Genomic DNA, 54,625 nt, shown 5'->3' on the forward strand with positions numbered 1-54,625 from the left:
CGTCGTGAGGGCCGGGGCCGGTCATCGCCGAGCGACAACAGGTAGTCGACGCCGGACGCGTCCAACTGCAGCACTCGCGCGATGGACTCGAGCACCTGCGTGGACGGGTTGCGGTCGCGGCCCTGCTCGAGGCGCAGGTAGTAGTCGGCACTGATGCCGGCGAGCATCGCCACCTCTTCACGGCGGAGGCCGGGTACGCGGCGCACCCCCAGCACCGGGATGCCCACGTGTTCGGGCGTGACGAGTTCGCGGCGCGCGCGGAGGTAGCCTCCCAGGAGGTTCGGCGCGGAGGTCATGGGTCCACCGTAATCCGGGTGGGCGGGTTCATGACTGGCCCTGGTACTCCCATGATGCGGATGCATGGGCGCCGGCTGGGCCCCTCAGCGGTAGTGCTGCTCGCCGCGGGCGGCCTTCTCGATCACGTCCTGGATGCGGGCTGCCCGCACCGCGGGCGTCTTGATGCTGTTCAGGCGGAAGTAGATGCGGAACCGCTCGACCTTGCTGAGCCCGGCGACGAACGCGGCGGCCACCGGGTCGGCGTCCAGCGCCGCCTGCAGGTCGGGTGGCGCCACGGCGTCCTTCTGCCGGTAGGCGGCGTCCCACCGGCCATCAGCCTGGGCCCGCTCGATCTCGGCGAGCCCGGCCGGGCGCATCCGGCCCTCGTTGATGAGCCTGGCCACATGCTCGCGGTTGATCTGCGACCACGGGCTGTTCTTGCGCCGGGGCGAGAAGCCGGTGAGCGTGTAGTCGTCGTCCAGCCGGTTGGTCTGGCCGTCGATCCAGCCGTAGCAGAGCGCCACATCCAGCGCCTCCGACCAGGTCATGCCCGAAGCCTTGGAGGATTTCTTGCGCAGCTTCAGGCGCACGCCGCCGTCATCCGGCTCCCCGGCCAGGTAGGTTTCCCACTCCTCGACGGTGAGGTCGAGGACGACCCGGTCTGCCATGCCCACCATGCGCCCAGTTTACGTAAACCGGGCGCGCCGGCCGAGCCTCAGCTGCGACAGTGCTGCGAGATCCGCGCAGGATCCGTGCGCAGCGGCGCAAACCTGCTGACTTTGCATCGGCCGCGGCGTAGCATCGGCCGTGGCGGGCGCCGCAGTCGGCATCGGTAAGGGCCTGTGCCCGGTCTCCGCGTTGGGATGGTTTCAGATGATGAACATGACCATGCAGATGATGGAAATGCACATGAAGGACATGCCCATGCAGGGCATGGACATGATGATGATGCAGGAGTGTATCGAGGCCTGCTCAGCCTGCGAGCAGGCCTGCACCATGTGCGCCGACTCGATGATGGGCGACGACATGGCGATGGCGCGGAGCATGTGCGCGACCATGTCCGACATGGCCGGCACGATGATGCGGGCGATGCTCCGCCCGAACGGGATGCACATGGACAGCATGATGGCGATGCACATGGCCACCATGACCATGGCGACGGCATGCGCCGAGGAGTGCATGAAGTACGCCGGCATGAGCGAAGACGCCCGGATGTGCGCCGAGGCGTGCCGTCAGTGCGCGATGTGCTGCCAGAAGATGATGGACGCGATGAAGGGGATGATGACGGCGAGCTGACGGCGAGCTGACTCAGCGGACGCTGAGCGGCGAACGCTGACTAGATACGCACGACGCTGACGCGGCTGCGGCCGCTCGCGAGCACGTTGTAGACGGAGTGCAGGGCCACCGGCGCTCCGGCGACGAGGTGCGCCGTCAGGTCGGCGTGGTTCCACACCCAGACCGTCTCGGGGCCACCGTCGGAGTCGTCGTGCTCCAGCTCCTGTCCCACCAGGGCGATTCCGATCCAGCCGTCGGTCGTCGCGCGCAGCACGATGCCGTCGACCCACTTGCTCGGCGTGGCATCGCCCACTCGCACGTGGATGGGCCGTGTCGCGTGGCCGGCCCCGTGATTGACGCAGCCGTCGGCACCCGTGTGGTTGCACTGCAGGATGTGCAGCGGTTGCGTGATCATGTGAACCTCCTTCACGAGAGTCGTGCGGTCGTTGCCTCGAGTGTAGGTTCGCGATTTTGCGCTGTCACGGGCCGGCGTCACAGAACGAAACACAGGCCGCCGCCCGTGCCGGATGCTGGCCGGGCACGAGCCGCGGTACCAGGCGCACCAGGATCACCATGCCGACGAGCTCGACGAGGGTCTGGGTCACCACGGCCAGCGGCGCCAGGGCCAGAGACGCCGGCAGGGCGAGGGCCAGCGGCAGCACCACGAGCGAGTTGCGGGTGCTGCCGCTGAAGACGACGGCGCGCGCCGCAGGCGCATCCAGCCGGGCCAGCCGGGCCGCAAGCACGCCCACCGCGACCATCACGATCAGGAAGGCCAAGTAGATCGGCACGACGGCGAGCAGCGCCCCGGCCTGGGCGCCCACGGCGGCGATCTGGGAGCCGACGACGGCAGCGAGGGTGGCCATCATGAGCGGCACCATGAGCGCCTGCATCGTGGCGGCGACGCCGATGGCGGCCCGGGCCAGGCGCGGGGTGGGGGCTGCAGCGGCGGATGCCCGCCGTGCGAGCCGTTGCACGACGGCCGCGGCGGCCAGGGGCAGCACGATAAGCACCAGGAAGGCCTCGAGGAACGGGCCGATCTCGATCACCGCGACCGCGTCGGCGCCGGCGATCAGCAGCAGGTAGGCCGGCAGGAGCACGATCTGCAGCAGCATCAGCAACGGCGTGGCAGCCAACAGCTTGTCACGTGCGCCGCCGGCCAGCCCGGTGAACACGATCACGTAGTCCACACACGGGGTGAGCAGCACGAGCAGCACGCCGAGGAGCAGAGCCTGGTCTGTGGCCACGAAGCGGCTGAGACCGTAGACCACGACGGGCGCGAGAACGAAGTTGACCAGTAGCACGGCGCCCAGGAACCGCAGGTCGCGGAATGATCGGCCCAGGTCGGCTAACGGCACGCCCAGGAACGTCGCGAAGAGCAGCAGCCCGAGCACCGGGGTGATGGTGAGCGACAGCGCCGGCGCGATGGCCGGCGCCAGCCATCCGGCGAGCGCCCCGAACCCGATCGCGGCCAGGTACAGACCCACCTGCCGGCGCTCCATGCGGTGCACGATCCCGGTCATGCTCCCACCCTAGGGGCGGGTGCAGAATGCGGTGGGCGAGGTCAGCTGCCGAAGGAGCGGGGGGCCAGCTGGTGCTGCAGCACCAGGGCGGCGGCGCCCACGGCCGCGGCATCCGTGGCGTGGGTGGAGAGCCGCACCTCCACACCGTGCCGGGCCTTGGCGAAGAATCCCTCGTCGAGCCGTTTCTGCAGGATCTCGACATAGATCGACCCAGCGATGGCCACCGACGGCCCGGCCAGCACTACGCAGTCGAGGTCGAAGAGGTTCGCGGCGATCAGCACCGCTTCGGCCAGGTCCTGCGCCGAGTGGGCGATGGCCGCCACGGCCACCGGGTCGCCCAGCAGGGCGGCGGTGGAGATCAGGGTGAAGTCGGCGATGGGGTCGGTGCCACTCAGGGCGAGCGATGACGCCGCGCCGGCATCAAGCGCCCGCTGCACGGCGGCGGCCACGCCGGCGGGGCCGGCCACACGCTCGAGGGTGTCCGGTGCGGCACCGCTCCGCGGCGCGTTCATCCACATCTGGCCCAATTCGCCCACGTTGGAGCTCGCCCCACGGAAGACCGTGCCGCCCAGGAGTATCCCGGCACCGATGCCGGCGCCCATGTACACCGCGCACATCGTCGAGGCGTCCGGCACGTCGCCGCCCCAGAACTCGCCCACGGCGGAGGTGGTGCCGTCGTTGTCGAGAAGCACCGGCCGGCCTGTAGCCTCCTCCAGCGCGTCCCGGAGGGGGTAATCCGACCACTGCGGCAGCGTGGGCGGCGACAGAAGCACGCCCCGGTCGAGGTCCATCGAGCCCGGGGCGGCCAGCCCCACGCCGATGACGGCCTGCCCGTCGATGCCGAGATCGTCGATCAACTGGTTGGCGCTCACGGCCATGCGCTGGATCACGTCGGCGGGTGGGGAATCCTCGGCGCCGCGGGTGCGCAACCGACCCACGATCGCGCCGCCGAGGTTGGTGACGACGTAGGTGAGCGAGTCGACGCCGAGCTGGATGCCCACGGCGAACCGGGCGGTGGGATTGATGTCCAGCAGCACCCGCGGTTTGCCGCCGGTGGAGAGATCGCGGCCGACCTCGATGACGAGGCCGTCGGTGAGCAGCTGCCGCATCACATTGGTCATGGTGGCGGGCGTGAGTCCGGTGAGCGTGGCCAGCTCCACCCGGCTGATCGGGCCGGCCGAGCGCACGAAGTCGAGCACCAGGGCGCGACTCGTCGTGAGCGTCAAGTTGGCTCCAGCGCGCGTCATGTCCAGCCTCCTCGTCCCCACTATTCTAGAGTTGACTCGCTTAATAAAGTGTTCAAAATAAGTAATCCGGGGAACCCATGACCATCCAGGATGCATCGTTGGTGCGGCACAATGACACTGTGCCCGTTCTCTTCGATGCCTCCCCGCAATACGCGCCCCTCACCATCGGCACTGTCCTGCGAAGTTCCCCGCGTTTTCGCGGCGTCGAGCCGTTCTACTCCGAGTTCATCGCCGGCATGGAAGACACCCTGCGGGCGACCAACGGGTCGGTGCTCGTGCACATCGCCAACAGTCTCGACGAAGAGATCGCCAGCTACCGCCGCTGGGCCGCCTCCGGGCACGTATCGGCCATCGTGGTGCACGACCTCACCGAGAACGACGTGCGCGCCGCTACCCTGCACGACCTCGGCCTGCCCGCGCTGGTGCTCGGCGACCCCCTGCACACCGACGACGCCGGGGTCGCGACGCTGCAGGTGGACAACTTCGAGGCGGTGACCCTGGCGGTGCACTACGCCGTCGAGCTGGGCCACCGGGTGATCGGCCGGGTCGCCGGTCCGAGCCACCTCGTGCACACCGGGGTGCGTACCCGGGCGTTCACCGAGGCCATCACCGCCAACGGCGCGACCGCCGTCACCGTGGCGGGCGACTATTCCGAACAGGGTGGCTTCGACGGCACCCGGGAACTGCTGAGCGGCTCGCCGCGGCCGACGATGATCCTCTTCGACAATGACCTGATGGCGATCGGCGGGTTGGCCTATGCCAGGGGGGCCGGCCTGGCGGTGCCCGCCGAGCTGTCGCTGCTGGCCTGGGACGACTCGAGCCTGTGCCGGCTGTCGACCCCGCCGCTATCGGTCATGCGCAGGGACGTGCACTGGCTGGGCGCGGCCGCGGCCGAGATGGTGCAGGAGCTCCTGGCCGGTCGTGCGCCCGGCTCGATTCCGGCCCCGGCCCCGCAGGTCGTCGCCCGAGGCACCACTGCTCCCCCGCTGGCCGCGGCCCCGCTCACTACCTAGCCCAGCGCAGCACGCCCAGCCGGAACACCCAAAGCTCCTGGCGGGCACTCGCATGAGTTCCGTTAGGGAAACAGTCTGCTGGCCGACGGGCTATTAGAACTGAACCATGAAAATTGCAGATAGCTCCACATCGGAGCCCCTCAAACCGAGCAACCGTGGCACGGGCTCGCGCTCATGACTCTCACCGCGATCATGCCCTCCCTCCGGCGCTCGATTCCCGACCCCCTCAACCTCGACGCATGGCCGGAGTCCTCTCAGGTCACCACGACCGACGTCATCGTGTGCGGTGTCTCAATGACCCGGCTCGTCGAGGTGTGCCAGACACCGAGTGTGCACACAGCGGCTGCTGTCATCCCCGGCACGCACGGGCGCAGGTCGCCCTACCGGGACGCCGCCGTGGTCGTTGTGCGAGTCACCGCGGTCTTGAAGAACTTCGATGCGGCCCGCGTTGTGCTCATCGACGCATGCCTGGACACGGTCAACGCCACGTGGCGAGAGACCCGACTCATCGGGCGAGCGTCCACGGTGAAGAGCACCGCGGCGATTCTGCTCTCCGGCGAATCCCACGAAACACCGAGCATCGGCCGCGGCGTGATGGAACTGCCCGACGATCTCCGGGAAGGCGACCTGCTCGCCATCCCCTGCACCGGTGTCGTCGCACTCCGGGACATCCGTGCCCGACCAACGGTGCTGACCGACACGATAGACACCCGCGAAGACAGCGCCGCCGAGTTCACCTGGCTGGCGCAGCTCGCATGACCAATCCCACACACCATCGCAATCCCACGGAGGAGCACTCATGACTCTCATGTCCAGCATCCTGGCCAGGACTCCCCTGACGCACCGACCAGCCGACGTTGACAGTTGGCCGGAGGGCACCGTCCACACCGCAGATGATCTCATCATCAATGGGCTCTCCCTGGTTCGCGCCAGCCACGACCGGACTCCCGCAGTACGAATCGGCGCGGCTCCCGACGCCGCGGAACGGCACGGCACGTCGCCGGAACGATTCATCACCATTCTGCTGACCCGGGTGGAGGAGACCGGGTTCACCGATTCACATCGGCGCCGCGTCGTTTGGGTCGACGCCGAGCTGGACCACTGCCGCCCCAATGTGTCTGCAGCCCGCGTTGTCGGCCGTCGCAGCGGTGCTCACCTCAAGCGCATGCAACTGCGTCCCCGGCCCCAGGACGACATGCAGTGGGTCTGGCTACCAGCCGATGTGGTGGTCGGCGATCTGATCGCCGTGCCGTGCGACGGAGCCCTGCCTCTCAGCGACGTCCGTCGACACAGCGCCCGGCCGGGTCGTCGCGACGACGAGGGGCCCGACGAGCCGGATGATTTCCTGTTCGCCCACGCGTGCCTGAAATGACCCGCCGTGCCGAGCTTGAAGTGCCGCCGGTTGCCGCGCCGACGACGGGCATTGCCGTTGTGGCCCGTGACTGAACAACCGATTCGTCAGTCGGCTATCGCCTTCTGCTGATTTACCAGCTGCCGGCTCCAGGTCCTCCTGGAGCCGGCGGCTGCGTTCTGGTGCGGGTCGAGTCCAGGTGATGCGCGGCGTCCGAGTACACGGCCGACCACACCATCTCGTGTTGCGCCGGCGTTGACCTGCCCTGCTGAATCGCATCGTCCGCGGTCGCCAGTATCGCGGCCATCGACGCCAGGTACCTGCACTCACGGGTGTGCCGGGAGTCGGGCACGAGGGTGGATCTGGCCGCAGTCAGTTCGAGGACCTGTTTCCGGACCGTGCCGGTGCCAGACGCCACAGCCACGGCCCCGACAACATAAAACGCGACGCAGCCGGTTCCGATGACCAGTCTCGAAGCGCCGGTCTCAGCAAGCACTGCGCACATACCCAACACGCCCACGAGGCCCAATATCGGCCAGCCGCGCCAGAGTCGCACCCATCGCCGTTGCCGAGCCGATATCCCCGGCGGGTACAGCACGAGTCGGTAACCCACGCTGCCGTACCGGCCGACCGCAACGGTGTAGCTTCCCCACCGGCAACGCCAGTCAAGAATACGGGAGAGCCACCGGCCGAGCCTGGGTTCCGAACTGACCGTTCGCGCACTATTCACCGTGCTAGCGTCCTCCTGGCGCGTCGCTGCTCGGAGAATCTATACGGAACGCATGCGCCGAATCCGGTTTTTCATACGCTTTCCCTACGCCCCGCGTGCCCGCCGGAGGTGTGCGACGTTGTCAGCTGACGTGCACGTGCGGTCGTCGTTTGGCGTTGGGCTCGGATTCGCGAAGCACCTCACGGGTCACCGGGGCAATTTCCCCGAGGCCGGTGACGAGGAATTTGAACATATTCGCGAGCGGGTTCCCTTGGGTCCATTCGAAATAGATCTCCGGAATCAGGCCCGTCTGATCGCGGATCTCCAGCAGCACAGCGGCGATTGTGTTCGGAACGTTGCCGCTGGTCACCTGGAGAACCCGATAGCCGTGCTTCGCCACCCCACGCACGAGAAGGTCCTCCTCGAAATCAGATGAGTCAGATGGGAGCACTTCGAGGAAGATGATCGGTGAACCCGGTGGGATGTTGCCGAACCGGCGTTCATCCCGGCTCTTGTTGCGATACTCGACCTCGGTATCTTCGTCGGGTTCGTGGGAGATGATGCGGATGACGTCGTAGTCTTCGGCATCACCGGTGACGAAGTCGAGTGCCGACGGGTCCAGAATCACCGAAGTCGCCCGCAGCTCGAAGGACCGCCGCACTCGGGACACGAGCGAGACCACCATGATGCCCACGATGAACAGTGCGGCAATGCGCACGCCATCGGGGCGTTCGACAATGTTGACGACGGTCGTGTAGACCAGGATCACCGCGATAACCGCGAAGCCGAGAGTCTGCCGACGCTGCTTCTTCCGGCGGGCGGAGAGCGTCACCGCAACGGATGCGGACGTCATCAGCACCAGGACGCCGGTCGCGTACGCGCCGCCCTGGGCGTCGACGCTGGCCTGGAAGGCGATCGTGATCACGAAGGCTATCCCCACGAAAACCAACACCAGGGGTCGCACCGCGCGGGCCCATTGCGGGGCCATGCCGTAACGCGGCAAATATCGCGGCACGAGGTTGAGCAGCCCGGCCATCGCCGATGCGCCCGCGAACCACAGGATGCAAATGGTGCTGATGTCATACACTGACCCGAACACATTGCCCAGGTATTCGTGGGCGAGGTAAGCCAGCGCGCGCCCGTTGGCGGGGCCGCCAGGCTGGAAGGCGTCCTGTGGAATCAACAGTGTCGTGACGATACTCGAGGTGATCAGGAACCCACTCATGATCAACGCTGCCGTGGTGAGCAGCCTTTTCGTGCCACGGATCCGGCCCGCGGGATTCTCCTCGGTGTCCGTCTGGCCACCCTTGACCTGCGGCATGACAGCCACCCCGGTCTCGAATCCTGACAGGCCCAACGCCAACTTCGGGAAGACCAGGAGCGCTATGCCCACCATCACCAGCGGGTTACCGTGTTGCACGGTCAACGCCGCCCACCAATCAGTGACAAGCACAGCGTTAGACGCCACGTGCGCGATCGAGACCAGGATCACGACCAGGTTGAGCAGGAGGTATACCGCGACGAGGACAACGGCGATTCCGATGGCTTCCTTGAACCCACGGAGAAACACGATCCCGAGCAAGGTGACCAGGAACAGCGTGACCAGCACCTCCTGGCCGTGGAGCCAGGAGGGCGCGAAAGGATTTTCGATGGCGTGAGCGGTGGCATCCGCTGCGGAGAGGGTGATCGTGATCATGAAGTCTGTCGCAGCGAATCCAAGCAGCACCAGCACGAAGAGCTTGCCGGACCACCACGGCAACAGCTTCTCCAGCATCTGGATGGAGCCGGACCCCCTGAAGCTCTCTTCAGCCACACGCCTGTACACAGGCAACGCGCCCAACAGCGTCAGGGCGACCAGCACGATCGTGGCGATGGGCGAGAGCAGGCCTGCCGCAAGGGCGGCGATCGCCGGCTGATAGCCCAGCGTCGAGAAGTAGTCGACGCCGGTCAGGCACATCACCCGCCACCAGGAATGGGTCCTTTCCACGGTGGCAGCATGCGGACCCACCCGATTGCCCAGTCGGTCGCCGCTGTCCTGTAACAGCCATGCCTTCACGTTCGTGGCCGAAGCTCGCGGTTTGTTCACGAGCACAGATTACGCCACACGATTCACGGCTAGGGCCGCTTCGTGGACGAGCGCTTCCCGGGGCGGCTGCGCCGGCTAGTCCTCCCGGATCACGGCGACACCGCCGGCCGGCAGCGGCACCCGCGCCTCGCACCGGTGGCCGGTGAGCAGGTCGGTGCCGCTGGCCTCGGCCCAGCCCTCCGTTGCCGTGTGATTGAGCAGGAACAGGTAGGAGCCGGCAGCCGACGTGCGCCGCACCGCTTCGACGCCGGGCGAGACCCGGGCGGCCGGCGTGACGCCGGACTCATCCAGCACCCGGTCGAGGAATTCGGCCAGACCGGCCGGGTGCAGGTCGGTGGAGAGGTACCAGGCGGATCCGCCGCCGTCGAAGGCCCGGCGGGTGACGGCAGGGTAGCCGGCGACGTCGCCGGAGCTGTAGCGGGCGATCACCTCGGCATCGGGGGCGTGCACGAGTTCGCTCGAGCGCATGCCGCTCCAGCCGTTATCGAGTTCGACCGTCTCATCGGGGGTGAGCGGGTAGAACTCCTCACTCCAGGCGCCGAGCAGGTCGCGGAAGGCGCCGGGGTAGCCGCCGGTGATGACGGTGTTGCGTTCGTCGACGATGCCGGAGAACCAGGTCACCACGACAGTGCCGCCGGCCCGGGCGAAGTCGGCCACAGCCTGGGCGTTCTCTGCCGAGACCAGGAACAGGCCGGGCACGACGACGAGCTTGTAGCCGGCGAGGTCGTGCCAGGCCGGGAGCACGTCGACCGTCACGGCCTTCTCGAAGAGGGCGCTGTGGATGGCGCGGGCCGTGTCGGCGTAGACCGGGTTGTTGGTGGGTTTGAGACCGCTTTTCAGCGCCCAGCCGGCCTCGTTGTCGTGCAGCAGGGCCACCTGCGCGCCGGCCACCGTGCTGCCCGTCACCTCGGCCAGCCGGCCGAGGTGGCCGCCGAGGGTGGTGATGTCGCGGAAGATCCGGGAGTCCCGGCCGGCGTGCGGGAGCATCGCGGAGTGGAACTGTTCGGTACCGGACTTCGACGCTCGCCACTGGAAGTACATCACGCTGTCGGAGCCTCGAGCCAGGTGCGCCAGGGCGTGCCGGATCAGCTCGCCCGGCTTCTTGGCCTGGTTGATGGCATGCCAGCTGGCGGCGCCGGCGGCGTGCTCCATCAGCATCCACGGGCCGCCACCGGAGATGCCGCGCATCCGGTCGCCGCTGAAGGCGAGCTCCTGGTGCCGCAGCGGGTCGGGGCCGTAGGTGTAGTGGTCGTTCGCCACGATGTCCACGTGCGGCGCCCAGCGGGCGTAGTCCACCACATCCGGCCCCAGGCCCACCATGAAGTTCGTGGTCACCGGCACGGCGGGGGTGTGCCGGCGCAGCACCGCCTTCTCGGCGAGGTACTGGTCGAGCAGCGCCTCGGAGGAGAACCTCTCGTAGTCCAGCAGCTGCCCGGGGTTGTGCGCGGTCTTGCTGCTCGGCGTGGTGACCTCCTCGAACGACGAGTAGCTGTTGCCCCAGAAGCTCATGCCCCAGGCCTCGTTGAGCGCGTCGACGGTGCCGTAGCGGTGCTGCACCCAGCGGCGGAAGTGCTCGTTCGACACCGGGCAGTGGCAGCGGGCGTTGCCGCCGCCGAGCTCGTTGCCCACGTGCCACATGGCGAGGGCGGGGTGGTCGGCCACGTGCTCGGCGAGCGCCTCGACGATCCGCAGCGAGAAGGCGCGGTAGACCGGCGACGACGGGCAGAAGCCGTTGCGTCCGCCGGGGGCGAGCGGATGCCCGAACTCGTCCTGCGGCAGGATCTCGGGGTGCAGTCGGTGCAACCACATCGGCACCGCGGCCGTGGGCGTGGCGAGGTCCACCCGGATCCCGTTGGCATGCAGCAGGTCGAGCATCTCGTCGATCCAGCCGAAGTCGAACCGGCCGTCCAGCGGTTCGTGCTTGATCCAGGAGAAGACGCCGAGGGTGACGAGGTTCACCCCCACCTCCCGCATCAGCCGCAGGTCTTCGAGCACGGTCTCGCGCGGCCACTGCTCCGGGCTGTAGTCACCGCCGAACGAGAGGGCATCGGTGGGCCAGGCGGCGGCAGGTCGGGCGTCGGTGGGCATGTAATTCTCCTGATCAGCATCGGCCGGAGGGATGGGGCAGAGGGGCGGCAACCAGGCCCCGCGTGGGGCGCACCGGTGTTGCTACTTATTTTGGTTGCTTGATAAAGTCTAGTCATCGATGTTTTCGTGCGCCAGAGAACGCCGGAGAACATCACCAGAAGAGAAACGGACCACTCCCCCATGACCGACGGCACCCTCGACTATCGCGACAGCGGCCTGCTCTTCCCGGAATCGTTCGTGTTCGGCTCGGCCACGGCCGCGTACCAGATCGAGGGCGCCGTCGACGAAGACGGCCGCGGCGTCTCGATCTGGGACACCTTCTCGCACACGCCGGGCGCCGTTCAGAACGGTGACACCGGCGATGTCGCCGACGACCACTATCACCGGCTCGACGCCGACCTCGACCTCATCGCCGACCTGGGCCTGGACGCGTACAGGTTCTCGATCGCCTGGCCCCGCATCCAGCCCACCGGGCGCGGACCCGTGAACGCGGCCGGCCTGGCCTTCTACGAACGCCTCGTCGACGGGCTCCTCGCCCGCGGCGTGACACCGGTCGTGACCCTGTACCACTGGGACCTGCCGCAGGCCCTCGAGGACGACGGCGGCTGGACGAACCGCGCGACGGCATACGCCTTCGCCGACTACGCCCGACTGATGGGCGCCGCCCTCGGCGACCGGGTGCCGATCTGGACGACCCTCAATGAGCCCTGGTGCTCGGCCTTCCTCGGCCACGGCTCCGGCGAGCACGCGCCCGGCCGGCGCGACAACGCCGCCGCGCTCACCGCGGCGCACCACCTCAACCTTGCCCACGGGCTCGGGGTCAGCGCTCTGCGCGAGGTAGTCCCGGCGGGCACCGAGATCTCGGTCACGCACAACCTGCATGTCATCCGCGGCGATGCGGACTCGGTGCGCCGCATCGAAGGTGTGGGCAACCGCATCTTCACCGGCCCCATGCTGCACGGCGCCTACCCGGCCGACCTGCTCCACGACACCCGCGCCATCACCGACTGGTCGTTCGTGCTGCCGGGCGATGCCGAACTGATCCACCAGCCCATCGACGTGTTGGGCATCAACTACTACAACACCACCCTGGTCGGGCCGGCGACGGGGGCGGCGGATGCGGCCGACTCGGCCGCCGGGGCCGCCTCACGGGCGTCGGCGTTCCCCGGCACCGACGACATCCCCCGGCTGGAGCAGCCGGGGCCGTTCACCGAGATGGACTGGAACATCGAGCCGTCCGGGCTGCTTCAACTCCTCGAGGCGATGCGCGACGAGTTCCCCGGCCTGCCGCTGATGGTCACCGAGAACGGGGCGGCATTCGAGGACGTCGCCACCGTGGACGCCGACGGGGCCACCCGGGTGCACGACGAGGAGCGGGTCGACTACCTCCGCCGGCACTTCACCGCCGCGCACCGGGCCATCCAGAACGGGGTGGACCTGCGGGCCTACTTCGTCTGGTCGCTGATGGACAACTTCGAGTGGGCTTACGGGTTCTCGAAGCGGTTCGGCATCGTGCGGGTGGACTATGCGACCCAGGAACGCACCCTCAAGGACAGCGCCCTCTGGTACCGCCAGCTGATCACGACGCGCCGCCTCCCCTAGCGCCGCGTTACTCCTCGGCCTGGGCGTTCCGGCGCAGGTGCACATCGGTGATGGTCACGTTGACCGCCACGATGTTCAGCTCGGTGTGGTGCAGCAGCGTCGTCGTGATGGCGTCGCGCAGGCGCTGCGCGGTCTTGGGAATCCGCTCGCCCCAGAAGACGCTGGCCTCGACGTTCACCGTGACCGGGCTGCCCGGCTCGCTCACGTCGCCGTCGAGCTTGCACTTGCCGATGAAGGTGCCCGCGACGCCGTCGCCGGCGGACCGGATCAGGCCCCGGACGGCGCCTTCGGTGAGGCTCAGCGACGCCTTAGGCGACGGGTGTGACACCGGGATACTCCGCCCGGCGCGGGCCTCCCGGTTGATGTTCTTGAGGATGCCGGTGACCCAGCTGTCGTCGCGTTCGGGCTCGGCCGTCACGTCGTCGTCGAGGATGTTCTGCGCCATCGAGCGGAACCGGGTGAGCGCGTCCAACGCGATCCGGTGCTCCGGGGCCTTGTTGAGGAAGTCGTCCGGCGGGTTCTCACCGCGGTCGAGGTAGTCGCTGAGTTTGGCGATGAGGTCCTGGTTCAGGTCATCTGGTGAAGACATCATCGCCATTCCTCCATCTCTTGCATGAGTTTCTGTCTGGCCCGGGCCAGCAGCCCGCGCACCGTAGACGGAGGCACGTCGAGCTCCTCGGCGATCTCGGCGTAGCTGTGCCCACCGATCTCACGCAGCGTCCAACACTGACGCTGTGATTCGCTCAGAGTAGCGAGTGCACGTGTGAGCCGCTCCCTTTGTGACGCGGCTTCGGCCTGCTGGTGCGGCGATTCGGACTCGGGAGCGGGCACATCCCACTCGCCGAGGGGCTGGTCGGACCGGCGCGCACGGATGCGGTCGATGGCCTTGCGGCTCGTGATGCGCATCAGCCAGGCCTTGGTGGCGGCCGGGTCCTGCAGTTCGGGGAGCCGCTCCCAGGCGGTGATGAAGGTGTCCTGCACCACGTCGTCGGCGTCGCCGTTCGAGCCCAGGATGCGCGTGGCGTAGGCCCGCATCAGCGGCCCATGCCGCCGGACGAGCACTTCGAAGGCACGCACGTCGCCGTCGATGGCGCGCGCGGCGAGAATCGCGTCGGTGGCGTCGCCGAGTGGCGAACGCTCATCTGACCCCGTCACTGACACCGGAGACCTCTCTCTACTCTTGCCCGCGACTCTTCCAATCGTCTATGCCGGATTGTCAATTCCGTGACGAACCGGCGGTGAGACGCGTCTGAACAATATCAATGAGTTTCGAGGAGAGAAAATCACCCTGAAGCAATAACCGTGCGACATAGTGACTATCTCACCATCCCGCTTTTTTGTCACAACAGATCCGCATATGCGCGGCGACCAGCACAGGAGCACTACTCATGAGCAGCACCACCTCCAGCGTCACCCCCGCGACCGGGCCGGACGGCACCCGCACGCCCACCGACGCCACCCGCGGCAAGACCGTGATCAACAACAACGTCGTCGCCAAGATCGCCGGACTGGCCGTGCGGGACGTACCCGGCGTGCACGCCCTCGGCGGCGGCGCCGCGCGCGCGCTCGGCGCCATCCGTGAGGCGATCAGCAGCACCGACCACAGCCAGGGCGTCAGCGTCGACGTCGGCGAGAGCCAGGTCGCCGTCGACCTGTCGATCGTCGCCGGCTACCCGGTGCCGCTGCAGCAGGTCGCCGAGGATGCCCGCAACGCGGTCATCGAGGCTATCGAGACCCTTGTTGGCCTGCAGGTCAGCGAGGTGAACGTCACCATCAACGATGTGCACCTGCCCGACGAGACGCACGACACCGACGAGGCCCAGGTCCAGTGACCGCCGCACCCGTCGACGCCGTACCGCCCGCCACTCAGCGCGGCCTCACCCACATCAGCTCCCGCGCGATGACCCGGGTGGTCTCGGCCGTGGCCGCTGACGCCCTCGGCATCGCGCCCAGCCAGGTGTCCGTTGACCTGGCCGACGCCGCCGGGCGCCTGGACGTCACCGTGCGCGCCCCCATCCGGGTACTCCCGCTCGACCGCGCAGACAGTGCTCCGGATGCCCAGGGCGAGGACAGCATCCTGGCCCGCGCCGAGCAGTCCCAACATCACATCCGCGGCGCGGTGGGCGAGCTCACCGGCGCCGACATCGCCGGCGTCACCGTGCGATTGACGAGCGCCCGCATCCGTCTCCCCCGCCGGGTGCGCTGACCGACCCGCGCCATCCCGGCACCCCGAACGAACGGCAGACCATGAACGGCACCTTCACCTCAGCGCACGCGGCGGGTACCGCCCCGGCGCGCCTGGCCGTCGCGGTCCCGCAACTGCGCCACCCGATGAGCCGGTCCACCCGGTCCACCTACAAGCGCCTGCTCCGCCGCGAGACGCACTCTCCGCGTTCGGTCGTGGCCATCGGACTGGCGTCGGTGATCATCGCCGGTTGCCTGTATTCCGGCACCGAGCTGGTGCTCGAACTGCTCAACCGCCCCGCGCTGCTGGCCGCGCCCACCGATGTGGTGCGGTACGTGAGCCAGGTCAATGACATCGCCCCCGCGGCGCTGCTCGCCCTGGGCATCATCGTCGCGATCGCTGGGGCGGCACTGGTGCTGGTGGCGGTACTGCCCGGGCGCCGGGCGCGCCGTGAGGTCGCCTCCGACCGGGCGGCCGTGGTGGTCGACGACGAGGTGATCGCCGCCTCGCTGGAGCGCCGCGCCGCCGTGGCGGGCAACGTCGCGCCGGAGAACATCGACGTCACCGTGTCACGGCACCGCGCGACCGTGCAGATCACCCCCGAGTCCGGGACGGCGCCCGACCGGTTCACGGCCGAGAAGGCGATCGCGGATGCGCTGGCCTACGACTCGCTGCGGCCGGCCCTGGCGCCCACAGTCGTGATCAACCCGACGGGCCGGGTGAGCGCATGAATAACACCAACCGGGTGCTCAACCGTGCCTTCGTTCTGCTGGTCGGTCTACTCGGGCTCGCTGTCGGCGCCGTCGCCGTCGCCCTCGTTGCCGTGCCCGACTTCCTCCAGGCCTGGTCGCGCACGGCACCGGATGTTACCGCCGCACTCAGCGACGTGCTGGGGCGCACCGAGGTGGCCGACAGCGGCACGAGTTGGGTGCCGGTGGCCGGCCTCGCCCTCGCCGCCGCGCTGATCGTGCTGCTGGTCGTGTTCATCGCCCGTCAGGGCCACGGGCACACCGGTCGCCTGATCGAGGCGGCCCCGACCGAGGACGGGTCCACCATCGTGGACGCGGCGGTGGCCGAACAACTGCTCACCGACGCCCTGCATAACCACGAGGAGTTCGTCACGGTGGCCGTCTCCACCTACCGAGTGCACGGCACCCCGGTGCTCAAGGTCTCCGCCACCGTGCGCCGCGGTGTCGCGCCGCGGGCCGCCCTCACCATCATCGAGCGAGCCGTGCACGGCCTCGACCGGGTGCTCGGCGCAGAGATTCCGGTGCTGGTGCAATTGGGCGGCGGCGTGCGCACCCGGATGTCCGGCCGCGCGCGGTTCCGGTCCACCCCCACCGCCAACCCACAGACCTCTCCGACCCCCACCAACCACCCCCTAGAGAAAGAGAGAACACGATGAGTGCATCGGACAAGATCGAGAACGCTGCCCAGGACCTCGCCGGCAAGGCCAAGGAAGCCTTCGGCAAGGCCACCAACGACGACGCCAAGGTCGCCGAAGGCAAGAGCGACCAGGCCGGAGCCGACCTCAAGAAGGCCGGCGAGAACGTCAAGGACGCGTTCAAGAAGTAACCAGCCCCGCTACCCGGCCGGTGCCGCCTGATCCGCGGCGCCGGCCGGGCAGACCGCGTCCGCCCGCATCGCCGCGGCCGCATCGACCGCCGTCCACGGCAACTCGAGGTCCGCAGCCGTCCGCCCGTCGGAGACCGGTGTCTGGGCCGCGATCGCCACGAGCCGCCGCGCCAGGTCGAGGGCGAAGTCCTCGCCGGCGCTGGAATCGTTGACCATGACCACCACCGTCAGCCCGCTGTCCGGGTCGGAGAGCGTGGCCGAGAGGTAGCCGGGGATCTGCCCGGTGGATCCGCGCACCGGGCCCAGCTGTTCGGCGCCGAGCCCGTAGCCCCGCCAATCCGGTGCGCCGGTCTCCGCCACGGTCGTCCACTGCTGGCGGGCCGTGTCCGTCGCCAGCAGGCTGCCCGTTGCGAGCGCCTGCGACCAGGTCCTGAGGTCGCCGAGGGTCGACACCACTCCACCGGCCACGCCGGCCATGGACGTCGACAACCGGGTGACGTCGAGCATCCGGGCGCAGTCTGGCGTGCCGGCGCCGGTGAGCGCCGCCGCCCAGCCGTGCGGATGCGCGCCGGGCACGTCCAGCTCCTGCGGCCCGGGATATGACGTGGCATGCAGCCCGAGCGGGCCGAACACGTACCGGTTGTACAGCGTGGGCCAGTCGTCTCCGGTCGCCGCCTCCAGCGCCATCCCGAGCAGCTGGATGCCGGGTTCCGAGCGACTCCAGGCCTTGCCGGGTGCTCCGACCCTGGCGGAGCCGAGGCCGCCGGACACCAGCTCGAGCGGTGGCCAGGTGCGGGTGGGGTTGTTCACGAATTGGCTGTCGAGCTGCGGCTGACCCAGGCCGGAGGTGTGCTGACACAGCTGGCGCAGGGTGATGCCCTCGATGCCCGGCTGCCGGGTGAGGTACTGCGTCACCGGATCGTCCAGCCCCACCCGGTGCTCATCCACCAGCCGGAGCAGAACTGTGCAGGTCATCGCGGTGGTCTGCGTACCGATCCGGAAACTCATCTCGGTGCTGAGCACACCGCCGCCGCCCGGGCGGCCCGTGCCTGGATCGACCGCTGTGCCGACGCTGCCCGGGCTGGCAAGCCACTGCCCGGCCCCTGGCACCCACACGCCGGCGATCGCGCCGGATGCCCCGGCCAGCGCGATGCCGTCGGCCAGCGCCGCATCCAGGGCGTCGACGATGTCCGGCGCCAGGGTGCCGGAGGCCTGATCCGGTCCGATCGGCTGCGGCACGGCGGCGTCGGCGCAGGCCGACAGCGGAAGCACCAGAATCACCAGCAGGGTCGCCGCCAGGCCCACAGCCCGGTGCCGCCGGCGACCGCCGGATCGTCTGCCCGTCCTCGTGGCCCCCCGCCGGCCGCCCCGCGGCCACGCCCGTTCAGCTGTCATGAAAGCCCGATGCCCATTCCGTGCCCCCGCACTCCTCCCCGCGGGGAGTGCCGGATGTGGCCCATTGCCGGGGAGTGTACCCAGAGTGCGATGGATGCGCTGGTCGGGCGCAACATCCTGCCGACGGTGCAATACTGGCCAGATGATCCGCACAGGGACGGGTCGCCCGAACCAGTCGAGGCTTCGCCGGCTCGGCAGCACAGTGCTCGTGCTGGCCGGCTGCTGCGCTGCGCTGTCCGCCTGCGGGGTGCCGTTGATCCCCGTGCTGCCCTCGGCCACTCCCACGGTCGCGCCCACGGCCTCGCGGGCACCCACGCCGCCCGGGGAGCCGTCTTCGGCACCCACGGGGCCGGCCTCGCCCACGCCGTCCGATCAGCCGGGGGTCGCCGCCCCGTGCTCCGCTGACGAGCTGACCTTCGCGCTACAGGCGCGCCCTGGAGACAGCGGCGCCGGCAGCTTCTTCTGGGATCTCAGCGTCACCAACGCCGGGGCGGGGGCCTGCAGCATCGACGGCTACCCGAGCGTGACGCTGGTCTCCGCCGATACCGGCCAACCTGTCGGCGCGGCATCCGGCCTGGAACCGCGGGCCACGCCGGTGGAGCTGCTACTCGACCCCGGCGACTCCGCGTACAGCCTGCTCCACCTCACCCAGGCCGGGGCCTACGGGTGCCCGCTCGTTCCCGTCACCCGGCTGGAGGTGACCCTGCCTGCGGACGCCGGCTCCAGCGCGGTGGCCACGCCGGACGCCATCCAGGGCTGCGATGATCCGGCCGTGCAGCTGGTGCGCACCGGGGCCTTCGCGCCAACACCCGTCGTCTTCTGACAGACATCCGCGAACCGTGAGATGGGCCCCGAAAACGTCGAGTTTTCGGGGTAAACCTCACGGCTCGCGAGATATGGGAGCCGTCACGCGCAGGCCCTCCATGAAGCGCAGCACGTTCTCGTCCACGATGATGTCGCTCGGGCGCAGCGGCCGGGTGAGGTAGAGGCCGTTCAGGCTGGTCAACCGGCTCAGTGCCACATAGGTCTGGCCGGGGCTGAACACCCGCGCGCCGAGGTCCACGATGGCCTTCTCATAGGTGGCGCCCTGCGACTTGTGGATGGTCACAGCCCAGGCCAGGCGCAGCGGGAACTGGGTGAACTCGGCCACCACATCTTTGCTGAGCTTCTTGGTGGCCGCGTTGTAGGTGTACTTGTACTTTTCCCAGACCGTGGGCTCCACCTCGTGGGTGGTGCCGTCGATGTCGACGTACACGGTGGAATCGACCCGGGTGACGGTGCCGATGCTGCCGTTCACCCAGCGCGGTCCGCCGTCGAGCGGGTTGTCGTTGCGCAGGAACATCACCTGCGCGCCGACCTTGAGTTCGAGCACCTCGTCGGCCGGGTAGGTGCGGCCGCCGAAGTCGCCGGTGACCTCCGCCTTGGCCGAGAGGGACTTGCCGGAGAGCCGTTTGAGCGCCGCCGCATTGATGCGGTTGACCGCGTCGTTGCGGGTGGCGAGGGTGATCACGCCTTCGGCGGGCGGCGTGCGGGCGCCGGCGCCATTGAGCGCCCCGCCGATCTCCGGGGTCACCTGGCCGTAGCGCACCGCGTTGAGCATGGTCTTGAAGCCGGCGTCGTGCTGACGGTGGATCTCGGTGAGCTCGAAGATCTTCAGCTCGGCGGTCTGCCACACCTTCGCGTCGAAGAACCACATCGACCGATAGGTGTCGGCGAAGTAGGCGCGCTCCTCCGGGTCGCCCGGCACGGGGGCCAGCTGGTACGGGTCGCCGAAGAGCACGATCTGCACCCCGCCGAAGCTGTCGTGCGGACGCTGCCGGGCTTGACGGAGGCTGCGATCGATGGCATCCATCAGGTCGGCGTTGACCATGGAGACCTCGTCAATGACGACGGTGTCGATCGTGTTGAGGAGCTTCCGCAGCTGGTCGTTCTGGTCGATCGCATGATCGGCGATGACCCCGATCGGCAGCCGGAACAGCGAGTGCAACGTCTGACCGCCCACGTTGAGGGCGGCGACCCCGGTCGGGGCGGCGATCACGATCTGCTTGCTGGTGTTCCAGGACAGGTGATTGAGCAGTGTCGACTTACCCGTTCCGGCGCGGCCGGTGACGAAGACGTTCTGCTTGGTGCCCTCGATGGCGGCGAACACCTCGGCCTGTTCACGCGAAAGCGGAATCTCGGTGGGAAGCGCAGTCACGGGAGAACTTTCACTGGTGGGAGTCGATGGGGTGTGCGGCCGGGCCGGCCGCGGCAGAGCGACATGAAGGACCTCTTCCACTGTAACCGTCCCACGCCGGGCGGCCCACTCCGCGACCGACCGGTGCAAAAGTCCTCGCCGTTACGTGGCCGGCCGGCTTCGAGGGCTACTGCACGAGGATCTGCACCGGGAATTCATACTCGATGCTGCCGTCTTTCGCGTTGTTGTCGTAGGCGACAATGTCGTAGTACCCGCCGGCCAAGTCGGTAGGCAGTGTCACCGTGGCGGTGAAGTCGGACTCCTCTGTGCCGCTCTCGGCGGTCACCGCCTGCGTGAGGAGCACGTCCCCGGCGGCGTCACGCAGGTCGATGCTGAACTGCGCCTCGAACACCAGCGCCCGCCCGGTCACGGCGATCTGTCCGCCGGGAGCAGCGGTGTCCCCGCACACCGGGGTCACGATGATGATCGGTGGCCGCTCCGACGTGACGGTGACGTCCCGCTCGACCACGTTGATGGGCGTGCCGTCCTGAGCGCTGAGTTCATAGGCCCGCAGGGTGGCCGGTTCATCGCTGTCCGGTGGCACGAACGCGACGTCGGTCTGCCAGCTGCCCGGGGTGCTGGAGCCCGGGGTGGTCATGATGTTGCGCACACAGAGGATGTCGCCGGACTCCGTGAGCATCTCCACGGTGAGCGCCGCCTCGAAGGTGTTCGCGATGCCGCTGGCGGTCACGGGCACTGTCACCCTGGCATCCGCGATGGGACTGTCGATGGTGATCACCGGGCCGGCGGAGGTCGACGGCGTACTCGATGCGCCGGTGTCCGACGGCGACGCGCTCGAGGTGGGCGACGGCGTGGGCGTCGGGCCGGGGGCGCAGGCGGCGAGCGAACCGACCAGCGCCAGGGCGCAGAGCCGGGACGAGAGCCGTGCCCCGCGTTGCTTTCGCATGCTGTTCACCGTGGGCCTCCTCTGGCTGACGCTGGGATTGTAGCTCCGGAGCGACCCGGCTGCTGCCCCCGGGGCGGGCGGCCAACGCCAACGGCACAGTCGGGCCCGTAGGATGTGGAGGTGAGCTACGGGGTCGGAAACGGGGTGCGGCGGGGCCGGTACGTGCGTGCGGTGATCGCCGTCTGCGTCGTTCTGCTGCTGCTCTTCGCCGCCCTGGGCGCGGCGATCGGGTCGCTCAATCGCGACGTGTACAGCGCGGGGGGCTTCGTGCGCCAGTACCTCGAGGCGCTGGCCGACCACGACACCCACACCGCGCTCGCTCTGCCCGGCGCCGAACCCACCGATGCCGCGCTCGAGGCCGCCGGACTGCCCCAGGACCTGCCGACGACGCTGCTGCGGTCGTCGGTGCTCGGCTCGATCACCGACATCGATCTGGTCAGCGACGAGGCCAGCTCCCCCGCTGCCGCCGAAGGCCAGAAGAGCCAGCGCACCGTCGTCTACGACTTCCGGTTGGACGGCGCGAAGACGTCGATGGAGTTCACCGTGAAGCGCGCCGGCACCGTGGCCGGCATCTTCACCACCTGGGCGTTCGCGACCAGCCCGCTCGCGGTGCTGCAGGTCACTGTGCTGCACGAGGCCCACTTCACGATCAACGGCCTCACCCTCGACACCCGCGCCCAGGCCGCCGCCGACGCGCCGGTGTCGTTCTCGAACCAGGGCGCGTACCTCGCGTTCGCCCCGGCGGTCTACGACATCTCGCACAACACCGCGCTGCTCACCGCACCGGCGCAGAGCGTGCCCGTGGTCACATCCGGTGCCACGGATGTGACGGTGGAGGCGGTGCCGAACACCGTGTTCACCAGTCAGGTGCAGGACAAGCTCAATGAGTTCCTCGACGAGTGCACCACCCAGCAGGTGCTGCAGCCGTCCAACTGCCCCTTCGGCATCGAGATCGACAACCGGGTCAAGTCAGCACCGGTCTGGTCCATCGCGGACTACCCGGAGGTCGCGCTCACCGGCGGGGAGAGCTCCTTCGACATGCCGGCCACCACCGGCCAGGCGCACATCGTGGTCGACGTGCAGTCGCTCTTCGACGGTGACCTGAGCACCCGCGACGAAGACGTGCCCTTCTCGGTCGGGATCAGCGTCACGATCCAGCCCGACGGCTCCCTGGCCATCCAGCTGCGCTAACCAGTCGGTCGGGGACCGGCTACCGGTCGTGCGCGGCCAACCGGGCGAGTCTGGCGTTGTAATCGTTGAGCTCGGCCTCGCCGGTGCGGTCGGCGTTACGGTCGCGCCGCTTGGTTTCCTTCTCGTCGCTGCGTCCCCACTGGATGGCCACGATGATGGCCAGCGCGATGGTGGGGATCTCGCCGACGCTCCAGGCGATACCGCCGCCGGCCTGCTGGTCGGCGAGGGCGCTCACCCCCCAGTCGCGGCCCATGGCCCCGTACCAGTCGGCCAGCAGCAGTCCGGTACCCGTCATCAGCGCCAGACCGAAGAACGCGTGGAACGCCATGGTGCCCAGCAGCAACAGCAGCCGGAAGGTGTACGGCAGGCGGTACGGCACCGGGTCGATGCCGATGAGGGACTGCACGAACAGGTACCCGGTGATCAGGAAGTGCACGATCATCCACTGGTGGCCGATGTGGTCGGTCGTCGCCCAGCTGAACAGCGAGGTGTAGTAGAACACCCAGAGCGACCCGGCGAAGAGCACAGCGGCCACGAGCGGGTTCGAGATCACGCCGGCGAACTTCGAGTGCACGGCCAGCAGGATCCACTCGCGCGGGCCCCGGCTGCCGTCGCGGCGCATCCGGATGGCGCGGGCCGCGAGCGTGACCGGCGCGCCGGGTACCAGCAACACCGGAACGAGCATCGTGAGCGCCATGTGGGCGAGCATGTGCGTGGAGAAGAGGTACTTCTCGTATACGTTCACGCCGCCGTTGGTGATGTAGAACAGGGTGACCAGACCGGCCACCCAGAGGATGGTGCGGTGCAGCGGCCACTTGTCGCCGCGGCGGCGCAGCCGCACGACGCCGGCCAGGTAGAAGAAGATGCCGAACGCGCAGAACAGTACCCAGGCGAGGTCGAAGTTCCACTCGGTGAAGTAGCGGGCGACCGTGAGCTCGGGCGGCAGCACCTCGCCCGTGAGGATCTGGGCGGGCGTGGCCGCCGGGATCGCCGTGGTGACCACCTGGGCCACCGGGGTGGCCGTGCGGGCCAGGGCCGCGGCCACACCGGACGCGATGCCCATGAAGGCGATCTCGCCCACGACGAGCCACCAGAAGAAGGTGTCGGCGGTTCCGGTCGTGGTGCGCATCCGGTTGATCAGGTAGCGGCGCTGCAGCACACCGAAGCCGCCGAGCACGAGCAGTACGGCTACCTTCACCAGCACCAGCAGGCCGTAGCCGGTGAGCAGGTTGTCCCAGCTGCCGATGCGCAGCTCGGCGCTGACGTAGCCGGAGGCGGCGACCACGACAAAACTGACCAGGGCGAGGGTGGAATACCGGCCGATGACCTCGCGGAGCCGGTTCGGCGACAGCTGCTTGTGCAGCAGGATCACGGTGAGCAGGCCGCCCAGCCAGACGGCCGCGAAGACCAGGTGCAGGCCCAGGGCGGTGATGGCGGCGTCGTGGCCCTCTGCGCCGGCTGAGTGGCCCTGCTGGGCCATCGGCAGCAGGGCGAGCAGTGCGAGGACGGTGACGAAGACCAACGCGGTCTGATTGCGCACGGCGAAGCAGAGCACGGTGACAGCGGCGGCGATCAGGGTGGTGGTGAGCCACGCCTGGCCGATTTCGATCTGGCTGAAGAACTGGCCGACGGTGGCGCTGAACTGGTCGTTGAAGCTCACCGTGACGTTGGTCACCTGCAGGAAGGTGAGGAACCCGGTGATCGCGGAGGCGATGGTGAGGAACGCGGCCGAGGCGGCAGCCAGGTCGATGGCGGTGCTGAATTCGCGTTCCTTCGGGCTCAGCGCGAAGCAGGTGAGCACGAGTGCGCCGATGGTGCCGGCCGCGCCCAGGTTGACCAGGAGCTTGGCCACCGGGAGGCCCCAGCGCACGACGGCGCCCGGGTCGGCGAGCAGCTGGGCATCCGCGCCGCCGCCGTAGGCCAGGCCCGCCAGCGTCGCCAGAATCGCGGCCAGCAGCAGGGCTGCCGGCCCGATGATACGAACGTAACGGGGCACCAACCCAGCTTAACCGGAGGCGGAAGGCGAAATCCGCCGGTTCGGCGCCCGGCGCCACGAGTGCGCGGGTTAACGAGTGGTGGGCGCCGACCGAAGTCGACGCCCACCTGTACTACGAGACCTGCAACCTACTTGGCAGCGGCCTTGAGCTTGCTACCAGCGGTCAGCTTGACGCGGTGGCCGGCTGCGATGGCGATCTCTTCGCCGGTCTGCGGGTTGCGGCCGGTGCGAGCAGCGGTTGCGGTGCGCTCGACGCCGAGCCATCCCGGGATGGTGACCTTGCCGTCGTTCGCAACGGTGTCGGCGAGGGTTGCAAAGAAAGCGTTCAGAACGCCGTCGACGGCAGCCTGGCTCTGGCCAGAGTCTGCGGCAACCTTGGCAACGAGCTCGGTCTTGTTCAGCGACTTGTCAGCCATTGAGTGTCCTCCTCGGACCTTCGTCTGTAAAAACAGGTATTCAGGTGAAGCGGGCGCGCTGTGAAAGCGCCTCCGTTGGTCGGTTCGACCGCGTTGAATCTAGCATTGATCCGCGGGATTCCGCGGATTTACGGCGTTTCGGGCCGCTTTGCACAGCGGATTGGGTGTGTTTATGCTGTGCGCGAACTGTGCGCCCCCCTCATGCGGGGTTGTCGGTGCCGCGGGCGAATCGGCGGCGGGCACACAACAGGGGATGAACGACCGAAGTCATTCATCCCCTGTGGATGCGTCGCAGATCGTTTACACGATCAGCAGCTGGTTACCAGCTGGACTTGGTGATGCCGGGCAGCTCGCCGCGGTGCGCCATGTCGCGGAAACGAACGCGCGAGATGCCGAACTTGGAGAGGTGGCCACGGGGACGACCGTCAACCGCGTCGCGGTTGCGCAGGCGAACCGGCGAGGCGTTGCGGGGCAGCTTCTGGAGGCCCTTGCGAGCCTCTTCACGGGACTCGTCGGTGCCGGCCGGGTCGACAAGAGCCTTCTTCAGCTCGAGGCGCTTCGCGGCGTAACGCTCAACGATGACCTTGCGCTGGTTGTTCTTGGCAATCATGCTCTTCTTCGCCATTTTTAGCGCTCCTCACGGAAGTCAACGTGCTTGCGCACTACGGGGTCGTACTTCTTGAGCACGAGTCGGTCGGGGTTGTTGCGACGGTTCTTCTTGGTCACGTAGGTGTAACCGGTTCCTGCCGTCGAACGCAGCTTGATGATCGGACGTACGTCCTGAGCCTTAGCCATTAGATTTTCTCCCCACGTGCGAGCAGGTCCTTGACGACCGACTCGATACCGCGAGCATCAATAACCTTGATGCCCTTTGCCGAGAGGGTCAACGTGACGTTGCGGCGAAGCGACGGCACGAAGTACTTCTTGGTCTGCACGTTCGGGTCGAAGCGACGCTTGGTGCGTCGGTGCGAGTGCGAAATGTTGTGTCCAAAGCCGGGAACGGCTCCGGTCACCTGGCAGGTTGCTGCCATGGTTTTCCTCCAATACCGAAGGGCGATTGCCCTTCCCAAGATCTCTTGTCGGCCAATCCATGTTGGATTCCACCCGGAATCGACCGGTCGAAACTCACGTTTCGCCAGGCTGATTCGATGGGAAGAAAAGACACGAACAAGCAATGCACGCACAGATATGCGCAGCAGCTGCCCAGCCTACGGGGTTGGGCGGGTTGACGCAAGCGCGGTGCAGGCCGCGCACAGGCCGAAAATGTCGATCACATGGGCGGCTTCGCTGAAGCCGTGCTTGGCGGCTTCCTGGGTGGCCCAGTTCTCGATCGCGGCGACCTCGATCTCCACCGTGAGCCCGCAGTTGCGGCAGATCAGGTGATGGTGGTGCTCCGTGGTGCTGCACGCCCGGTACAGGCTCTCGCCGTCGGGCGATTGCAGTGAATCCGCGTCACCCTCCAGCGCCAGGTCGGCGAGCGCGCGGTACACCGTGGCCAGGCCGATCGGAGAGCCGCTGGTGTGCAGGGCGGAGTGCAGCCCCTGGGCGCTGACGAACCCCTCGGCGCGGCTGAGCTCGGTGCGCACGGCCTCTCGCTGCCAGGTGTTTCGCTTCATGATTCCAACCGTAGCCCCGCCCGGGCGGACGCGTGAACCCCCGGCGCCCTGCTCCGGAGCGAACTTACGCCGAGCGCGATGAGGAAGCAGGCGGCCGCGGTGAGGGCGATGGCGGGACCGGCCGCCACGTCGAGCGATCTGGACAACAGCACCCCGACGACCCCGGACCCGGCGCCGATGAGGGGGGCCAGTAGCGCGATGCGGCCGGCGGTGCGCACCAGGAGCCGGGCGGCGGCGGCGGGAGCGGCGATCAGCGCGATCGCCAGGATCGCGCCGACGGCCGGCATCGCGGTGACCACGGTGGCGGTGATCAGCACGAGGGTGAGGAGCTCGATGGGCCAGTCCCGGTAGCCGGCCGCGCGGAACCCGGTGCGGTCGAAGGTGGAGAACAGGATTTCCTTGCCCAGGAACACGGCGACAAGCACCGCGACGGCCAGAGCCGCTGCGGCCAGGAGCACGTCACCGTCGGTGACCGTGAGGATCGAGCCGACCAGGTAGGACTCCACGTGCACGGGCAGGGTCGGGTTGAGGGCCTGCAGCAGCACACCGAGCGCGAATCCGGCGGTGAGCATGATGCCGGAGGCCACCTGGCTGCCCTGCCGGCGGACCCGGCCGAGCATGGTCATCACGGCCACGATCAGGGCGCTGGCGACGGCCGCGCCGAGCGGGATGCTGACCCCGAGCAGCGCAGCGGCCACGGCACCGGGGAAGGTGGCGTGAGTGAGCGCCTGGGCGAAGAACGTGCGCCGGCGCAACAGCACGAGGGTGCCGACCAGCCCGCTGAGCGCGCCGATCACAACGGCGGCGAGCAGGGCCTTCTCGAAGTAGCCCATCAGCGGGTCACCGTCCCCGGCTGCGGCTCGGGGCGGGCTGTGGCCGGCGCGGGGCGGCGCATCCGGTCGACCGCGACCCTGCCGAGGAGCACAAGCAGGTAGCCGGCGACAAGCACGAGCACGACGGTGGCGCCGCTGGGCAGGTCGATGCCGGCCGTGACGGAGGCTTCGAAGCCGAGCGTCAGGCCCAGCCACGCGCACAGCGCCGCGAACCCGGCGGCCAGCGGGAAGAGCAGCCAGAGCCGCACCGTGAGCAGCCGGGCGACGGCGCCGGGCACGATGAGCACGGCGAGCACAAGAAGGTTGCCGACGGCGCTGGAGGCCGCCACCACGACGAGGGCGATGGCCACGTTGAGAACCAGATCCAGCAGCAGCGTGCGATAGCCGACCGCGGCCACCGCGGTGCGGTCGAAAGCCCGGAAGACCTGCTGCTTGAGGGTGAGGCCCACCAGCAGCAGGGCGATGGCGCAGATCGATAGGGTCTGCGTCACCTCGGCGTCGGTCACGGTGAGCAGGCGGCCGAAGAGGAGCTGGTCCAGCTGGCCGGCATAGTCGGTCTGGCGGGAGACGACCAGGATGCCGACGCTGAACATGGCCGTGAAGACGATCGCGATTGCGGCGTCCCCCGACACGGCGCGGCGGGTGATCAGGGTGAGCACGACGGCGGCGAGCACCGCGGCGATCATGGCGCCCACGAAGAGGCCGTCCCGGCCGCCCCAGACGAAGCCGATCGCGATGCCGGGGAAGACCGAGTGGGTGAGGCCGTCGCTGATGAATTCCAGGCTGCGCAGGTTGACGAGCACGCCGACCACACCGGCGACGAGGCTGAGGGCCAACAGCACCACGAGCGCTCGCTCCATGAACGGCAGGTCGAGCATGGCGCTCATTCAGTGGCCTTCGTGGCCGGGGATGACGAGGGTGTGCTGGTCCATTTCGACGCCGACCTCGTGGAAGGTGCGCTGGACGTTGTCGAGGGTGAGCACAATAGCGCGCGGGCCGAAGGCCACCTGGCTGCCGTTCAGCAACAGCACCCGCTCGCAGACCGCCCTGGCCAGTTCGAGGTCGTGGGTGGAGACGAGCACGGCCACGCCGTCTGCCTTGAGCCGTTCCACGGTGCCGACGAGGGCATCACGGTTGGACTGATCGAGGCCGTTGAAGGGTTCGTCGAGCAGCAGCAGCCGCGGACCGCCGGCCACGGCCCTGGCGAGCAGGCCACGCTGCTGTTGGCCGCCGGAGAGCTGCCCGAACCGGGTTTTGGCCAGGTGTCCGAGGCCCACGGTCTCCAGCGCGTCGGCGACCGCCCTGCGGTCCTTCTTGCCGGGCAGCCGTAGCCAGCCGAGCTGGCGATAGCGGCCCATCATGACGACCTGCTCGAGGCTCACCGGGAACTCGGGGTCGAGCTCGTCGGTCTGCGGCACGTAGCCGATGCTGCCGGCCGGAGCCTGGGCCTGGCCGAGCACCTCGACGGTTCCCTCGGTGCGGTGGATCAGACCCAGGATGCCCTTGAGCAGGGTCGACTTCCCCGAGCCGTTCGGGCCGATCAGCGCGACGGCCTCACCGGCGTGGAGATCGAAGTCCAGGCCGGTGAGGGCGGGGGTCTGGGCGTACGCGAACGAGGCCCCGGAGACTCGGAGGGCGAGCGGTGCGGGCATCCGCTGCTGAGAAGGGTTCTCGTTCACGATTCAACTATTGCAGGTCGGCGGGCACGGCGGTGGGCGTCACGCCCCAGGACTCCAGGATCAGGCGCACATTGTGCAGCTGGGAGGCGATGTAGGTGGCGCCGTCGCTGTCGGCCGGGCCGAGCGAGTCGCCGTAGAGGGCGTCGTCTCCGGAGTAGACCGTGACCCCGGCCTCCTCGGCGATGGTGTCCGCGGCCTTGGGGTTGATCGACGCCTCGGAGAAGACGGCCTTGACGCCAGTGGCCCTGATCGCGGCCACGAGGGTGTCGATCTCCGCCGCGCTCGGTTCGGCATTGTCGTCGAAGCTGGGGATGACGCTGCCCACGTAGGTGATGCCGTAGGCGGCGGTGAAGTAGCCGAAGGCGTCGTGGTTGCTCACGAGCAGGCGTTCCTCGGCCGGTACAGCGTCGATGTTCTCGTGGATCCAGCCGTCTAGGTCGGCGAGCCTGGCGACGTAGCCGGTCTCGTTGGACTCGAAGTCGGCGGCATGTGCGGAGCTGGCGCCGGCCAGGCCGTCGGCGATCGTGGCGGCCATGGCCTCGGCGTTGCTCACGTCGGTCCAGATGTGCGGGTTGCCTCCGGCGTGGTCGTGCTCGGCGTCGTCCGCGGCCTCGGTGTCGCCGTCTTCCTCGTGACCGGCCTCGCCGTCCAGGATCGTGATGCCCTCGTCGGAGTCGATGGTGACGCCGTCGAAGCCGGACGCCGTGATCGCGTCGTCGAGCCATTCCTCCAGGCCGACGCCGTTGATCACGAGCACGTCGGCGGCGCCGAGAGCAGTGAGGTCGGCGACCGACGGGTCGTAGCTGTGCGCGCTCTGGTTGGGCTGGATTAGCTGAGTGACCGTGACGCCGGCGGTGTCGCCGACGATGTTGCGGGTGAGTTCGGCGATCTGCGTGGTCGTTGCGACGACCTTGAGGTCGGTGTCCGATCCTGCCGAGGCATTGGTGGCGGTCGTCGAGCATCCTGCCAGCACAAGGGCAGCCGAGGCGGCCAGGGCGGGGAGGAGGAGTCTGGTGTTCTTCACCTGTGGAACGCTACGCCTATTGATAATGATTGTCAAAACCATTAGAGCGGGGTGGCGGGGGCTCAGAGTTGACGCAAGTAACGCTCGGGGGCATCGAGGAAACTTGCCCAATTGGTGACCAGGTCGAGGTCCCGCCAGGCCATCTCGCGCAGCCCCCACTCACCCACCTCGAGGATCCGGGCACCGGGAAGCGCGGCGAGCAGTGGCGAGTGGGTCGACATGATCACCTGCGAACCGCCCGCGGCGAGCAGGGCTTTGAGATGGCCGAGTAGCGCCAGACAGCCCGAGAACGAGAGGGCGGACTCCGGCTCGTCGAGCACCCACAGCCCCCGGCCCCTGAACCTGTCCACGGCGAGCTCGAGGAACGATTCCCCGTGCGAGATCTCGTGGAAGCGCGGCTCCTCCGGCCCGGACTGGCGGGGATTCTCTTCGAGATAGGTGAAGAAGCCGTGCATGGTCTCGGCGCGCAGGAAGTAACCACGCCGGGTGCTCCCCGCGGTACGCACCAGTCGCAGGTGGTCGTGCAACGGGGATTCGCTCACCCGGGAGGAGTTGCGCGCTCCGGTGGAGCCCCCCTCCGGCGAGAGGCCCCAGGCCAGGGCGATCGCCTCGACGAGGGTGGACTTGCCGGCGCCGTTCTCGCCGACGAAGACCGTGGCGGCCCCCAGGTTCAGGCCGGTCTCGAGCAGCTGGGTGACCGGCGGCAGGGTGGCCGGCCAGCTGTTCCTGGGCAGTGGATGCTGTGGGTCCTCCTCGACCCGGCGCAGGGGCGTGCTCTCGAAAGCCATGCCCCCCATCCTCCCCCGCAGGCCCCCGATACGCCCGCATCCGCCCGGAACTGCCCGCAGGCAGTCGCCGACTTGCGCCAAATCGCCCCTTCCGCGCCGCCCAGAGGGCGTTTTGCGGCAAGTCGGCGAAGGGTCCGCCGCCGACATCGGGCAATACTCCCCTTCAGAGGGCGCGAAGGGGGTTTTGCGGCAAGTCGCGGAGGATGCGCCCGCCGTCTACTCTGATGCCATGAGAGCACGCACCGGGAAGGGCACCGCACCGTCCGCCGGCAGCCTGCCCAGCCCGGCCCGCTCCGGACGGATCGCCCGGGCGGGCCGGGGCAGCCGGTCCGCCCGGTTGGTGCCGTCGGCCTCTTCCCAGTCGGCTTCTTCCCAGTCGGCCCCCGCACAACCGTCCCCCGAACAGTCGGTGCCGGTGGCGATGCTGCGCCCGTGGCGCCTCGACGACGCGGCCGGCCTGCAGGCGGCCTTCACCGTGAGCGGCGACCTGGCCGCCCAATTCGGCGCTATCGAGCTGTCCACCATCGCCCGCTGCCAGAGCTTCATCGCCGACAACCTCGCACCCGCCACGGTCTCGCGGCAGAACTTCGCGATCAGCATCGACGGCGTCGCCGTGGGCAATGTCGGGATCGGCAGCATGGAGCACCGGCACGGCACCGGCTGGGTCTACTACTGGGTCTCGGCCGAGGCCAGAGGCCGGGGCCTGGCCACGCTCGCGCTCGCGTCGATCGCGGACTGGGCCTTCACCGAGCAGGGGCTGCACCGGCTCGAGCTCGGGCACCGCACCAACAATCCCGCCTCGTGCCGGGTCGCCGCCAAGGCCGGTTTCGTCTTCGAGGGCATCGAGCGGCAGAAGCTGAAGTACGGTAGCGAGCGGTTCGACGTGGAAACCCACGCCAGGCTGCGCACGGATGCGCCTCCCCCGGTCCGCCCCCTGCCGCTTGTCACCTTCTAGGCCGGCCTGCCCGCCATGCCCCCGCGCGCTGTCGTTCCGCCCGAGCTGATCGGCCGGCTGCGCGCGGCTGGGTGCGTCTTTGCCGAGGATGAGGCCAAGCTCCTCCTGGAGGCCGCCGACACACCGGCCGACCTGGAGCGATTGCTGGCCATGCGGATCAGCGGCCTGCCGCTTGAGCAGGTCCTCGGCTGGGCGGAGTTCTGCGGGCTGCGCATCGTGGTGCGCCCAGGAGTGTTCGTACCGCGCCGTCGCACGCGGCTCCTCGTGCAGGAGGCAGCCCGCGTGGCACACCCGAACAGTCTGGTCCTCGACGTCTGTTGTGGTTCCGGCGCCGTGGGCACCGCCCTGCTCGCCGCCGAACCATCGTTGAGACTGTTCGCCATCGACATCGATCCGGCGGCCACCGCTTGCGCTCGCCTGAATGTGAGCCCGCGGGGCGGCGAGGTGCTCACCGGCGACCTGTTCGACCCGCTCCCGGCCGAACTCCGCGGCCAGGTCGACCTCGTTGTGGCCAACGCGCCATACGTGCCCACCGAGGCCATCGAGCGGATGCCCCCTGAGGCACGGCTGCACGAAGCCCGGGTGGCTCTGGACGGCGGCACCGACGGTCTCAAGGTGCAGAGCCGGATCGCAGCGGCGGCGCCCGAGTGGCTGGCGCCCGGCGGGCGCCTGATCGTGGAGACCAGTGCCGCCCAGTCACCGCACACCGCGGAACTCTTCACCCGGCACGGCCTACGACCCCGGATTCGCCGGTCGGCAGCCCTGGACGCCACCGTCGTGATCGGCACGGCGCCCGCCTGAGGCGCCGGCGGCAAGAATGCCGAGCGCAGGTGGGAGCCAACCGAGTCCTCGGGGTCAGAGACCCGGTGTGAGGGCCGCCATGGTGCTCTGCACCAGGGCCAGAACCGTGGCCTCGTCGACCGGGTCGTAGAGCAGCTGGCCGGCCAGCCCGGCGGCGAACGCAAGCACCGCCCTGGCCAGGTTCTCGCCGTCGACCTCGGGGTGCAGTTCGCCCTCGTGCCGGGCCCGGCCGGCCAGCCGCGCCAGGTTGCCGCGCACTTCGGCATCCCAGCCCGCCAAGGAGTGGGCCACCTCTGGGTCGAACGGCGCCCGGTCCGAGACCGCGACACTGACCAGGCATGCACTGCGGCGGGCGTCGTCGAGCGGCAGAGTGGCCATGACAAGCTCCACCAGCCAGGCGCGCAGGGTAGGCCGGCCGGGGTCGACGCTCACCTGCAACGCTATGGTCGCCTGCGCGTAGGACAGCGTCGCCCGAATCAGGGCGTCCTTGGTGGGAAAGGTCTTTTGCACCGCGCCAAGCGACCAGCCCGACTCGGCGGCCACCGAGCGGAAGGTCACGGCCGGCAGCCCCCCGGCGGTGACCAGGCGAAGCGCGGCCGCCGCGAGTTCGCCCGTGCGGTCCATGGTGCCCTCCTTTTGTGGGTGTCCGTGATGCTCGACAAAACCAGAATACAGTCGTATTCTCTGAATACAAGCGTATTCACCGTGCCGTCCGTCGTCGGATGCCCGAATCTCAGGAGGAACCCCGTGTCCAGCCGCCCGATCACCAGCCAACATCCGATCACCGTTGTGACTCTGACCACCGTCGCACTCATCTTGATGCTCGGGATCGGCGGCACGGTGATCTATCTGGCAGAGCTTCCGCTGGATTCGCCGGTGTCACTGGTCTATGCACCGGTCACCATTGGCCTGGTGATCTGGGCGTGCGTGACCCGGCGGTGGGGGATCCTCGGCTTCGGGCGGCCCCGGGTGCGCGGTGCCCGGGCGGCGTGGCGGCTGGTGCTGCTGCCGATGCTCGCGGTGTTCATTCTGGTGCTGGTTTCCACCAGCGGCGCGGTGGACCAGACGGCGGGGGCCTGGTTCGGAATGATCGGCTTCGTCGTGCTGGTGGCGTTCGTGGAGGAGACCCTGTTCCGGGCGGTGTTCCTCCGGCTGCTGGCCCCCACGGGGACCCGCACGGCCGTGCTCGTCTCAACCGGCGCATTCGCCCTGGCGCATGCCGTGAACCTGCTCGGCGGCCAGGACCTGCCCAGCACGCTCGCCCAGATCGGCTTTGCGGCGGCGTTCGGTCTCTTCGCGGCCTGCGCGTTCCTCCGCACCGGCAGCCTTTGGCCCGTGCTGGCCTTCCACGCCCTGTTCGACCTCGCGCAGCTCAGCAGCGTGCACCAGACGCCGCCCGCGGTGGATGCCGTCATGACCGTGATCCTGCTGGGCGGGGCGGTGTGGCTGTGGACGGGCATCCGGCGGAGTGCTGCAGCGGAGACCCGGACCGCCGACCGGAGCACACCGCTGGGAGCACTGCTGCCCGTTCGGTGACCCTCGTCCACCGCGTCGCCAGCGGGACCGCGTCACCCGTGACGCTTTTCACGCACCTCTCAGCGTCACTGCACTTCGTGTTGCTGGATGCGCCCGCTCTGGCTGGTGCAGTGGGCCATACGAGGTGCAGTGAACGTTCCGCGGCTACTCGAGGAGCAGCGCCGGCTCTTCGATAATGCTGGCCACGTCGGCCAGGAACCGGCTGGCGACGTCGCCGTCGACCACCCGGTGGTCGAAGCTGGCGCCGATGGTGGTGACGAAGCGTGGGCGCACCTCGCCGTCGACCACCCAGGGCTTCTGCTTGATGGTGCCCAGCGCCACGATGCCGGCCTCGCCGGCGTTGAGGATCGGGGTGCCGGTGTCCATACCGAAGACACCAATGTTGGTGATGGTGATGGTGCCGTTGGACATCTCGGCCGGGCTGGTCTTGCCATCGCGGGCCGTGATGGTGAGCTTCTCCAGGGCACCGGCCAGCTCGAGCAGGCTCATGTCCTGGGCTTCCTTGATGTTCGGCACGATCAGGCCGCGCGGGGTGGCCGCGGCGATGCCGAGGTTCACGTAGTGCTTGATCACGATCTCCTCGTCGGTGAAGACCGAGTTGACGGTGGGGTTGCGGCGCACGGCCCAGATCATGGCCTTGGCCATGATGAGCAGCGGCGACACCTTGACGCCGGCGAAGTCGGTGGAGACCTTGAGCCGCTTGACGAACTCCATGGTGCGGGTGGCGTCCACGTCGACGAACAGGCTCACGTGCGGCGCCGTGAAGGCGCTGCGCACCATGGTCTGGGCGATCACCTTGCGCACCCCCTTGACGGGGATGTGCTCTTCGCGGTCGGTCGGCCACTCCGGGGTCTGGATGTTGCGGAACACGCTCGCCTGGGTGGCCTCGCGCAGCACGTCTTCGCGGGTGACGTCGCCGAACCGGCCGGTCGCCTCCACTTGGCTGAGGTCGACGCCGAGGTCCTTGGCGAGCTTGCGGATCGGCGGCTTGGTGATCACCGGGCCGGAGCGGAGAACGGGTGCCGGTGTGCCGGCGGGCTTGGCGGATGCGGCCGGTGCGGCCACGGGGCGAGCCGGCGGGGCGGTTCGGGCCGGGCCGGTCGCGGCGGTGTTGGTGCGCGGCCCTGAGGCGGCGGGGCCGCTCTGCGGCGGCGCGGTGGGCGCCGACGCGATGGCTTCATGGGCGGCGGCGGGCACGACGTGCCGGCGACGGCGGGTGGGCATCGAGGCTGCGGCGCCGCGCCCCACGAGGACGGCGGGCGACTCCTCGGCGGGCTCCTGGGAGATGGTGCCGCCGGCGTCCTGGGCGGCGGCCGCGAGGTCGTCGTCTGCCGGGGCCGCGGCATCCGGTGCGGGCGCGTCGGCGTCGTCATCGATGGCGCCGGCCTCGGAGAGAATCGTGATGATGACGGTGCCCACGTCGACCGTGGTGCCGGACTCGACGAGGATCTCGCCGACCACGCCGACGTAGGGCGAGGGCAGCTCGACGAGCGACTTGGCCGTCTCAATCTCGACGAGCACCTGGTTGATCGAGATGGTGTCGCCCGGGGCGACCTTCCACTCGACGATTTCGGCCTCGGTCAGGCCCTCGCCCACGTCGGGGAGGGTGAATCGGGAGACGCTCATGGGGTGCCTTTCCGGCAGGGGGACGGTTAGTAGGCCAGGGCCCGGTCGACGGCTTCGAGCACGCGGTCGGGGCTGGGCAGGAAGTGGGTTTCCACTGCGGCGGGCGGGAATGGGGTGTCGAAGCCGGACACCCGCAGCACGGGCGCCTCGAGCGAGTAGAACGCCCGCTCGGTGACGGTCGCGGCGATCTCGGAGCCGACGCTGACGAAGCCGGCGGCCTCCTGCGCGACCACGAGCCGGCCGGTCTTGTGCACGGAGTCGAGGATCGGCCCGTAGTCGATCGGGGAAATCGAGCGCAGGTCGATGACCTCGAGGCTGATGCCCTCGGCGGCGGCGAGCTCCGCGGCCTGCAGCAGCACGCTCACCATGGCGCCGTGGCCGACGACGGTGACACTCGTGCCGGTGCGCACCACCTTGCTGGCGTGCAGCGGGATACCGGCCGCGGTGAAGTCCACCTCGCCCTTGGGCCAGTAGCGGCTCTTCGGTTCGAAGAAGATCACCGGATCGTTCGAGGCGATGGCCTCGCGCATCATCCAGTAGGCGTCGTGCGGGTTCGACGGGCTCACCACGCGCAGACCGGGGGTGTGCGCGAAGTACGCCTCCGGGCTCTCCTGGTGGTGTTCGATCGAGCCGATGTGGCCGCCGTAAGGGATCCGCACGACGACGGGCATGGTGACGCCGCCCTCGTGCCGGTTGCGCATGCGGGCCAGTTGGCTGGTGATCTGGTCGAAGCCGGGGAAGACGAAGCCGTCGAACTGGATCTCGCAGACCGGGCGGTAGCCGCGCATGGCCAGGCCGATGGCCGTGCCGATGATGCCGGATTCGGCCAGCGGGGTGTCGAGCACCCGCTTCTCGCCGAACTCGGCGTGCAGGCCCTCCGTGACGCGGAAGACGCCGCCGAGCGGGCCGATGTCCTCGCCCATCATGAGCACCTTGGGGTCGTCGAGCATCGCCTGGCGCAGCCCCGCGTTCAGGGCCTTGGCCATCGGCAGGTTCGCGGTGGTGGGCGCCGGGGCGCTCGTGGTGGTGGTTTCCGGCGTGCTCATCAGGAGTCGCTCCCGTCGAACGAGGTTTCGTAGGCGTCGAGCCAGTTCTTCTGCTCCACCACCAGCGGATGCGGTTCGGCGTAGACGTTGTCGAAGATCACGTCCCAGGTGGGCGAGGTGATCTCCAGGGCGCGGCGGCGCACATCCGCGGCGTGGTCTGCGGCTTCTTCGTCGACGGAGTCGAGGAACTCTTGCTCGACTCCGAGGCCTTCGAGGTAGCTGCGGAAGCGCACGATCGGGTCGCGGGCCACCCAGTAGGCGAGTTCTTCGGGGTCGCGGTACTTGGTGGGGTCGTCGGCGGTGGTGTGCGCGCCGACCCGGTAGGTGAGCGCCTCGATCAGCGACGGGCCGTGCCCGGCGCGGGCGTCGTCCATGGCCTTGGCGGTCACGGCGTAGCTGGCGAGCACGTCGTTGCCGTCGACCTGGATGCCGGGCATGCCGAAGCCGCCGGCGCGCAGGTAGAGCGGCGAGCGGGACTGGCGGGACACCGGCACCGAAATGGCCCAGTGGTTGTTCTGCATGAAGAACACCTGCGGGGTCTGGTAGCTGGCCGCGAAGACCAGGGCCTCGTTGGCGTCGCCCTGCGAGGAGGCGCCGTCGCCGTAATAGACGATCACGGCCTGGTCGGTCTCCGGGTTGCCGGTCGCCGTGGCGCCGTCAAGCTGCATACCCATGGCGTAGCCGGTGGCGTGCAGGGTCTGGGAGGCGAGCACCAGCGTGTAGAGGTGGAAGTTGCCGTGCTCTTCCGGCGTCCAGCCACCGAGGGTGACGCCGCGCAGCATCCGCAGGATGTCGACCATGTCGAGCCCGCGGATCATGCCGACGACGTGCTCCCGGTAGGAGGGGAAGACGTGGTCCTGCGTCCGGGTGGCGTAGGCGGAGCCGACCTGGGCGGCCTCCTGGCCGTGGCTGGGCACCCAGAGGGCGAGCTGGCCCTGGCGCTGCAGGTTCGCCGCCTCGGTGTCGAACTTCCGCACGACGACCATGTCGCGGTAGAACTTGCGGTAGTCGGCCTCGGTGAGGCGGTCGAAGTACGGCAGGAACTCTTCCGCCGATTCGGACGGAGCGAAGGTACCGTCCGTGGCGAGGAGCTGCACGGTAGGCGAGGCGATGGTGCGCACTGGTGCGTCGTTCGAGGTCACTGGCACCGTACTAACCTAGCCGCCGGGCCGGATGCCCCGTTGGTAGTTCCTGAACAATCTCAGCGCCGATGCGCAGGAGCGTGGCCACAGATTCCTCCTCGCCAATTGAGACCCGGATGCCCTCCGGGTGGAAGGGCCGGACGACGAGTCCGGCATCGGTGAAACGTTCGGTGGTCGCCGCGGTCGCCTCGCCCAGCGGCAGCCAGACGAAGTTGGCCTGCGACGGCGGGATGTTCAGTCCGGCGGTGATGAGGGAGTCGCGGATGCCGTCGCGGCGTTCCGCGATGACGCCGACTCTGGCCAGCAGCTCGGGTTCGGCGTCGAGCGAGGCCAGGGCCGCAGCGGAGGCCTGCCCGGTGACCGAGAGCGGGATCGCCGTGGCGCGAGCGGCGTCGAGGATGCCGACGGGACCCAGGGCGTAGCCGACCCGCAGCCCGGCGAGGCCGTAGGCCTTGGAGAAGGTGCGCAGCACGACGAGGTTGGGGTACCGGTCGAGCAGCGTCGGGCCGTTCACGGCGGCCGGGTCGCTGACGAATTCGGCGTAGGCCTCGTCGAGGATCACGAGCAGGTCGGTGGGGACCTGCTCCATGAAGGCGGCGAATTCCTCGGCCGTGACGATCACGCCGGTGGGGTTGTTGGGGCTGCAGACGATGACGACACGGGTGCGCGGGCTGATCCGTGCGGCCATCGCGGGCAGGTCGTGGCCGTGGTCGGCGCGGTTCGGGGTGGTGACGCTCGTGGCGCCGGAGACTGTGACCAGGCTCGGGTAGGCCTCGAAGGAGCGCCAGGAGTAGAGCACCTCGTCGCCGGGGCCCGCCGCGGCGAGGATCAGCTGGGCCAGCAGGGCCACCGATCCGGCGCCGATGTGCACCTCGTCGGCGGACAGGCCGAACCGGGAGGCGAGGCGTTCACGGAGGGCGAGGGCGGACGCATCCGGGTACCGGTTGAACGCCGAGACCGCGTTGACGGCGTCGACGACGCCGGGCAGCGGGTCGAACGGGTTCTCGTTGCTGGAGAGTTTGAAGGCGGACGCGCTGGCTGCCTTGCCCTGCCGGTACGCCGGCAGCGCAACGATCTCAGGGCGCAGGCGGACTGATGGCTGGTCAGAAGGGCTCACTCCGCGAGTCTACGCCGCGACATATTCGAGATGCCGCATGCTCTTCGGGTATATGCCGCGCCGGAAACCCCCAGCGTCGGCACCCCGGATGCCATAGTGGACGCATGGGTAGCTTCCTCGTCAAACTGATCGTCAATGCCGCCGCCCTCTGGGTGACGACACTCATAGTGGCCGGGGTGCGGGTCGAGCCGTATGCGCCGGACACCGTGGCCGTCGTGCTGACCTATCTGTTGATCTCGCTCATCTTCGGGTTCGTCAACGGGTTCGTCGGCGGCTTCGTGCGGATCGTCGCCTTCCCGCTTTATGTGCTCACGCTCGGGTTGTTGTCGTTCATCGTGAACGGGTTGCTCCTCTTGCTGGTGGCCTGGGTCTCCGGCCTGCTCGGCTTCGGCCTGGTGATCGACGGCTTCTGGTGGGGTGTGCTCGGCGCATTCGTGCTGGGGATCTTCAGCTGGCTGTTCGGCCTGCTCGTGCGGCCGCTGAACAACTCCAGCTCCTAGGCCGGCCGGGCGATACGTTCGGTCAGTCGGGCCGTTCGATCAGTCCACCCTTTCGGCGTGCCAGAGGCTCTGTTCGCCGGGCGCCTTGCCAACGATCTCCCCCAGCTGGGCGCGGAACTCCGCCAGCCGGGGCTCCGGCGAGGCATCGACGATCCCGGCAGTGTCGCGGTAGCCGACCAACTGGTGGGCGGGCAGCGTCTCGTCCAGCGGCACGTCCCGGCCGGCGAAGAGTTCCCGCCGCACGTAGAGGCGCTGGTCCTCCTCCGATGTGCCGCCGAGCGCGGGAACGATGTCCTCCTCGTGTTCGATCGCGATGGCCGGGAGCCCGTCCGGTAGGGCCAGGCCGGTCTCCGGCGCTCCGAAGGTCACCATCCCCACGGCGGTGATATCGCCGCGGGAGACCAGCTGGTTGGCGATCAGCCCGCCCTGCGAGTGCGCGACGGGCACGACAGGGTCGCCAGGTTGCACGCCGGCGGCGTGCAGAGCCTGCAGCACCGCGCGGTACGAGCCGGCTTCCTGGTCCGCCACCGCCGCGACGTTGGAGGTCATGTCCCACGGTTCGGTTGAGGCGGCCGGCGCCCATTCCACGGTGCCGCCGATGTACACGACCCATCGCGGATGCTCGGCGTCACCGTACCGTTCGATGCGCACCTGGGCACCGTCCTCCTCGGTGGGGATGCGGTCGGCGAGGTCGGCGAAGCCGGTGGGCGGCTTCGGCGCCGCCAGGGTGGCCGTCGATTCGCCGCCGGGCCCAGACTGCACACCGCCGGCGGCGGGGGCGGCAACCGGGGCGGGAGATGATCCCGCCAGGCGCACCCGCACCGGCGTCTCGCGCAGCAGACCGGCCGCCCGGGCCGCCACGAGCAGGCCGAACGCCGAGGATGCCGCCCCGAGCACCCCGGCGCCGTCATCGCCCAGCGCCGCGGCCACCGGGTAGGGCACGCCCACCCGGCCCAGTGCCACCTCGTCGGCCGACGAGACCAGCACCCGGACCAGCCGCACCGTCGCCGGGTCGCTGAGCAGCCGGGGGTTGTCCCGCAGCCAGTCGGCGACGCCGGGCGGCAGCACTTCGCCCGGTCGGCCCTGCAAAGCGTTCCAGGTGAGGGAGCCGACCGCCGCGTAGGCCAGGGGCCCCGCCAACGACACGGCTATGAGTGGCGCGAACATGGCCAGTTGCCCGGCCGTGTAGCCGAGCCAGGCGCCCATCCCGCTCAGCAGGGTGTCGAGGCCGGCCTCGAGGCGACCATACTGTTCGGCCGCCTCGGCGAGACTGTCGGCCAGCTGCCGACTCTCGCCGGCCACCCCGTGGATCGCCACCCAGGCGCCCAGCACGCAGGCACCGAGGTCGCTGGGTCGCCACTGCAGTGAGGACCCCAGCCCCAAGGACTGCACCCGCCCGATCCGCACCTCCCAGTCCTCGGCATCCCCCTGAACCCGGCGCAGGGTGGCCATCTCGGCGAACACGGTGTCGGTGGCGACCATGGTGCTGCCGCCGCCGGAGATCGTCAGATCCCGGTAGCCCTCGTCGGGCGTGACATCGTTCCCGGCGGAGCTCACCGGGCCACCTTCACCTGTTCGATGTCCCGGTCCACGGCCGAGAGGGCGTCCTCCAACGCCCGCCAGGCTGTCTGCAGGTCACCGGCCAGGCCGGCGAGGCTGTCCGCATAGGCGCGCTGCGCCGTCGACCGCCAGCCGGCTCCCGTCCCCTGGCCGGCGATCCGGCGGCCCGTCGCCTCGACCTCGTCGCGCACGAGTCCCAGCAGCCAGCGTTGCTCGCGCAGCCGTGCGAGCGCGACGGCGGCAGCCTCGCCGTCCGACGGGAAGTTTCCGTCCCAGGGATCCATCGCGTCTCCTTTTCGGTCCAGTTCTTCGGTCCAGCCCTCCAGCCCAGCTCTCCAGTCCAGACTGTGTCGCCCATACTGTGCCAGCCTGGGTGACGCCGCACGACGACCGCGCGGTTCGGGAGAAGTCGCCTCGACGGGCAGATGTGGAGGAGGGGAATGTGGAACACAATGGACACATGAATTTCGCGGCGCTCAGTCCAGATGAGTCGACGCCATTTCGGATCATTTTCGTCTGCACCGGCAACATCTGCCGGTCGCCCATGGCCGAGGTGATGTTGCGCGACCTCGTCACGCGCTCCGGACTGGGCCGGCTGATCACCACGAGCTCCGCGGGCACCGGCGACTGGCACGTCGGCGAACAGGCCGACACCCGCACGATCGCCGCCCTGGCCAAGCGCGGCTACGACGGCAGCCACCACCGGGCCAGGCAATTCGATGCCGCCTGGTTCGACGACCTCGACCTCGTGGTGGTGCTCGACCGCTCGCAGGAACGCATCCTGCGCAACTGGGCGCCCACCGAACGCGACCGCAACAAGGTGCGCCTGCTGCTCAGCTTCGACAGGGACCAGGCCATCCTGCGGGACGTGCCGGACCCCTACTATTCCGACGATGCGCTGTTTGACTCGGTTTTAGGCATGATTGAGAGAGCCAATTTTGCGCTCTTCGCGCAACTCGCACCCGCAATCAGACAGGGAGTCCGATGAGTCCTCTACCCCCGCAGGTCCTCAGTCCACTCGACGGCCGCTACCAGGCCGCCGTCACCGAACTGGGCGAGCACCTGTCAGAGGCCGGACTCAACCGGGCACGGGTCAAGGTCGAGGTGGAGTGGTTGATCACCCTCACCGACCGCAGCCTGTTCGGATCCGCCCCGCTCAGCGCCGACCAGAAGAGTGGCCTCAGGGCCCTGGTCACCGATTTCGGCCAGGCCGAGATCGACGAACTGGCCGCCCTGGAGGCCGTCACCCGGCACGACGTGAAGGCCGTGGAGTACCTCGTGCGCCGCCGTCTCGTGCCGCTCGGACTGGAGTCGATCAGCGAGCTCACCCACTTCGCCGCCACCAGCGAGGACATCAACAATCTCGCCTACGCGCTCACGGTCTCCGAGGCCGTCCGCGAGGTCTGGCTGCCCAAGCTGCGCACCCTCGTCGGTGCCCTCCGCGCACTGTCCACCGACTACCGGGCCGATGCCATGCTGGCCCGCACGCACGGCCAGCCTGCCACGCCCACCACCATGGGCAAGGAGCTGGCGGTGTTCGTCTACAGGCTGGAGCGCATCCAGAAGCAGATCGAGGCCAACGAGTACCTCGGCAAGTTCAGCGGTGCCACCGGCACTTTCGCCGCGCACGTCGCCGCGGACCCGACCGTGGACTGGCCCGCGGTGTCCCGCGAGTTCGTGGAGGGACTCGGCCTGGGCTGGAACCCGCTGACCACCCAGATCGAGTCGCACGACTGGCAGGCCGAGCTGTACGGCAAGGTGTCGCACGCCAACCGAGTGCTGCACAACCTCGCTACCGACATCTGGACCTACATCTCCATCGGCTACTTCCGCCAGGTGCCCCAGGCCGGGGCCACCGGGTCGTCGACCATGCCGCACAAGATCAACCCGATCCGGTTCGAGAACGCCGAGGCCAACCTGGAGCTCTCCAGCGCCCTGCTGGATTCGCTGGCGGCCACCCTCGTCACCTCCCGGCTGCAGCGGGACCTCACCGACTCCACCACCCAGCGCAACATCGGCGTCGGCTTCGGCCACTCGCTGCTCGCGCTGGACAACCTGGTGCGGGGCCTGGGCGAAATCGACCTGGATCGCGAGCTGCTCGCGCACGACCTGGACACCAACTGGGAGATCCTCGGCGAGGCCATCCAGACCGTCATCCGCGCTGAGGTCAGCGCCGGCCGCTCCACCATCGCCGACCCGTACGCGCTGCTGAAGGAGCTCACCCGCGGCAAGCGCATCAACCGCGCCGATCTGGTGGCCTTCGTGCAGGACCTGGAGATCGGCGACGCCGCCAAGGCGCGCCTGCTCGAGCTGACGCCGGGCGGCTACGTCGGCCTGGCCGACCCGCTGGTGGACTACCTGGGCTGAGAGCCCCGTCGCCGGGCACCCGGGAGCGTCAGCTCCCGGGTTGCCACCGGCGCGCTCGCGCGCCGGCCCACCACGACACCGCGCTGCTGCCGCGGGTCAGTGGCCCTTGGCCTCGCCGCTCTGGTTCTGCTCGTCGAGGTCGCTCTTCTCGGCCGCTGTGGGCTTCATGCCCAGGGCGAGCATCGCGATGACGACGAGGGCGATGATGAAGGTGATCCCGAGGGCGATCGAAGACAGCGCCCAGTTGCGGGTGGCCAGCAAGATGGTCAGGCCCACGAAGAGGCCCATCGCGCCGGAGATTGCGACGAGCTCGACAGGCTTGAGGATCTCGGACCTGGTGGGCTTGTGCGGAGTGTTCTGGGTCACGGGGTGTCCGAATCTGTGGAGGAGGAAGCCAGGCCGCGTCGCGCATCCACGCCGGCGATGGCGAGGTAGACGCCGACGATCGCCAGGTAGGCGCCGAGCAGCCCCACCGAGACCACGGCGTGCGGCGGGAGGAGCAGGAACGTGAGTGCGAGGACCGCGGTGAAAATGCCCACGATGAGCAGGTCGCGGGCGACCTGGTTGCGCGCGGTGCGATCGCGGGCACGCAGCCGGATGCCCGCGAACAGCTCGAGCATGCCGGTGACGGCCGCCCACACCGAGACGAGGTAGAGGAAGAAGCCCAGACCGCCGGCGTTCAGGAGGAGGGCGAGGACACCGGCGACAACGCCGACGACGCCCTGCAGCACGAAGAGGGTGCGGTCCCTGGCGTCTCGCACCGTGAGCCAGCTGAGCCCGGCGATGACCAGCCCGCTGACCAGGGCGAAGGCGCCGAAGACAAGCAGGCCGAACTGCGCGGAGTGGTTGGCGTTGAACGTGATCAGGGCCGCGGGCACCAGCGCCACGACGGCGCGCGCCACGGGAACGGTCCAGAACCGGGTGCCGATGACGGCTGCTGCCGGGGCATGCGCCACGCGGGCACCTCTTTCGTCGCAGGGAGTGCTTCCAGTCTACGCGGCGGCTCCGGCCCATCCGCTGCGCGGGGCGTGTCGGCCGGGCACCTGCCCGTTGCGGGGAGGGAGGCCGGGGACTACGGTCGGGCAGGTTAGGGGGTCTCCATGGGTGAGGCAGGTACACCGGTCAGGTCGGCAGTCGCGGGAGCGGGTGACCCTCTGGCCGCGCTGAGCGATCTGTGCGCGGGGTCACCGGATGCGGTGCCCGCCTACCTCGGCGCCCACTCGGGGCTGCCGGGACCGCGGGCCAACCTGCCCCTCGCCGATGCGTTCGCGGCCACAGCCCCGGTCGCACTGATCTGGAGCCTGGCGGAATCGCCGGACGAGTTCCTGGCCTTCTGCGGCACAGAGGGACTTGGGCGGTTGGTTCTGGATCCCGCCGAGCGTACGTCCGCCCTCGCGGCACTCCGCCGGGCGGCCGGCGACGAACGGTGGCGGGTGCGGGAGGGCGCCGCCCGCGCCCTGCAGCTGGTCGGGGATGTCGATCCGGCCCTGCTACACCGCGTGGTCGACGAGTGGTCCGCTGTGCCGGATGCCTGGCTGGCTCGGGCCGGCGTCGCCGCGATCTGCGAGCCGCGCCTGCTGCACACCGAGGGCGCCCAGACGCTGGCCCTGCGCGTCTGCGATGCTGCGACCGCGCTGCTGCTGAGCGGCGGTGAGATCGTGCAGGATCCGGCCCGCGCGAAGGAGGCGCACCGGGTGTTGCGCCAGGCCCTCGGTTACGGCTGGAGCGTGGCGATCGCCGCGAGCCCGGAGGCCGGCCTGGCCGCGTTCCGGGTGCTGGCGGCCTCTGACGACCCCGACGCCCGGTGGATTGTGCGGTCGAACCTCACCAAGGCGCGGTTGCGCTCGGTGCTCGCCGAACACAACCTCTGGGGCGTCCTCGGCTGATCCCGCCCGAGTGCTCGCGACTTGCCGCAAAGCGCCCCTTCACGGCTCGTGAGGGGGCGCTTTGCGGCAAGTCGGCGGGGTTATAACGCGTTGACGGCGCCGAGCACCTTGGTGAGTGAGTCTTTCGCGTCACCGAACAGCAGCGTGGTCTTCGGATCGAAGAGGAGCTCGTTCTCGATGCCGGCGAACCCGGGACGCATGGACCGCTTGAGGAACACGATCTGGCGGCCTTCCTCAACCTCGAGGATCGGCATCCCGTAGATCGGCGAGCCGGGCGAGGTCTTGGCGGCCGGGTTGACCACATCGTTCGCGCCGACGACGAGCACGACATCGGTGTTCTTGAACTCGGGGTTGACCTCGGCCATTTCCTTGAGCGACTCGTAGGGCACATTGGCCTCGGCGAGGAGCACGTTCATGTGCCCCGGCATCCGGCCTGCGACGGGGTGGATCGCGAAGTCCACCTCAACACCGCGCGCCTCGAGGGTCGTGGCGAGCTCGGCGATGGTGTGCTGGCCCTGGGCCACGGCCAGACCATAGCCGGGCACGATGACGACCCGCTGCGCGTAGGCGAGCATCACGGCCACGTCTTCGGGGTTGGAGGAGCGCACCGGGCGGTCGCTCTGCACCGTGGAGCCGGCGGTCGAGCCGCCGCGGAAGGCGCCGAACATGATGCCGCTCACGCCGCGGCCCATTGCGGAGGCCATGGCACGGGTGAGGATCGTACCGCTGGCACCGACGAGGGTACCGGCGACCACGAGCAGCACGTTGTCCAGGACCACGCCGGATGCGGCGACCGCGAGGCCGGTGAAGGCGTTCAGCAGGGAGATGACGATGGGCACGTCGGCACCGCCGACCGGCAGCACCAGCAGCAGTCCGACGGCAAGTCCGATCACGAGGAGCAGCAGCGCCCAGCCGGTCGAGCCGGTGGCGACGACAACGCCGCCGACGACGATGGCCGCGACGGCCGCGAGGCTCATGACCCATTTCATGCCGGGGAAGACGACCGGGCGGGTGGTGATGAGTTCCTGCAGCTTGGCCACGGTGATCGCGGATCCGGCGAACGACACCGCTCCGACGATCATGGTGAACACCACGGCCACGAGCACCCAGGGGCCGTCGCTGTGGCCCAGTTCGAGCATCGCCACGAGCGCGGCAGCGCCGCCGCCGACGCCGTTGAACAGTGCGACGAGTTGGGGCATCTGGGTCATCTGCACCCGGCGGGAGATGGGTGCCGCGATCGCGGCACCGATGACGATCGCCAGGATGATGTACGGGATGTTGTCGAGCTTGGCCGACAGGAACACGGTGAGCACGGCGAGGGTGGCGCCGGCAGCGCCGATCAGGTTGCCCCGTCTGGCGGTCTTGGGTGAGCTCAGTCCCTTGAGGGCGAGGATGAAGCAGACGGCCGCGACCAGGTAGAGCAGTGCGGTCCACTCGGCTGACAGGAGGCTCATTTGGTGGTGTCCTTCGGGGTGGCGGCGGGCTTCCGGCCGCGGAACATGCCCAGCATCCGGTCGGTGACGACGAAGCCGCCGACGAGGTTGGCGGTGGCGAGGGCGACGGCGAGCAGGGCCACGACGATCAGCCACGGGTCATCGAGCTGCCCGGCGACGATGATCGCGCCGATCAGGATGATGCCGTGGATGGCGTTGGCGCCGCTCATCAGCGGGGTGTGCAGGGTGCTGGACACCTTGGAGACCACCTCGAAGCCGACGAAGACGGTCAAGACGATGACCGTGAGGAGAGTGATCGGATCCATCAGTTCTTTCCTTCCAGCGCGGCGGCGGTCGGTGCGTGGCGCACCTCGCCGTCGGCGGTGAGACAGGCGCCGGCGACGACCTCGTCGGTGAAGTCGGGAACGACCTGGCCGTCGGTGATCATCAGCGCGAGCAGGTTGGCGACGTTCTTGGCGTACAGCCTGGACGCATCCGAGGCCATCGCGGAGGCGGCGTCCCGCATGCCGACGAGGGTGACGACACCGTCTCCGGCCGTGGTGGGCACGAGCTGGTCGACCCCGGGGAGCACGCCCTCGACGTTGCCGCCGGTTTCGGCGGCGAGGTCGACGACCACGGAGCCGGCCGGCATCGCCGCGACCATCTCCCGGGTGACTAGGAGCGGGGCGGGACGGCCGGGGATCGCGGCAGTGGTGATGAGCACATCCGCCTTGGCCACGTGGGGGGCGAGCAGCTCCCGCTGGCGCACGGCGCGGTCTTCGGCCAGCTCGGTGGCGTAGCCGCCGGCGCCTTCGACGGCGTCCAGGTCGAGGGTGATGAAGGTGCCACCCATCGAGGTGACCTCGTCGGCGGAGGCCGGGCGCACGTCATAGGCGGAGACCCGCGCGCCCAACCGCTTGGCGGTACCGATGGCCTGCAGTCCGGCAACGCCGGCGCCGAGCACGAGCACCCGGGCGGGCGGGATGGTGCCGGCCGCGGTCATGTAGAGCGGGAAGAAGCGCGGGAAACGGATGGTGGCCTCGAGCACGGCCCGGTACCCGGCGACGAGCGCCTGTGAGGTGAGCGCGTCCATCGACTGGGCCCGGGAGATGCGCGGCACGAGTTCGAGGGCGAAGGCGGTGACCTTCGCGGCGGCCAGCGCGGCCACGGTGGGGAGTTCAGACGCTGGAGAGGCCAGGCCGACGGTGATGGTGCCCGCGGGTAGCGTGGCGGCCAGGGCGGGACTGAGCGGACGCACGTGGCAGAGCACGTCGAACGCTGTCGCGTCGAAGTCTGCCACGAGGTGCGCGCCGGCCTTGTCATAGGCGGCGTCGGAATACCCGGACGCGAGCCCGGCGCCGGCTTCGACGGTGACGTCGACCCCGAGTCCTGTGAGTTGGGTCACCGTCTCCGGTGTTGCTGCGACGCGCTTCTCGCCGTCGCGGCGTTCACGCCCAATGCCAACCTTCACGAGCAACCACTCCTTTGACGCATCTGCCACCGGACGAGTGAAACGGGGTCGTTCGCGCGTCCCAGGGCGATCTCACTTCGTAGCGTACCGCCGGGCTTTCCCGGCCCGACACGGTTTTCCGGGCCGAAGGTCCCTGCCGGGCTGGCCAGCCGCTGGCTCGCTGAGTTCGTCATGTCGGCCCAGAGTCGAGGCTCGGTACCTGCGACACGTGAGCACACACCCCCCAAACGCGACAGACTGAGGACGTGACCCGTCTTTCGTTCGATCCGTCCAGACTCGGTCGCGGGCTCGCATTCGCCTCGGCGATCGGTGATCTGAGTGCTGCGCTTGATCGGAGCCGCTCCGTGGTCGTCAGCGCGCCGCCGGGCACGGGAAAGACCACACTCGTGCCGCCCATCCTCGCCGATCGGGTTCCGGGTCGTGTGATCGTCACTCAGCCACGCCGGGTCGCTGCCCGCGCTGCCGCCCGACGACTCGCGCAGTTGGACGGATCCCCTCTCGGCTCCCGCGTCGGATACACCGTCCGTGGCGAACGCCAGGTGAGTCCATCCACCCTGATCGAGTTCGTCACCGCCGGCGTGCTTCTGCGCCGCCTGCTTGATGACCCTGGTCTCGACGGGGTCGGCGCGGTCATCATCGACGAGGTGCACGAACGTGCTCTGGAGACGGATTTGCTGATCGGGCTGCTCGGCGAGGTCCGCGAGCTGCGCGACGACCTCGTCCTCATCGCGATGTCCGCGACCCTCGACGCCGAGAGGTTCGCCACAATTCTCGGTACGGATACGTGCCCGGCCCCGATCGTGACCCAGAGCGCACCGGCCCATCCGCTCGAGGTGCGCTGGGTGCCCTGTCCCACACCTCGACTGGATGAGCGGGGGGTCACCTGGGCTTTCCTCGACCACGTCGCGAGCACCGCGGTTGCCGCACACCGCACCCTCGTGCGCACCGATCCGGCCGCCGATGCTCTTGTCTTCGCGCCGGGTGCGCGTGAGGTCTCCGAGATCGCCGGACGCATCCGTGGTCTCGCCGCCGAGTTCGACGTGCGGGAACTGCACGGCCAGATCCCCGCCGCAGAGCAGGATACGGTGATCAGTGGGCGGAGCCCCGATGCTGCGGCACGGATCATCGTCACGACGTCACTGGCCGAATCCTCTCTGACCGTGCCCGGCGTACGCCTGGTCGTCGACACCTGCCTGTCTCGTGCTCCGCAGCGGGATGCTGCGCGCGGCATGAGCGGTCTCGTCACCGGCCCGACGCCCAAGGCCTCCGCCATCCAGCGCTCGGGGCGCGCCACCCGGCAGGGGCCGGGCGTCGTGGTCCGCTGCGTCGACGAGCGCACCTTCGCCACGGCGCCGTCGCACGCTGCCCCCGAGATCCAGGCGGCAGATCTCACCGATGCAGCCCTGCTCCTCGCATGCTGGGGCGCCCCAGGCGGCGTGGGCCTGCGGCTGGTCGATCCGCTCCCGTCTGGCAGCCTGGGCGACGCCCTCGCCGCGTTGCGTGGGCTCGGCGCGATCGATGCCGATGGCCGCGCCACCGACGAAGGGCGAGCCCTCGCCCGCATCCCGACAGCTCCGCGCCTCGCCCGTGCACTGCGCACCGGGAGTGATCTGGTCGGCGGGCGCACAGCAGCCGAAGTCATCGCGCTGCTCGCAGGTGACCTCCGCGTTCACGACGGAGACGCCCAGGCCACTCTCAACGCGCTGCGCACTGGACGAAGCCCGGATGCCCGCCGATGGGAGCAGGAGGTCCGCCGTCTCGAGCGCTTCGCCGGGGCGATTAACACGGCGCGAGGAGGCGCTGATCAGACCGGACTGATCATCGCGCTCGCCTTTCCCACGTGGATCGCCCGCCGCGTCGATCAATCGCCGAATGGCGCAACCTTCCTCCTAGCCTCCGGCACCCGTGCCGGGATCACCGGTCCGCTCGCGAGTGCCGACTGGTTGGCGGTGGCCGACGTGACTCGCGCACAGGGTCGAGCGGCCGCGGGAACCGGAGCACTCATCCGCTCTGCCGCCGTCATCTCCGAGAACCAGGCGGAGCAGGTGGCGCCCCATCTCTGCACAGACCGGGTCGAAGCACGGTTCGTGGACGGGCGCGTTGTCGCGCGTCGTGAACGTCGGATTGGCGCGATCATTCGCTCGTCCGTGCCGGTGCGCGTACCGGCGGACGATGGCGGACGGGATGCCGTGCGCCGCGCCGTCACAGCGCACGGCCTCGGAGTGTTCATCTGGTCAGACGCCGCGGACGCTCTGCGGCGTCGCCTCGCGTTGCTGCATCGCGAGCTCGGATCGCCCTGGCCGGATGTCTCAGACACCGTTCTGCTCGCTACGCTCGATTCCTGGCTCGGCCCCGAGCTGTCAGACCTGGCCGCCGGCACTCCGGCCGGGCGCATCGACCTTGCCCCTGCGCTCCGCCGTACCCTGCCGTGGCCGGCCGCGGTCGACCTCGATGCTCTGGTTCCGGAACGTCTCCAGGTTCCCAGCGGTTCGCATGTCCGTCTCAGCTACCCACCCGCCGATGATTCGTCGGCTCGTCCCGTTGTGGCTGTGAAACTCCAGGAATGCTTCGGATGGGCAGAGACCCCACGAATCGTCGGAGGACGAGTGCCGGTGTTGTTCCACTTGCTTTCCCCCGCCGGGCATCCCCTTGCCGTGACCGACGACCTCGCATCCTTCTGGGCAGGTCCGTACTCGCAGGTGCGAGCGGAGATGCGCGGACGCTACCAGAAGCACCCCTGGCCGGAGGACCCCTGGTCCGCCGTACCCACCCGGCACACCACGCGCCGCGCTGCCCTGGGCTAGGGCCGCGACACACCCTGCGGTCGGCTGACAGCTATGCGCCGGGCACCATGTCGGCGAAGCGGGAGTAATGGCCGTGGAAAGCCACGGTGACGGTGCGGGTGGGGCCGTTACGGTGCTTGGCCACGATCAGGTCGGCCTCGCCGGCACGCGGGTTGTCTTTCTCGTAGGCGCTCTCGCGGTGCAGCAGGATCACCATGTCGGCGTCCTGCTCGAGCGAACCCGACTCGCGCAGGTCGGAGATGGCGGGCATCTTGTCTGCTCGCTGCTCCGGACCACGGTTCAGCTGGGAGAGGGCGATGACCGGAACCTGGAGTTCCTTGGCGAGCAGCTTGAGCGCGCGGGAGAACTCACTGACTTCCTGCTGGCGGGATTCGACCTTCTTGCCGCTTGTCATCAGCTGCAGGTAGTCGATCACGACGAGCTTGAGGCCCACCCGCTGCTTGAGCCGGCGGCACTTCGCGCGGATCTCGACGAGGGTCATATTGGGGCTGTCGTCGATGTAGAGCGGGGCATCGTTGATGCGTCCGCGCGTGGCGGCGATGGTGGTCCAGTCGCGGGCCTCGACGTTGCCCTTGCGCATGCTCTGCAGCGGCACGGATGCCTCGGCGGCGAGCAGGCGCATGGCGATCTCGCTGCGGCCCATTTCGAGCGAGAAGAAGATGCTCGGCATGTCGTGGTGGATCGACGCGGCTCGTGCGAAGTCGAGCGCGAGCGTGGACTTACCGAGAGCGGGGCGTGCGGCGACGATGATGAGCTGGCCGCCGTGGAAGCCGTTGGTGAGTTCGTCGAGGTCGGCGAACCCGGTGGGCACACCGGTGAACTGGCCGTCCTTGAGCTTGGCGGCCTCAATGTCTTCGATGGCGGCGGTGACAGCGTCGGTGAGCGGAACGTAGTCTTCGGTCTCGGTGCTGCCGGTGATCGAGTAGATCTCGGCCTGGGCGGTGTTGACCAGGTCGAGCACCTCACCCTCACCGGCGTACCCCATCTGCGCGATGCGGGTGCCGGCATCCACGAGCTTGCGCAGCATGGACCGCTCGGCGACGATGGTGGCGTAGAAGCCGGCGTTGGCGGCCGTGGGCACCAGGCTGGTGAGAGTGTGCAGATAGTCGGCGCCGCCGGCCCGGGAGATCTCGCCGAGCTTGGTGAGTTCGTCGGTGACGGTGATGACGTCGGTCGGCTCGCCCTGCGCATAGAGCGAGAGGATCGCGTCGAAGATGATCTCATGCTTGGGCACGTAGAAGTCGGCGGCACGCACGGTTTCGACGACGTCCGCGACGGCATCCTTGCTCAGCATCATGCCGCCGAGGGCGCTCTGCTCGGCGAGGAGGTCGTGCGGCGGAGTGCGTTCGCTGTGGCGTGGCTCGGAGTTGCCCCGGTAGTCGGAACCGCGTTGGTCCGAGCGTTGGTCGGCTAAACCCAGGTGAGCTATCGACACGCCGAGCCTCCTCGTGTTGGTGTGGTTCAGGTGTATCAGGACCCGCTGACAACGAAGGTCCGGCACGCAGGCAGGCCTTGATGTACCTGCTTGCCTACCCTAGAGAGGCTCTCCTCCGCAGCCAAACCACCCTGTGGATAACAATGTGAGTAATCTGCGCGAAACGCCGCCTGACTTGTGCACAACCTGTGCACTCACCTGTGGACAACTCACGAGTATTAACCATGAAATACCATTTGACCAGGTATTTTTTCTATTCACAGGTGTGTGAACAAAGTAGTCTCAATACTCCGTTGAATGTTGGCGAAATAGGTGGACACCTGTGCACAAACCGGTGCATTACTCACTTCATCTGCGCCAAAAATGGGGGTGAGGGGCTTGCATTAAAAGAAGTAGCGGTGGTCCCTTTCGGAACCACCGCTACTTCGGGTGAAATGAGACTACTTGGCGGCTACAACCAGGAGGTTGATGGTCGCGCTGACCTCGTCGCGGAGACGAACCGTCGCCGTGTGCTCACCGGTCGCCTTGATCGGGCTGAGCTCGATCTTGCGCTTGTCGATGGCACCGAGACCGGCCGCGGCAACCGCGTCGGCCACATCGGTGGTCTTGACGGAGCCGAAGAGGCGTCCGCCGGCGCCGGCCTTGACGACCAGCTTGACCTTGGTGTTCTCAAGGGTGACCTTGAGAGCCTGGGCCTCTTCGAGGGTGGCGTGCTCGCGGGCTACGCGGGCGGCCTTGATCTGCTCGATCTGCTTTTCGCCACCGCGGGTCCACGCAACAGCGAAGCCCTGGGGGAGAAGGTAGTTGCGAGCGAACCCGTTCTTGACATCAACGATGTCACCGGGGGTACCGAGGCCGGAGACCTCGTGCGTCAGAATCAGTTTCGACATGTGAGGGCTCCTTACCGGCCTGAGCCGGCGTAGGGCAGCAAGGCCATTTCGCGGGCGTTCTTGACGGCGCGCGCGATCAGGCGCTGCTCCTGGACGGAGACGCCGGTGATGCGACGGGCGCGGATCTTTCCACGCTCTGAGATGAACTTCCGAAGAGTGGGGACATCCTTGTAATCGATGACACCAACCCGGATCGACTTCGCGGGGGCAGCGTTCTTGCCACCCTTAGCACCGCGGAGCGGCTTGCGGCGGTCGCCGCTCGACTTTCCAGCCATGATTTCCTTACTTTCTTAAACGTTTGTGTGCAGCCGTCAACCGTGAGGTTCGGCTTAGAAGGGGGTCTCGTCGCTGAAGTTGCCCGGGGTGTTCCAGACGTCGCCGCCGCCAGTGTTGGCTGCGGGGGCGCTGGGTGCCCAGGGCTCGTCGTTACCCTGCTGCTGCGCGACGGGCGCGCCGCCACGGGGAGCAGAGGATGACTGCGCGCGGGTGAGGGAGGCGGTGGCGTAGCGCAGCGAAGGACCAATTTCGTCGATCTCGAGCTCCATGCTCGTGCGCTTTTCACCTTCCTTGGTCTCATACGAACGCTGCTTGAGACGCCCGGAAGCGATGACACGGGAACCCTTGGTCAATGAACCGGCCACGTGTTCGGCGAATTCACGCCAAACGCTCGCGCGCAGGAACAGTGCCTCGCCATCTTTCCACTCACTCGTTGCGCGATCGAAATTGCGCGGAGTGGAGGCGATGGTGAAGTTGGCTACCGCCAGCCCGTTCTGCGTGTAACGCAGTTCCGGATCGCTGGTGAGGTTGCCCACCACGGTGATTACGGTCTCGCCGGCCATGGGCTACTTGTCGCTTGCCTTGTCGGCGTCTGCCTCGGCAGGAGCGTCCACGGCGACCGGAGCTGCCGGAGCAGCTGCAGGCTTAGCGGATGCGGCGACCTTGGCAGCGGGGGCTGCGGCAGGAGCGTCGGCCTTGACCGGAGCAACAGCAGCCTTCGGGTTGGCTGCCTTGCGGGCGGCCTTCTCGGCGGCAAGCTTGCTTGCGA

60 protein-coding genes and 1 pseudogene (2 of these 61 cut by a window edge) are annotated in these 54,625 nt (G+C 68.8%); 21 read left to right on the forward strand and 40 right to left on the reverse strand.

Annotated elements, in window-relative coordinates; translation table 11 throughout:
* Together BJQ94_RS19005 and BJQ94_RS19010 are read right to left on the reverse strand one after the other, a co-directional pair.
* Window positions 1–296, reverse strand: partial view of a helix-turn-helix transcriptional regulator gene (locus BJQ94_RS19005; protein WP_265398093.1) — the 5' portion only. The gene continues 580 nt to the left of window position 1, outside the view; 296 of the gene's 876 nt are visible here — the first part of the coding sequence; it begins with the start codon at window positions 294–296; its stop codon lies off the left edge, out of view.
* Between the two features lie 84 nt (window positions 297–380).
* The gene (locus BJQ94_RS19010; RefSeq protein ID WP_265398092.1) at window positions 381–953 is read right to left on the reverse strand and encodes a YdeI/OmpD-associated family protein; all 573 of its coding nucleotides are present in this window, start codon (window positions 951–953) and stop codon (window positions 381–383) included.
* Window positions 954–1,083: 130 nt separating this feature from the next.
* On the opposite strand from BJQ94_RS19010, the gene BJQ94_RS19015 reads away from it, so the two are divergent.
* Entirely contained in the window at window positions 1,084–1,572 is a 489-nt protein-coding gene (locus tag BJQ94_RS19015; RefSeq protein WP_265398091.1) for a hypothetical protein, read from the forward strand.
* A 40-nt stretch (window positions 1,573–1,612) separates the two neighbouring features.
* On the opposite strand, the gene BJQ94_RS19020 is transcribed toward BJQ94_RS19015, so the two are convergent.
* From BJQ94_RS19020 to BJQ94_RS19030, 3 genes are all read right to left on the reverse strand, one after another.
* Entirely contained in the window at window positions 1,613–1,966 is a 354-nt protein-coding gene (locus tag BJQ94_RS19020) for a hypothetical protein (protein WP_265398090.1), read from the reverse strand.
* Between the two features lie 64 nt (window positions 1,967–2,030).
* Window positions 2,031–3,074 (reverse strand): bile acid:sodium symporter, encoded by a 1,044-nt coding sequence (locus BJQ94_RS19025; RefSeq protein WP_265398089.1) that lies wholly within the window; start codon window positions 3,072–3,074, stop codon window positions 2,031–2,033.
* Window positions 3,075–3,115: 41 nt separating this feature from the next.
* A complete protein-coding gene (locus BJQ94_RS19030) occupies window positions 3,116–4,321 on the reverse strand; it encodes an ROK family transcriptional regulator (RefSeq protein WP_265398088.1) in 1,206 nt (401 codons plus the stop codon).
* Window positions 4,322–4,398: 77 nt separating this feature from the next.
* Between BJQ94_RS19030 and BJQ94_RS19035 the strand changes: the two genes are divergently transcribed.
* The 3 genes from BJQ94_RS19035 (at window position 4,399) to BJQ94_RS19045 (ending at window position 6,706) form a co-directional block, all read left to right on the forward strand.
* The gene (locus tag BJQ94_RS19035) at window positions 4,399–5,334 is read left to right on the forward strand and encodes a substrate-binding domain-containing protein (protein ID WP_265398087.1); all 936 of its coding nucleotides are present in this window, start codon (window positions 4,399–4,401) and stop codon (window positions 5,332–5,334) included.
* 174 nt (window positions 5,335–5,508) lie between these two features.
* Window positions 5,509–6,093, forward strand: coding sequence for a hypothetical protein (locus BJQ94_RS19040; RefSeq protein ID WP_275875527.1), 585 nt, complete (start codon window positions 5,509–5,511; stop codon window positions 6,091–6,093).
* 40 nt (window positions 6,094–6,133) lie between these two features.
* On the forward strand, window positions 6,134–6,706 hold the full coding sequence (locus BJQ94_RS19045) for a hypothetical protein (RefSeq protein WP_265399757.1): 573 nt from the start codon (window positions 6,134–6,136) through the stop codon (window positions 6,704–6,706).
* 830 nt (window positions 6,707–7,536) lie between these two features.
* On the opposite strand, the gene BJQ94_RS19050 is transcribed toward BJQ94_RS19045, so the two are convergent.
* Together BJQ94_RS19050 and BJQ94_RS19055 are read right to left on the reverse strand one after the other, a co-directional pair.
* A complete protein-coding gene (locus tag BJQ94_RS19050; RefSeq protein ID WP_265399809.1) occupies window positions 7,537–9,351 on the reverse strand; it encodes an amino acid transporter in 1,815 nt (604 codons plus the stop codon).
* Between the two features lie 204 nt (window positions 9,352–9,555).
* Window positions 9,556–11,568, reverse strand: coding sequence for a beta-galactosidase (locus BJQ94_RS19055; RefSeq protein WP_265399758.1), 2,013 nt, complete (start codon window positions 11,566–11,568; stop codon window positions 9,556–9,558).
* A gap of 180 nt (window positions 11,569–11,748) precedes the next feature.
* Between BJQ94_RS19055 and BJQ94_RS19060 the strand changes: the two genes are divergently transcribed.
* A complete protein-coding gene (locus tag BJQ94_RS19060; RefSeq protein ID WP_265399759.1) occupies window positions 11,749–13,170 on the forward strand; it encodes a GH1 family beta-glucosidase in 1,422 nt (473 codons plus the stop codon).
* A gap of 7 nt (window positions 13,171–13,177) precedes the next feature.
* On the opposite strand, the gene BJQ94_RS19065 is transcribed toward BJQ94_RS19060, so the two are convergent.
* Together BJQ94_RS19065 and BJQ94_RS19070 are read right to left on the reverse strand one after the other, a co-directional pair.
* The gene (locus BJQ94_RS19065; protein ID WP_265399760.1) at window positions 13,178–13,762 is read right to left on the reverse strand and encodes an Asp23/Gls24 family envelope stress response protein; all 585 of its coding nucleotides are present in this window, start codon (window positions 13,760–13,762) and stop codon (window positions 13,178–13,180) included.
* Window positions 13,759–14,325, reverse strand: coding sequence for an RNA polymerase sigma factor (locus BJQ94_RS19070; RefSeq protein ID WP_265399761.1), 567 nt, complete (start codon window positions 14,323–14,325; stop codon window positions 13,759–13,761). Before BJQ94_RS19070 ends, BJQ94_RS19065 begins: the two co-directional genes overlap by 4 nt.
* A gap of 233 nt (window positions 14,326–14,558) precedes the next feature.
* Here BJQ94_RS19070 and BJQ94_RS19075 point away from each other — a divergent pair, with 233 nt between their 5' ends.
* From BJQ94_RS19075 to BJQ94_RS19095, 5 genes are read left to right on the forward strand one after another with little or no spacing between them, the layout of a single operon-like run.
* Entirely contained in the window at window positions 14,559–15,002 is a 444-nt protein-coding gene (locus tag BJQ94_RS19075; protein WP_265399762.1) for an Asp23/Gls24 family envelope stress response protein, read from the forward strand.
* The gene (locus tag BJQ94_RS19080; protein ID WP_265399763.1) at window positions 14,999–15,376 is read left to right on the forward strand and encodes a hypothetical protein; all 378 of its coding nucleotides are present in this window, start codon (window positions 14,999–15,001) and stop codon (window positions 15,374–15,376) included. Before BJQ94_RS19075 ends, BJQ94_RS19080 begins: the two co-directional genes overlap by 4 nt.
* Window positions 15,377–15,417: 41 nt before the next feature.
* Window positions 15,418–16,086, forward strand: coding sequence for a BON domain-containing protein (locus tag BJQ94_RS19085; RefSeq protein WP_265399764.1), 669 nt, complete (start codon window positions 15,418–15,420; stop codon window positions 16,084–16,086).
* Entirely contained in the window at window positions 16,083–16,760 is a 678-nt protein-coding gene (locus tag BJQ94_RS19090) for a hypothetical protein (protein ID WP_265399765.1), read from the forward strand. The genes BJQ94_RS19085 and BJQ94_RS19090 overlap by 4 nt, the downstream gene beginning before the upstream one ends.
* Window positions 16,757–16,930 (forward strand): CsbD family protein, encoded by a 174-nt coding sequence (locus BJQ94_RS19095; RefSeq protein WP_265399766.1) that lies wholly within the window; start codon window positions 16,757–16,759, stop codon window positions 16,928–16,930. Before BJQ94_RS19090 ends, BJQ94_RS19095 begins: the two co-directional genes overlap by 4 nt.
* Window positions 16,931–16,939: 9 nt before the next feature.
* Here the strand turns inward: BJQ94_RS19095 and BJQ94_RS19100 are convergent, their stop codons facing one another.
* Window positions 16,940–18,235 (reverse strand): serine hydrolase domain-containing protein, encoded by a 1,296-nt coding sequence (locus tag BJQ94_RS19100; protein WP_265399767.1) that lies wholly within the window; start codon window positions 18,233–18,235, stop codon window positions 16,940–16,942.
* A gap of 232 nt (window positions 18,236–18,467) precedes the next feature.
* Here BJQ94_RS19100 and BJQ94_RS19105 point away from each other — a divergent pair, with 232 nt between their 5' ends.
* Entirely contained in the window at window positions 18,468–19,148 is a 681-nt protein-coding gene (locus BJQ94_RS19105; protein WP_265399768.1) for a DUF4232 domain-containing protein, read from the forward strand.
* 57 nt (window positions 19,149–19,205) lie between these two features.
* On the opposite strand, the gene BJQ94_RS19110 is transcribed toward BJQ94_RS19105, so the two are convergent.
* Complete coding sequence (locus BJQ94_RS19110) at window positions 19,206–20,522, reverse strand: AAA family ATPase (protein ID WP_265399769.1); 1,317 nt, start codon at window positions 20,520–20,522, stop codon at window positions 19,206–19,208.
* Between the two features lie 166 nt (window positions 20,523–20,688).
* On the reverse strand, window positions 20,689–21,252 hold the full coding sequence (locus BJQ94_RS19115; RefSeq protein WP_265399770.1) for a Gmad2 immunoglobulin-like domain-containing protein: 564 nt from the start codon (window positions 21,250–21,252) through the stop codon (window positions 20,689–20,691).
* On the opposite strand from BJQ94_RS19115, the gene BJQ94_RS19120 reads away from it, so the two are divergent.
* Window positions 21,236–21,511: a hypothetical protein gene (locus tag BJQ94_RS19120; protein ID WP_265399771.1), complete on the forward strand. Its 276-nt coding sequence runs from the start codon at window positions 21,236–21,238 to the stop codon at window positions 21,509–21,511. The two genes, BJQ94_RS19115 and BJQ94_RS19120, sit on opposite strands and share 17 nt — an antisense overlap.
* Before the next feature lie 77 nt (window positions 21,512–21,588).
* Window positions 21,589–22,659, forward strand: a complete 1,071-nt coding sequence (locus BJQ94_RS19125) for a hypothetical protein (RefSeq protein WP_265399772.1) — start codon at window positions 21,589–21,591, stop codon at window positions 22,657–22,659.
* 19 nt (window positions 22,660–22,678) lie between these two features.
* Here the strand turns inward: BJQ94_RS19125 and BJQ94_RS19130 are convergent, their stop codons facing one another.
* The 11 genes from BJQ94_RS19130 to BJQ94_RS19180 form a co-directional block, all read right to left on the reverse strand.
* On the reverse strand, window positions 22,679–24,655 hold the full coding sequence (locus tag BJQ94_RS19130; RefSeq protein ID WP_265399773.1) for a cytochrome c oxidase assembly protein: 1,977 nt from the start codon (window positions 24,653–24,655) through the stop codon (window positions 22,679–22,681).
* Window positions 24,656–24,783: 128 nt separating this feature from the next.
* A complete protein-coding gene (locus BJQ94_RS19135; RefSeq protein ID WP_066598601.1) occupies window positions 24,784–25,071 on the reverse strand; it encodes an HU family DNA-binding protein in 288 nt (95 codons plus the stop codon).
* Window positions 25,072–25,390: 319 nt separating this feature from the next.
* Window positions 25,391–25,696, reverse strand: coding sequence for a 30S ribosomal protein S14 (gene rpsN, locus BJQ94_RS19140; protein ID WP_035835254.1), 306 nt, complete (start codon window positions 25,694–25,696; stop codon window positions 25,391–25,393).
* Between the two features lie 2 nt (window positions 25,697–25,698).
* Window positions 25,699–25,866 carry a 50S ribosomal protein L33 gene (rpmG, locus tag BJQ94_RS19145; RefSeq protein ID WP_066598602.1) on the reverse strand — a complete coding sequence of 56 codons (168 nt, stop codon included), beginning with the start codon at window positions 25,864–25,866 and terminating at the stop codon, window positions 25,699–25,701.
* A complete protein-coding gene (rpmB, locus tag BJQ94_RS19150; protein ID WP_066598603.1) occupies window positions 25,866–26,102 on the reverse strand; it encodes a 50S ribosomal protein L28 in 237 nt (78 codons plus the stop codon). Before rpmB ends, rpmG begins: the two co-directional genes overlap by 1 nt.
* A 177-nt stretch (window positions 26,103–26,279) precedes the next feature.
* Window positions 26,280–26,690, reverse strand: a complete 411-nt coding sequence (locus BJQ94_RS19155; protein WP_265399810.1) for a transcriptional repressor — start codon at window positions 26,688–26,690, stop codon at window positions 26,280–26,282.
* Entirely contained in the window at window positions 26,684–27,520 is an 837-nt protein-coding gene (locus BJQ94_RS19160; RefSeq protein WP_265399774.1) for a metal ABC transporter permease, read from the reverse strand. Before BJQ94_RS19160 ends, BJQ94_RS19155 begins: the two co-directional genes overlap by 7 nt.
* On the reverse strand, window positions 27,520–28,407 hold the full coding sequence (locus BJQ94_RS19165; protein ID WP_265399775.1) for a metal ABC transporter permease: 888 nt from the start codon (window positions 28,405–28,407) through the stop codon (window positions 27,520–27,522). Before BJQ94_RS19165 ends, BJQ94_RS19160 begins: the two co-directional genes overlap by 1 nt.
* The gene (locus BJQ94_RS19170; RefSeq protein WP_265399776.1) at window positions 28,408–29,199 is read right to left on the reverse strand and encodes a metal ABC transporter ATP-binding protein; all 792 of its coding nucleotides are present in this window, start codon (window positions 29,197–29,199) and stop codon (window positions 28,408–28,410) included. It lies immediately after the preceding gene.
* A gap of 7 nt (window positions 29,200–29,206) precedes the next feature.
* Window positions 29,207–30,223: a metal ABC transporter substrate-binding protein gene (locus BJQ94_RS19175; protein WP_265399777.1), complete on the reverse strand. Its 1,017-nt coding sequence runs from the start codon at window positions 30,221–30,223 to the stop codon at window positions 29,207–29,209.
* 62 nt (window positions 30,224–30,285) lie between these two features.
* Window positions 30,286–31,011: an ATP-binding cassette domain-containing protein gene (locus BJQ94_RS19180; RefSeq protein ID WP_265399778.1), complete on the reverse strand. Its 726-nt coding sequence runs from the start codon at window positions 31,009–31,011 to the stop codon at window positions 30,286–30,288.
* 229 nt (window positions 31,012–31,240) lie between these two features.
* Here BJQ94_RS19180 and BJQ94_RS19185 point away from each other — a divergent pair, with 229 nt between their 5' ends.
* Together BJQ94_RS19185 and BJQ94_RS19190 are read left to right on the forward strand one after the other, a co-directional pair.
* Entirely contained in the window at window positions 31,241–31,966 is a 726-nt protein-coding gene (locus tag BJQ94_RS19185) for a GNAT family protein (protein ID WP_265399779.1), read from the forward strand.
* A 15-nt stretch (window positions 31,967–31,981) separates the two neighbouring features.
* Window positions 31,982–32,767, forward strand: coding sequence for a putative protein N(5)-glutamine methyltransferase (locus BJQ94_RS19190; RefSeq protein WP_265399780.1), 786 nt, complete (start codon window positions 31,982–31,984; stop codon window positions 32,765–32,767).
* Window positions 32,768–32,821: 54 nt separating this feature from the next.
* On the opposite strand, the gene BJQ94_RS19195 is transcribed toward BJQ94_RS19190, so the two are convergent.
* Window positions 32,822–33,391: a TetR/AcrR family transcriptional regulator gene (locus tag BJQ94_RS19195; protein ID WP_265399781.1), complete on the reverse strand. Its 570-nt coding sequence runs from the start codon at window positions 33,389–33,391 to the stop codon at window positions 32,822–32,824.
* A 123-nt stretch (window positions 33,392–33,514) separates the two neighbouring features.
* Between BJQ94_RS19195 and BJQ94_RS19200 the strand changes: the two genes are divergently transcribed.
* Window positions 33,515–34,303, forward strand: coding sequence for a type II CAAX endopeptidase family protein (locus BJQ94_RS19200; protein WP_265399782.1), 789 nt, complete (start codon window positions 33,515–33,517; stop codon window positions 34,301–34,303).
* 144 nt (window positions 34,304–34,447) lie between these two features.
* On the opposite strand, the gene BJQ94_RS19205 is transcribed toward BJQ94_RS19200, so the two are convergent.
* Genes BJQ94_RS19205 through BJQ94_RS19220 form a run of 4 tightly spaced genes read right to left on the reverse strand, consistent with a single transcriptional unit; the run spans window position 34,448 to window position 39,234 of the window.
* Window positions 34,448–35,929, reverse strand: a complete 1,482-nt coding sequence (locus BJQ94_RS19205) for a dihydrolipoamide acetyltransferase family protein (RefSeq protein ID WP_265399783.1) — start codon at window positions 35,927–35,929, stop codon at window positions 34,448–34,450.
* Window positions 35,930–35,955: 26 nt separating this feature from the next.
* The gene (locus BJQ94_RS19210) at window positions 35,956–36,975 is read right to left on the reverse strand and encodes an alpha-ketoacid dehydrogenase subunit beta (protein ID WP_265399784.1); all 1,020 of its coding nucleotides are present in this window, start codon (window positions 36,973–36,975) and stop codon (window positions 35,956–35,958) included.
* Window positions 36,975–38,123 (reverse strand): pyruvate dehydrogenase (acetyl-transferring) E1 component subunit alpha, encoded by a 1,149-nt coding sequence (gene pdhA / locus BJQ94_RS19215; RefSeq protein ID WP_275875528.1) that lies wholly within the window; start codon window positions 38,121–38,123, stop codon window positions 36,975–36,977. The genes BJQ94_RS19210 and pdhA overlap by 1 nt, the downstream gene beginning before the upstream one ends.
* A gap of 4 nt (window positions 38,124–38,127) precedes the next feature.
* Window positions 38,128–39,234, reverse strand: coding sequence for a histidinol-phosphate transaminase (locus tag BJQ94_RS19220; protein ID WP_265399786.1), 1,107 nt, complete (start codon window positions 39,232–39,234; stop codon window positions 38,128–38,130).
* Between the two features lie 104 nt (window positions 39,235–39,338).
* Between BJQ94_RS19220 and BJQ94_RS19225 the strand changes: the two genes are divergently transcribed.
* A complete protein-coding gene (locus tag BJQ94_RS19225; protein ID WP_265399787.1) occupies window positions 39,339–39,734 on the forward strand; it encodes a phage holin family protein in 396 nt (131 codons plus the stop codon).
* 39 nt (window positions 39,735–39,773) lie between these two features.
* Here BJQ94_RS19225 and BJQ94_RS19230 read toward each other — a convergent pair whose 3' ends face one another.
* Complete coding sequence (locus BJQ94_RS19230) at window positions 39,774–41,291, reverse strand: hypothetical protein (RefSeq protein ID WP_265399788.1); 1,518 nt, start codon at window positions 41,289–41,291, stop codon at window positions 39,774–39,776.
* On the reverse strand, window positions 41,288–41,578 hold the full coding sequence (locus BJQ94_RS19235) for a hypothetical protein (RefSeq protein WP_265399789.1): 291 nt from the start codon (window positions 41,576–41,578) through the stop codon (window positions 41,288–41,290). The genes BJQ94_RS19230 and BJQ94_RS19235 overlap by 4 nt, the downstream gene beginning before the upstream one ends.
* A 176-nt stretch (window positions 41,579–41,754) precedes the next feature.
* Here BJQ94_RS19235 and BJQ94_RS19240 point away from each other — a divergent pair, with 176 nt between their 5' ends.
* Together BJQ94_RS19240 and purB are read left to right on the forward strand one after the other, a co-directional pair.
* On the forward strand, window positions 41,755–42,282 hold the full coding sequence (locus tag BJQ94_RS19240; RefSeq protein WP_265399811.1) for a low molecular weight protein-tyrosine-phosphatase: 528 nt from the start codon (window positions 41,755–41,757) through the stop codon (window positions 42,280–42,282).
* On the forward strand, window positions 42,279–43,661 hold the full coding sequence (purB, locus tag BJQ94_RS19245) for an adenylosuccinate lyase (protein WP_265399790.1): 1,383 nt from the start codon (window positions 42,279–42,281) through the stop codon (window positions 43,659–43,661). The genes BJQ94_RS19240 and purB overlap by 4 nt, the downstream gene beginning before the upstream one ends.
* 96 nt (window positions 43,662–43,757) lie before the next feature.
* Here the strand turns inward: purB and BJQ94_RS19250 are convergent, their stop codons facing one another.
* A complete protein-coding gene (locus BJQ94_RS19250; protein ID WP_265399791.1) occupies window positions 43,758–44,027 on the reverse strand; it encodes a hypothetical protein in 270 nt (89 codons plus the stop codon).
* The gene (locus BJQ94_RS19255) at window positions 44,024–44,617 is read right to left on the reverse strand and encodes a DUF308 domain-containing protein (RefSeq protein ID WP_265399792.1); all 594 of its coding nucleotides are present in this window, start codon (window positions 44,615–44,617) and stop codon (window positions 44,024–44,026) included. Before BJQ94_RS19255 ends, BJQ94_RS19250 begins: the two co-directional genes overlap by 4 nt.
* Window positions 44,618–44,761: 144 nt before the next feature.
* Between BJQ94_RS19255 and BJQ94_RS19260 the strand changes: the two genes are divergently transcribed.
* Entirely contained in the window at window positions 44,762–45,547 is a 786-nt protein-coding gene (locus BJQ94_RS19260) for a HEAT repeat domain-containing protein (protein ID WP_265399793.1), read from the forward strand.
* Between the two features lie 80 nt (window positions 45,548–45,627).
* Here BJQ94_RS19260 and BJQ94_RS19265 read toward each other — a convergent pair whose 3' ends face one another.
* Genes BJQ94_RS19265 through BJQ94_RS19275 form a run of 3 tightly spaced genes read right to left on the reverse strand, consistent with a single transcriptional unit; the run spans window position 45,628 to window position 48,451 of the window.
* Complete coding sequence (locus tag BJQ94_RS19265) at window positions 45,628–47,001, reverse strand: NAD(P)(+) transhydrogenase (Re/Si-specific) subunit beta (RefSeq protein WP_265399794.1); 1,374 nt, start codon at window positions 46,999–47,001, stop codon at window positions 45,628–45,630.
* Window positions 46,998–47,306: an NAD(P) transhydrogenase subunit alpha gene (locus BJQ94_RS19270; protein WP_265399795.1), complete on the reverse strand. Its 309-nt coding sequence runs from the start codon at window positions 47,304–47,306 to the stop codon at window positions 46,998–47,000. Before BJQ94_RS19270 ends, BJQ94_RS19265 begins: the two co-directional genes overlap by 4 nt.
* Entirely contained in the window at window positions 47,306–48,451 is a 1,146-nt protein-coding gene (locus tag BJQ94_RS19275) for a Re/Si-specific NAD(P)(+) transhydrogenase subunit alpha (RefSeq protein ID WP_265399796.1), read from the reverse strand. Before BJQ94_RS19275 ends, BJQ94_RS19270 begins: the two co-directional genes overlap by 1 nt.
* A 245-nt stretch (window positions 48,452–48,696) precedes the next feature.
* On the opposite strand from BJQ94_RS19275, the gene hrpB reads away from it, so the two are divergent.
* A complete protein-coding gene (gene hrpB, locus BJQ94_RS19280) occupies window positions 48,697–51,255 on the forward strand; it encodes an ATP-dependent helicase HrpB (RefSeq protein WP_265399797.1) in 2,559 nt (852 codons plus the stop codon).
* 31 nt (window positions 51,256–51,286) lie between these two features.
* Here hrpB and dnaB read toward each other — a convergent pair whose 3' ends face one another.
* From dnaB to rpsF, 5 genes and pseudogenes are all read right to left on the reverse strand, one after another.
* On the reverse strand, window positions 51,287–52,690 hold the full coding sequence (dnaB, locus tag BJQ94_RS19285) for a replicative DNA helicase (RefSeq protein WP_265399798.1): 1,404 nt from the start codon (window positions 52,688–52,690) through the stop codon (window positions 51,287–51,289).
* Window positions 52,691–53,130: 440 nt separating this feature from the next.
* Window positions 53,131–53,580: a 50S ribosomal protein L9 gene (gene rplI, locus BJQ94_RS19290; RefSeq protein WP_265399799.1), complete on the reverse strand. Its 450-nt coding sequence runs from the start codon at window positions 53,578–53,580 to the stop codon at window positions 53,131–53,133.
* 11 nt (window positions 53,581–53,591) lie between these two features.
* Window positions 53,592–53,855: a 30S ribosomal protein S18 gene (rpsR, locus tag BJQ94_RS19295; protein WP_035835236.1), complete on the reverse strand. Its 264-nt coding sequence runs from the start codon at window positions 53,853–53,855 to the stop codon at window positions 53,592–53,594.
* 54 nt (window positions 53,856–53,909) lie between these two features.
* Window positions 53,910–54,419, reverse strand: coding sequence for a single-stranded DNA-binding protein (locus BJQ94_RS19300; protein WP_088457765.1), 510 nt, complete (start codon window positions 54,417–54,419; stop codon window positions 53,910–53,912).
* Between the two features lie 162 nt (window positions 54,420–54,581).
* Window positions 54,582–54,625 (reverse strand): annotated as a pseudogene (gene rpsF, locus BJQ94_RS19305) (30S ribosomal protein S6) (its annotated part continues 304 nt past the right edge of the window); the annotation flags it as partial.

This window comes from Cryobacterium sp. SO2 (genome assembly GCF_026151165.2).
In the GTDB taxonomy this organism is placed as follows: Bacteria; Actinomycetota; Actinomycetes; order Actinomycetales; family Microbacteriaceae; genus Cryobacterium.

Coding starts and splice junctions, on each gene's coding strand:
- purB (WP_265399790.1), top strand. CDS start 42,279: ATGAGTCCTCTACCCCCGCAGGTCCTCAGTCCACTCGACGGCCGCTAC.
- BJQ94_RS19010 (WP_265398092.1), bottom strand. CDS start 953: ATGGTGGGCATGGCAGACCGGGTCGTCCTCGACCTCACCGTCGAGGAG.
- rpsR (WP_035835236.1), bottom strand. CDS start 53,855: ATGGCTGGAAAGTCGAGCGGCGACCGCCGCAAGCCGCTCCGCGGTGCT.
- BJQ94_RS19060 (WP_265399759.1), top strand. CDS start 11,749: ATGACCGACGGCACCCTCGACTATCGCGACAGCGGCCTGCTCTTCCCG.
- BJQ94_RS19180 (WP_265399778.1), bottom strand. CDS start 31,011: ATGGCTTTCGAGAGCACGCCCCTGCGCCGGGTCGAGGAGGACCCACAG.
- BJQ94_RS19040 (WP_275875527.1), top strand. CDS start 5,509: ATGACTCTCACCGCGATCATGCCCTCCCTCCGGCGCTCGATTCCCGAC.
- BJQ94_RS19135 (WP_066598601.1), bottom strand. CDS start 25,071: ATGGCTGACAAGTCGCTGAACAAGACCGAGCTCGTTGCCAAGGTTGCC.
- BJQ94_RS19205 (WP_265399783.1), bottom strand. CDS start 35,929: ATGAGCGTCTCCCGATTCACCCTCCCCGACGTGGGCGAGGGCCTGACC.
- rplI (WP_265399799.1), bottom strand. CDS start 53,580: ATGTCGAAACTGATTCTGACGCACGAGGTCTCCGGCCTCGGTACCCCC.
- BJQ94_RS19265 (WP_265399794.1), bottom strand. CDS start 47,001: ATGAGCCTCCTGTCAGCCGAGTGGACCGCACTGCTCTACCTGGTCGCG.
- BJQ94_RS19105 (WP_265399768.1), top strand. CDS start 18,468: ATGATCCGCACAGGGACGGGTCGCCCGAACCAGTCGAGGCTTCGCCGG.
- BJQ94_RS19020 (WP_265398090.1), bottom strand. CDS start 1,966: ATGATCACGCAACCGCTGCACATCCTGCAGTGCAACCACACGGGTGCC.
- BJQ94_RS19030 (WP_265398088.1), bottom strand. CDS start 4,321: ATGACGCGCGCTGGAGCCAACTTGACGCTCACGACGAGTCGCGCCCTG.
- BJQ94_RS19090 (WP_265399765.1), top strand. CDS start 16,083: ATGAATAACACCAACCGGGTGCTCAACCGTGCCTTCGTTCTGCTGGTC.
- rpmG (WP_066598602.1), bottom strand. CDS start 25,866: ATGGCTAAGGCTCAGGACGTACGTCCGATCATCAAGCTGCGTTCGACG.
- BJQ94_RS19065 (WP_265399760.1), bottom strand. CDS start 13,762: ATGATGTCTTCACCAGATGACCTGAACCAGGACCTCATCGCCAAACTC.
- BJQ94_RS19160 (WP_265399774.1), bottom strand. CDS start 27,520: ATGGGCTACTTCGAGAAGGCCCTGCTCGCCGCCGTTGTGATCGGCGCG.
- BJQ94_RS19025 (WP_265398089.1), bottom strand. CDS start 3,074: ATGACCGGGATCGTGCACCGCATGGAGCGCCGGCAGGTGGGTCTGTAC.
- BJQ94_RS19035 (WP_265398087.1), top strand. CDS start 4,399: ATGACCATCCAGGATGCATCGTTGGTGCGGCACAATGACACTGTGCCC.
- BJQ94_RS19095 (WP_265399766.1), top strand. CDS start 16,757: ATGAGTGCATCGGACAAGATCGAGAACGCTGCCCAGGACCTCGCCGGC.
- BJQ94_RS19270 (WP_265399795.1), bottom strand. CDS start 47,306: ATGGATCCGATCACTCTCCTCACGGTCATCGTCTTGACCGTCTTCGTC.
- BJQ94_RS19045 (WP_265399757.1), top strand. CDS start 6,134: ATGACTCTCATGTCCAGCATCCTGGCCAGGACTCCCCTGACGCACCGA.
- rpmB (WP_066598603.1), bottom strand. CDS start 26,102: ATGGCAGCAACCTGCCAGGTGACCGGAGCCGTTCCCGGCTTTGGACAC.
- BJQ94_RS19195 (WP_265399781.1), bottom strand. CDS start 33,391: ATGGACCGCACGGGCGAACTCGCGGCGGCCGCGCTTCGCCTGGTCACC.
- BJQ94_RS19210 (WP_265399784.1), bottom strand. CDS start 36,975: ATGAGCACGCCGGAAACCACCACCACGAGCGCCCCGGCGCCCACCACC.
- BJQ94_RS19235 (WP_265399789.1), bottom strand. CDS start 41,578: ATGGATCCCTGGGACGGAAACTTCCCGTCGGACGGCGAGGCTGCCGCC.
- BJQ94_RS19260 (WP_265399793.1), top strand. CDS start 44,762: ATGGGTGAGGCAGGTACACCGGTCAGGTCGGCAGTCGCGGGAGCGGGT.
- BJQ94_RS19050 (WP_265399809.1), bottom strand. CDS start 9,351: ATGTGCCTGACCGGCGTCGACTACTTCTCGACGCTGGGCTATCAGCCG.
- BJQ94_RS19120 (WP_265399771.1), top strand. CDS start 21,236: ATGCCGCTGGCGGTCACGGGCACTGTCACCCTGGCATCCGCGATGGGA.
- rpsN (WP_035835254.1), bottom strand. CDS start 25,696: ATGGCGAAGAAGAGCATGATTGCCAAGAACAACCAGCGCAAGGTCATC.
- BJQ94_RS19055 (WP_265399758.1), bottom strand. CDS start 11,568: ATGCCCACCGACGCCCGACCTGCCGCCGCCTGGCCCACCGATGCCCTC.
- BJQ94_RS19300 (WP_088457765.1), bottom strand. CDS start 54,419: ATGGCCGGCGAGACCGTAATCACCGTGGTGGGCAACCTCACCAGCGAT.
- BJQ94_RS19225 (WP_265399787.1), top strand. CDS start 39,339: ATGGGTAGCTTCCTCGTCAAACTGATCGTCAATGCCGCCGCCCTCTGG.
- BJQ94_RS19190 (WP_265399780.1), top strand. CDS start 31,982: ATGCCCCCGCGCGCTGTCGTTCCGCCCGAGCTGATCGGCCGGCTGCGC.
- BJQ94_RS19075 (WP_265399762.1), top strand. CDS start 14,559: ATGAGCAGCACCACCTCCAGCGTCACCCCCGCGACCGGGCCGGACGGC.
- BJQ94_RS19185 (WP_265399779.1), top strand. CDS start 31,241: ATGAGAGCACGCACCGGGAAGGGCACCGCACCGTCCGCCGGCAGCCTG.
- BJQ94_RS19165 (WP_265399775.1), bottom strand. CDS start 28,407: ATGAGCGCCATGCTCGACCTGCCGTTCATGGAGCGAGCGCTCGTGGTG.
- BJQ94_RS19240 (WP_265399811.1), top strand. CDS start 41,755: ATGAATTTCGCGGCGCTCAGTCCAGATGAGTCGACGCCATTTCGGATC.
- BJQ94_RS19085 (WP_265399764.1), top strand. CDS start 15,418: ATGAACGGCACCTTCACCTCAGCGCACGCGGCGGGTACCGCCCCGGCG.